At 63.1% G+C, this 49589-nt stretch carries 50 protein-coding genes, 1 tRNA gene and 1 pseudogene; 27 read left to right on the forward strand and 25 right to left on the reverse strand.

The genetic code is table 11. The features are described from left to right. The 4 genes and pseudogenes from E5W70_RS10335 to E5W70_RS10350 form a co-directional block, all read right to left on the reverse strand. Nucleotides 1–281: pseudogene (locus E5W70_RS10335) on the reverse strand (sarcosine oxidase subunit gamma); the annotation flags it as partial. After that, nucleotides 274–3267, reverse strand: a complete 2994-nt coding sequence (locus tag E5W70_RS10340; protein WP_292657290.1) for a sarcosine oxidase subunit alpha — start codon at nucleotides 3265–3267, stop codon at nucleotides 274–276. The pseudogene E5W70_RS10335 and the gene E5W70_RS10340, both read right to left, overlap by 8 nt. Beyond that, complete coding sequence (locus E5W70_RS10345; RefSeq protein ID WP_292657293.1) at nucleotides 3264–3560, reverse strand: sarcosine oxidase subunit delta; 297 nt, start codon at nucleotides 3558–3560, stop codon at nucleotides 3264–3266. The genes E5W70_RS10340 and E5W70_RS10345 overlap by 4 nt, the downstream gene beginning before the upstream one ends. A 94-nt stretch (nucleotides 3561–3654) precedes the next feature. After that, complete coding sequence (locus E5W70_RS10350; RefSeq protein ID WP_292657295.1) at nucleotides 3655–4908, reverse strand: sarcosine oxidase subunit beta; 1254 nt, start codon at nucleotides 4906–4908, stop codon at nucleotides 3655–3657. Between the two features lie 268 nt (nucleotides 4909–5176). Here E5W70_RS10350 and E5W70_RS10355 point away from each other — a divergent pair, with 268 nt between their 5' ends. From E5W70_RS10355 to E5W70_RS10380, 6 genes are all read left to right on the forward strand, one after another. After that, nucleotides 5177–5935, forward strand: a complete 759-nt coding sequence (locus E5W70_RS10355; protein ID WP_292657298.1) for an SDR family oxidoreductase — start codon at nucleotides 5177–5179, stop codon at nucleotides 5933–5935. A gap of 109 nt (nucleotides 5936–6044) precedes the next feature. Further along, entirely contained in the window at nucleotides 6045–6431 is a 387-nt protein-coding gene (locus E5W70_RS10360) for an SET domain-containing protein-lysine N-methyltransferase (protein ID WP_292657301.1), read from the forward strand. 266 nt (nucleotides 6432–6697) lie between these two features. After that, on the forward strand, nucleotides 6698–6970 hold the full coding sequence (gene rpsU / locus E5W70_RS10365) for a 30S ribosomal protein S21 (RefSeq protein WP_023675331.1): 273 nt from the start codon (nucleotides 6698–6700) through the stop codon (nucleotides 6968–6970). A 161-nt stretch (nucleotides 6971–7131) separates the two neighbouring features. Further along, nucleotides 7132–7977 (forward strand): tetratricopeptide repeat protein, encoded by an 846-nt coding sequence (locus E5W70_RS10370; protein ID WP_292657303.1) that lies wholly within the window; start codon nucleotides 7132–7134, stop codon nucleotides 7975–7977. Nucleotides 7978–8114: 137 nt separating this feature from the next. Then, the gene (locus tag E5W70_RS10375) at nucleotides 8115–8588 is read left to right on the forward strand and encodes a DUF992 domain-containing protein (RefSeq protein ID WP_292657306.1); all 474 of its coding nucleotides are present in this window, start codon (nucleotides 8115–8117) and stop codon (nucleotides 8586–8588) included. Nucleotides 8589–9002: 414 nt separating this feature from the next. Beyond that, complete coding sequence (locus E5W70_RS10380; protein WP_292657308.1) at nucleotides 9003–10460, forward strand: MFS transporter; 1458 nt, start codon at nucleotides 9003–9005, stop codon at nucleotides 10458–10460. On the opposite strand, the gene coaBC is transcribed toward E5W70_RS10380, so the two are convergent. The 3 genes from coaBC to ubiE all read right to left on the reverse strand — a co-directional run bounded on the left by coaBC (nucleotide 10457) and on the right by ubiE (nucleotide 14408). Next, the gene (gene coaBC / locus E5W70_RS10385) at nucleotides 10457–11920 is read right to left on the reverse strand and encodes a bifunctional phosphopantothenoylcysteine decarboxylase/phosphopantothenate--cysteine ligase CoaBC (RefSeq protein ID WP_292657311.1); all 1464 of its coding nucleotides are present in this window, start codon (nucleotides 11918–11920) and stop codon (nucleotides 10457–10459) included. The genes E5W70_RS10380 and coaBC overlap by 4 nt on opposite strands. 66 nt (nucleotides 11921–11986) lie before the next feature. Further along, on the reverse strand, nucleotides 11987–13561 hold the full coding sequence (gene ubiB / locus E5W70_RS10390; RefSeq protein ID WP_292657314.1) for a 2-polyprenylphenol 6-hydroxylase: 1575 nt from the start codon (nucleotides 13559–13561) through the stop codon (nucleotides 11987–11989). Between the two features lie 70 nt (nucleotides 13562–13631). Continuing rightward, a complete protein-coding gene (gene ubiE, locus E5W70_RS10395) occupies nucleotides 13632–14408 on the reverse strand; it encodes a bifunctional demethylmenaquinone methyltransferase/2-methoxy-6-polyprenyl-1,4-benzoquinol methylase UbiE (RefSeq protein WP_292657316.1) in 777 nt (258 codons plus the stop codon). Between the two features lie 166 nt (nucleotides 14409–14574). Here ubiE and E5W70_RS10400 point away from each other — a divergent pair, with 166 nt between their 5' ends. From E5W70_RS10400 to E5W70_RS10410, 3 genes are all read left to right on the forward strand, one after another. Next, nucleotides 14575–15549, forward strand: coding sequence for an adenosine deaminase (locus tag E5W70_RS10400; RefSeq protein WP_292657319.1), 975 nt, complete (start codon nucleotides 14575–14577; stop codon nucleotides 15547–15549). A gap of 128 nt (nucleotides 15550–15677) precedes the next feature. Further along, entirely contained in the window at nucleotides 15678–16307 is a 630-nt protein-coding gene (gene upp / locus E5W70_RS10405) for a uracil phosphoribosyltransferase (RefSeq protein ID WP_023675320.1), read from the forward strand. 100 nt (nucleotides 16308–16407) lie between these two features. Continuing rightward, nucleotides 16408–16968, forward strand: a complete 561-nt coding sequence (locus E5W70_RS10410; protein WP_292657322.1) for a TIGR02281 family clan AA aspartic protease — start codon at nucleotides 16408–16410, stop codon at nucleotides 16966–16968. 110 nt (nucleotides 16969–17078) lie between these two features. Here the strand turns inward: E5W70_RS10410 and deoA are convergent, their stop codons facing one another. The 6 genes from deoA to E5W70_RS10440 are packed head-to-tail and all read right to left on the reverse strand — an operon-like array spanning nucleotide 17079 to nucleotide 23253. After that, nucleotides 17079–18398 carry a thymidine phosphorylase gene (deoA, locus tag E5W70_RS10415; protein ID WP_292657325.1) on the reverse strand — a complete coding sequence of 440 codons (1320 nt, stop codon included), beginning with the start codon at nucleotides 18396–18398 and terminating at the stop codon, nucleotides 17079–17081. Beyond that, entirely contained in the window at nucleotides 18398–19216 is an 819-nt protein-coding gene (locus E5W70_RS10420) for a purine-nucleoside phosphorylase (protein ID WP_292657328.1), read from the reverse strand. The genes deoA and E5W70_RS10420 overlap by 1 nt, the downstream gene beginning before the upstream one ends. Continuing rightward, complete coding sequence (gene cdd / locus E5W70_RS10425; protein WP_292657331.1) at nucleotides 19213–19605, reverse strand: cytidine deaminase; 393 nt, start codon at nucleotides 19603–19605, stop codon at nucleotides 19213–19215. The genes E5W70_RS10420 and cdd overlap by 4 nt, the downstream gene beginning before the upstream one ends. 6 nt (nucleotides 19606–19611) lie before the next feature. Continuing rightward, nucleotides 19612–20583, reverse strand: a complete 972-nt coding sequence (locus E5W70_RS10430) for an ABC transporter permease (RefSeq protein ID WP_292657334.1) — start codon at nucleotides 20581–20583, stop codon at nucleotides 19612–19614. 1 nt (nucleotide 20584) lies between these two features. Continuing rightward, entirely contained in the window at nucleotides 20585–21724 is a 1140-nt protein-coding gene (locus E5W70_RS10435) for an ABC transporter permease (RefSeq protein WP_292657337.1), read from the reverse strand. Continuing rightward, nucleotides 21721–23253: an ABC transporter ATP-binding protein gene (locus E5W70_RS10440; protein ID WP_292657340.1), complete on the reverse strand. Its 1533-nt coding sequence runs from the start codon at nucleotides 23251–23253 to the stop codon at nucleotides 21721–21723. The genes E5W70_RS10435 and E5W70_RS10440 overlap by 4 nt, the downstream gene beginning before the upstream one ends. 180 nt (nucleotides 23254–23433) lie before the next feature. On the opposite strand from E5W70_RS10440, the gene E5W70_RS10445 reads away from it, so the two are divergent. After that, nucleotides 23434–23643 carry a SlyX family protein gene (locus tag E5W70_RS10445; protein ID WP_292657342.1) on the forward strand — a complete coding sequence of 70 codons (210 nt, stop codon included), beginning with the start codon at nucleotides 23434–23436 and terminating at the stop codon, nucleotides 23641–23643. Between the two features lie 83 nt (nucleotides 23644–23726). On the opposite strand, the gene E5W70_RS10450 is transcribed toward E5W70_RS10445, so the two are convergent. From E5W70_RS10450 to E5W70_RS10460, 3 genes are all read right to left on the reverse strand, one after another. Next, nucleotides 23727–24716 carry a BMP family ABC transporter substrate-binding protein gene (locus E5W70_RS10450; RefSeq protein ID WP_292657345.1) on the reverse strand — a complete coding sequence of 330 codons (990 nt, stop codon included), beginning with the start codon at nucleotides 24714–24716 and terminating at the stop codon, nucleotides 23727–23729. 215 nt (nucleotides 24717–24931) lie between these two features. After that, nucleotides 24932–25594: a peptide-methionine (S)-S-oxide reductase MsrA gene (msrA, locus tag E5W70_RS10455; RefSeq protein ID WP_292657347.1), complete on the reverse strand. Its 663-nt coding sequence runs from the start codon at nucleotides 25592–25594 to the stop codon at nucleotides 24932–24934. Nucleotides 25595–25666: 72 nt separating this feature from the next. Then, nucleotides 25667–25990 carry a hypothetical protein gene (locus E5W70_RS10460; protein ID WP_292657350.1) on the reverse strand — a complete coding sequence of 108 codons (324 nt, stop codon included), beginning with the start codon at nucleotides 25988–25990 and terminating at the stop codon, nucleotides 25667–25669. Between the two features lie 418 nt (nucleotides 25991–26408). On the opposite strand from E5W70_RS10460, the gene E5W70_RS10465 reads away from it, so the two are divergent. Beyond that, nucleotides 26409–26498 (forward strand) — tRNA-Ser (locus tag E5W70_RS10465). A gap of 753 nt (nucleotides 26499–27251) precedes the next feature. Here E5W70_RS10465 and E5W70_RS10470 read toward each other — a convergent pair. Then, the gene (locus tag E5W70_RS10470; protein ID WP_292657353.1) at nucleotides 27252–27968 is read right to left on the reverse strand and encodes a pentapeptide repeat-containing protein; all 717 of its coding nucleotides are present in this window, start codon (nucleotides 27966–27968) and stop codon (nucleotides 27252–27254) included. A gap of 364 nt (nucleotides 27969–28332) precedes the next feature. Between E5W70_RS10470 and E5W70_RS10475 the strand changes: the two genes are divergently transcribed. Both E5W70_RS10475 and E5W70_RS10480 read left to right on the forward strand, forming a co-directional pair. After that, on the forward strand, nucleotides 28333–28542 hold the full coding sequence (locus tag E5W70_RS10475) for a hypothetical protein (protein ID WP_254816855.1): 210 nt from the start codon (nucleotides 28333–28335) through the stop codon (nucleotides 28540–28542). A 3-nt stretch (nucleotides 28543–28545) separates the two neighbouring features. Then, nucleotides 28546–28737, forward strand: a complete 192-nt coding sequence (locus E5W70_RS10480; RefSeq protein ID WP_292657357.1) for a hypothetical protein — start codon at nucleotides 28546–28548, stop codon at nucleotides 28735–28737. A gap of 350 nt (nucleotides 28738–29087) precedes the next feature. Here E5W70_RS10480 and E5W70_RS10485 read toward each other — a convergent pair whose 3' ends face one another. The 3 genes from E5W70_RS10485 to E5W70_RS10495 form a co-directional block, all read right to left on the reverse strand. Further along, nucleotides 29088–29495 carry a hypothetical protein gene (locus tag E5W70_RS10485; protein ID WP_292657361.1) on the reverse strand — a complete coding sequence of 136 codons (408 nt, stop codon included), beginning with the start codon at nucleotides 29493–29495 and terminating at the stop codon, nucleotides 29088–29090. 271 nt (nucleotides 29496–29766) lie between these two features. Next, nucleotides 29767–30039 carry a hypothetical protein gene (locus tag E5W70_RS10490; RefSeq protein ID WP_292657364.1) on the reverse strand — a complete coding sequence of 91 codons (273 nt, stop codon included), beginning with the start codon at nucleotides 30037–30039 and terminating at the stop codon, nucleotides 29767–29769. Nucleotides 30040–30502: 463 nt separating this feature from the next. Further along, on the reverse strand, nucleotides 30503–31102 hold the full coding sequence (locus tag E5W70_RS10495; RefSeq protein WP_292657367.1) for a YdeI/OmpD-associated family protein: 600 nt from the start codon (nucleotides 31100–31102) through the stop codon (nucleotides 30503–30505). 520 nt (nucleotides 31103–31622) lie between these two features. Here E5W70_RS10495 and E5W70_RS10500 point away from each other — a divergent pair. From E5W70_RS10500 to E5W70_RS10565, 14 genes are all read left to right on the forward strand, one after another. Beyond that, a complete protein-coding gene (locus E5W70_RS10500; RefSeq protein ID WP_292657369.1) occupies nucleotides 31623–32045 on the forward strand; it encodes a DUF3597 domain-containing protein in 423 nt (140 codons plus the stop codon). Between the two features lie 410 nt (nucleotides 32046–32455). Then, nucleotides 32456–32686 (forward strand): hypothetical protein, encoded by a 231-nt coding sequence (locus E5W70_RS10505; RefSeq protein ID WP_023675303.1) that lies wholly within the window; start codon nucleotides 32456–32458, stop codon nucleotides 32684–32686. Between the two features lie 232 nt (nucleotides 32687–32918). Then, entirely contained in the window at nucleotides 32919–33107 is a 189-nt protein-coding gene (locus E5W70_RS10510; RefSeq protein ID WP_292657372.1) for a DUF3606 domain-containing protein, read from the forward strand. Continuing rightward, entirely contained in the window at nucleotides 33107–33289 is a 183-nt protein-coding gene (locus E5W70_RS10515) for a hypothetical protein (RefSeq protein ID WP_292657375.1), read from the forward strand. Before E5W70_RS10510 ends, E5W70_RS10515 begins: the two co-directional genes overlap by 1 nt. Before the next feature lie 114 nt (nucleotides 33290–33403). Then, on the forward strand, nucleotides 33404–34885 hold the full coding sequence (locus E5W70_RS10520) for a hypothetical protein (RefSeq protein WP_292657377.1): 1482 nt from the start codon (nucleotides 33404–33406) through the stop codon (nucleotides 34883–34885). Between the two features lie 333 nt (nucleotides 34886–35218). Beyond that, nucleotides 35219–35308 carry a K(+)-transporting ATPase subunit F gene (locus E5W70_RS10525; protein WP_023675300.1) on the forward strand — a complete coding sequence of 30 codons (90 nt, stop codon included), beginning with the start codon at nucleotides 35219–35221 and terminating at the stop codon, nucleotides 35306–35308. A gap of 25 nt (nucleotides 35309–35333) precedes the next feature. Continuing rightward, entirely contained in the window at nucleotides 35334–37037 is a 1704-nt protein-coding gene (kdpA, locus tag E5W70_RS10530) for a potassium-transporting ATPase subunit KdpA (RefSeq protein ID WP_292657381.1), read from the forward strand. Between the two features lie 7 nt (nucleotides 37038–37044). Next, the gene (locus tag E5W70_RS10535; RefSeq protein WP_292657384.1) at nucleotides 37045–37275 is read left to right on the forward strand and encodes a hypothetical protein; all 231 of its coding nucleotides are present in this window, start codon (nucleotides 37045–37047) and stop codon (nucleotides 37273–37275) included. Beyond that, nucleotides 37272–39365, forward strand: coding sequence for a potassium-transporting ATPase subunit KdpB (kdpB, locus tag E5W70_RS10540; protein ID WP_292657387.1), 2094 nt, complete (start codon nucleotides 37272–37274; stop codon nucleotides 39363–39365). Before E5W70_RS10535 ends, kdpB begins: the two co-directional genes overlap by 4 nt. Before the next feature lie 12 nt (nucleotides 39366–39377). Then, nucleotides 39378–39947 carry a potassium-transporting ATPase subunit KdpC gene (kdpC, locus tag E5W70_RS10545; protein ID WP_292657389.1) on the forward strand — a complete coding sequence of 190 codons (570 nt, stop codon included), beginning with the start codon at nucleotides 39378–39380 and terminating at the stop codon, nucleotides 39945–39947. Nucleotides 39948–39999: 52 nt separating this feature from the next. Continuing rightward, complete coding sequence (locus tag E5W70_RS10550) at nucleotides 40000–42741, forward strand: sensor histidine kinase KdpD (protein WP_292657391.1); 2742 nt, start codon at nucleotides 40000–40002, stop codon at nucleotides 42739–42741. After that, nucleotides 42738–43430, forward strand: a complete 693-nt coding sequence (locus E5W70_RS10555; RefSeq protein ID WP_292657394.1) for a response regulator transcription factor — start codon at nucleotides 42738–42740, stop codon at nucleotides 43428–43430. Before E5W70_RS10550 ends, E5W70_RS10555 begins: the two co-directional genes overlap by 4 nt. Nucleotides 43431–43550: 120 nt before the next feature. Continuing rightward, nucleotides 43551–43859: a hypothetical protein gene (locus E5W70_RS10560; RefSeq protein ID WP_292657396.1), complete on the forward strand. Its 309-nt coding sequence runs from the start codon at nucleotides 43551–43553 to the stop codon at nucleotides 43857–43859. A 124-nt stretch (nucleotides 43860–43983) separates the two neighbouring features. Continuing rightward, entirely contained in the window at nucleotides 43984–44493 is a 510-nt protein-coding gene (locus E5W70_RS10565; RefSeq protein WP_292657398.1) for an NUDIX hydrolase, read from the forward strand. A gap of 75 nt (nucleotides 44494–44568) precedes the next feature. Here the strand turns inward: E5W70_RS10565 and E5W70_RS10570 are convergent, their stop codons facing one another. From E5W70_RS10570 to E5W70_RS10590, 5 genes are all read right to left on the reverse strand, one after another. Then, nucleotides 44569–45420: a citryl-CoA lyase gene (locus tag E5W70_RS10570; RefSeq protein WP_292657401.1), complete on the reverse strand. Its 852-nt coding sequence runs from the start codon at nucleotides 45418–45420 to the stop codon at nucleotides 44569–44571. Between the two features lie 19 nt (nucleotides 45421–45439). Then, complete coding sequence (locus tag E5W70_RS10575; RefSeq protein ID WP_292657403.1) at nucleotides 45440–46624, reverse strand: CoA transferase; 1185 nt, start codon at nucleotides 46622–46624, stop codon at nucleotides 45440–45442. 15 nt (nucleotides 46625–46639) lie between these two features. Next, nucleotides 46640–48163, reverse strand: coding sequence for a tripartite tricarboxylate transporter permease (locus tag E5W70_RS10580; RefSeq protein ID WP_292657406.1), 1524 nt, complete (start codon nucleotides 48161–48163; stop codon nucleotides 46640–46642). A gap of 4 nt (nucleotides 48164–48167) precedes the next feature. Beyond that, complete coding sequence (locus tag E5W70_RS10585; RefSeq protein WP_292657409.1) at nucleotides 48168–48701, reverse strand: tripartite tricarboxylate transporter TctB family protein; 534 nt, start codon at nucleotides 48699–48701, stop codon at nucleotides 48168–48170. Nucleotides 48702–48855: 154 nt separating this feature from the next. After that, nucleotides 48856–49589 (reverse strand): tripartite tricarboxylate transporter substrate binding protein (locus E5W70_RS10590; RefSeq protein ID WP_292657411.1); only part of this gene is annotated, 734 nt, incomplete at its 5' end.

The following is a 49589-nucleotide window of genomic DNA, read 5'->3' on the forward strand; positions in this document are numbered from 1 at the left end:
TCTTTGCCGCTCTCATCGATGACCAGCCACTCGTCCGGCCCGAGCCACAAGGCCGTGCGTCCGGCCTTTGCCGCCGAGGTTTTCGGTCTCTGCGGCAGGACGACGCCGAGCGCTTTCGAAAGTGCCGCGATCGAGGTGTCCGGCGCGCGCAGCGATATGCGCTCGGCCGGCGGCAGCACGGCAAGTGTGACGCCGGCGCCGGAAAGCGACTGGCCGGCGAGCGCCGGACGGCGTTCGACCGAGGGTCCGGCGGCGGCAGTTTTCAAAGCGGCCTTAGCCATTGAGGCGCTCTCCCTTCTCGTCAAAGAACACCATGCCAGTGACCTCCAGCTCGACCACCCCGTCCGGCATCGGCACGTAGAGCGTCTCGCCCATGCGATCGCGGCCGCCGGCGACCAGCCCCAGCGCGATCGAGCGGCCGCAATTTTGCGACCAATAGCTCGAGGTGACATGGCCGATCATCTTCATCGGGATTGCCTGCTTCGGGTCCGCGACGACCTGCGCGCCCTCCTCCAGCACCACCTTGGGATCCCTGGTCTTCAGGCCGACAAGCTGCTTGCGGCCCTTGGCGACCAGGTCCGGCCGCGCCATGCCGCGAATGCCGACGAAGTCGGTCTTCTTCTTGCCGACCGCCCAGTCGAGCCCGGCGTCGTTCGGCGTAACCGTGCCGTCGGTATCCTGGCCGACGATGATGTAGCCCTTTTCGGCGCGCAGCACATGCATCGACTCGGTGCCGTAAGCACAGGCGCCATGCTTCTGGCTCTCGGCCCATAGCGCTTCCCAGACCGCCTCGCCGTAATCGGCCGGCACGTTGACCTCGAAGCCGCGCTCCCCGCTGAACGACATGCGAAACAGCCTTGTCGGGACGCCGCAGATCCGGCCTTCGCGCACCGACATATGCGGCAGCGCTTCATCCGACATGTCGATGCCCTCGACCAGCGGCGCGATGATGTCGCGAGACTTCGGTCCCTGCACGGCGATCACCGCCCACTGCTCGGTGATCGAGGTCAGCCAGACGTTGAGATGCGGGAACTCGGTCTGGAGATAATCCTCCATATGGTTCATGACGCGCGGCGCGCCGCCGGTCGTCGTCGTCACGTGGAAACGGTCGGCAGCCAGTCTTCCCACCACGCCGTCGTCATAGATGAAACCGTCCTCGCGCAGCATGATGCCGTAGCGGCAGCGGCCGGGCTCCAGTTTCTCCCATGGATTGGTGTAGAGCAGTTCCATGAATTTGGCCGCATCCGGCCCGACCACCTCGATCTTTCCCAGCGTCGAGGCGTCGAACAGGCCGGCCGTTTTGCGCACCGTGACGCATTCGCGGTCGACGGCCGCATGTATGTCCTCGCCCGGCTTCGGGAAGTACCAGGCGCGCTTCCACTGGCCGACATCCTCGAACATCGCGCCCTGGCGCTCTGCCCAGGGATGGATCGCCGTCTTGCGGGTCGGGTCGAAGAGAGGACCGCGCGCGTGCCCGACGATCGAGCCGAACGTCACCGGCGTATAGGGCGCGCGGAACGTTGTCAGCCCGACCTGCGGGATCGGCTTGCCCAACGTCTCGGCGGCAATTGCCAGGCCGTGCATGTTGGAGGTCTTGCCCTGGTCGGTCGCCATGCCGTTGGTGGTGAAGCGCTTGACGTGCTCGATCGAGCGCATGCCTTCATGCACCGCCTGGCGGATGTCCTTGGCGGTGACGTCGTTCTGGAAGTCGACGAACGCCTTTACCGTCGTATCCGCGCCGGCGCCGGGTGCCGCACCCAGCATGCCGCGCGACCAGCTCTCGTCGGCATCGACCTTCGGCTTCGTGCCCTTGGCCGGCTTGCTGCCGGCGTCCTTGGCCGCCTTGGCGCCCGCTGCATAAGCCTCGTCGATCGTCGCCAACAGCCCGTCGGTGCCGTTGCAGGCGCCGACCGAGACGCAATCCTGCGCATAAATGCCGGGCACGAAGCGCTTGGTCTCGTCGTTGAAGGCAACCTTGCCGCGCGATTGCGAGAACAGATGCACCGATGGCGTCCAGCCGGCCGACATCAGGATCGCGTCGACCGGCATGGTGCGTTCGCCGCCGCCATTCTTCGGCTGTACGGTCATCGACGACACCCGCAATTTGCCGCCGGCGCGGATCACCGCGCGGCCGAAATTGACCTCGATGCCGAGCGCCCTCGCCTCGTCGATCACCGGTCCGGTCGGGTTGTCGCGCAGGTCGACGATCGCCGCCACGTTGATGCCGGCCCTTTTCAGGTCGATCGCCGCCGCATAGGCGGAATCGTTTGCCGTATAGACGCCGACATTCCTGCCCACGGCGACGCCGTAATGGTTGAGATAGGTGCGCGCCGCCGCGGCCAGCATGATGCCCGGCCGGTCGTTATCGGCAAACACCATGTGGCGCTCGATGGCGCCGGTCGCCAGCACCACGCGTTTGGCACGAACCTGCCACAGCCGCTCGCGGGGCAGGTCGCGGCCGGGGTTCTGCAGATGGTCGCTGACGCGCTCGACCAGGCCGACGAAATTCTGCGCGTAATAGCCGAAGGCCGTGGTGCGCGGCAGCACGCGGACATTGTCCATCGCGCTCAACTTGGCGACGGCGGATTGCGCCCAGGAAAAGCCGTCCTGGCCTTCGATCTTCGCCCCGCTCTCGAAGCGCAGGCTGCCGCCGAATTCCGCCTGCTCGTCGGCAAGGATGATGCGCGCGCCGGTCTCGGCTGCAGCCAATGCCGCGGCGATGCCCGCGGCGCCGCCGCCAAGCACCAGCACCTCGCAATGGGCGAAGCGCGCCGAATAATGGTCGGGATCCGGCTGGTCGGGGGCGACGCCGAGACCGGCGGCGGCCCGGATCTTGGGCTCGTAGAGGTTTTTCCACGCAGCCTTCGGCCACATGAAAGTCTTGTAGTAGAAGCCGGCCGAAAGCATCGGCGAGGCGATACTGCTGACCGCACCGATGTCGAAAGCCAGCGACGGCCAGCGGTTCTGCGACTGTGCGGTCAGCCCGTCATAGAGTTCCTGCACCGTGGCGCGAACGTTCGGCGTCTTGCGTGCCTGGTCGCGCTTGATCTCGACCAGCGCGTTCGGCTCTTCGGCGCCGGCCGACAGGAAGCCGCGCGGCCGGTGGTACTTGAACGAGCGGCCGACAAGGTGGACGCCATTGGCAAGCAGCGCCGAGGCCAGCGTGTCGCCCTCGATCCCGGTATAGGGGCGGCCGTCGAAGCTGAAGCCAGCTATCTTTGCCTGCTTGAGCCGCCCAGCGCCGGCAATGCGGAACGTGGCGCTCATTTGGCGGCTCCCGGCAGCTTCGTGGGCTTCGGTTCGCCGGCCTTGTAGGTCATCAGAAACCTGTCGCTGACGGTGTCGCGCACGGCGTTGAAGAACCGCGCGCAGCCATGCATGTGCCGCCAGCGCTCATAGATGATCCCCTTGGGATTGGAGCGGATGAAGAAGAACTTTTCGAAATCGTCGTCGCTCTCGCCGGCGATGTTTGGGGAACGCACGATATGCGCCTCGCCGGCGTTGCGGAATTCGAGCTCGGGACGCTCTTCCTCGCAATAGGGGCAGCGGATGAGAAGCATGGTTGGTCCTACAGTTCGCCGTGGCCGACGCGAGCGCCGGCAGGTTGGTCGCAAAGCCTCTGGCCCATCGTCACGAAGTGAACCATCATCATCATCAGTGCGCCACCGCTGCCGCCGCCGCCTCGTCGATCAGCCGGCCGGTGCGGAAGCGCTCGATGGTGAAGGGCGCGTTGATCGGGTGCGGCTCGTCCCTGGCGATCGTATGGGCAAAGACATGGCCCGAACCCGGCGTCGCCTTGAAGCCGCCTGTGCCCCAGCCGCAATTGACATAGAGGCCGGGCACCGGCGTCTTGGCCAGGATCGGCGAACGGTCGGGCGTCACGTCGACGATGCCGCCCCATGAACGCAGCATCTTCATGCGGGTGAAGATCGGGAACATCTCGCAGATCGCGTCGAGCGTATGCTGCAAAATGTGCAGCCCACCGGTCTGCGAATAGGAGACATATTGGTCGGTGCCGGCGCCGATGACCAGCTCGCCCTTGTCGGACTGCGAGATATAGGCATGCACCGTGTTCGACATCACCACGCAAGGCACCACCGGCTTGACCGGCTCCGATACCAGCGCCTGCAGTGGATAGCTTTCCAGCGGCATGCGCACGCCGGCCATGTTCATGATCACCGAGGAATGGCCGGCGGCGACCACGCCGACCTTCCTGGCGCCGATGAAGCCGCGCGTCGTCTCGACGCCGGTAACCGCGCCGTTCGGCGCCCGCTTGACGCCGGTGACCTCGCAATTCTGGATGATGTGGACGCCGCGCGCCGAAGCGCCGCGCGCATAGCCCCAGGCGACGGCATCGTGGCGCGCCGTGCCGCCGCGGCGCTGCAGGGCAGCACCCATAACCGGGTAGCGCGCATCGCGCGAAATGTTAAGCGGCGGGCAGAATTCCTTGGCCTGCTCCGGCGTCAGCCATTCATTGTCGATGCCGTTCAGCCGGTTGGCGTGGACGTGCCGCTTCAGCACCTGGATGTCGTGGATGTTGTGGGCGAGCATCATGACGCCGCGCGGCGAATACATGACGTTGTAGTTGAGCTCCTGGCTGAGCCCGTCCCACAGCTTCAGCGCATGGTCGTAGATGCCGGCGCTCTCGTCATAGAGATAGTTCGAGCGGATGATCGTGGTGTTGCGGCCGGTATTGCCGCCGCCGAGCCAGCCTTTTTCCAAAACCGCGACGTTGGTGATGCCGTGCACGGTGGCGAGATAATAGGCGGTGGCCAGGCCGTGGCCGCCGGCGCCGACGATGATGACGTCGTACTCCTTCTTCGGCTCAGGCGAGGACCACTGTTCCTCCCAGCCTCTATGGCCGCGCATGGCCTCGCGGGCGATGGCGAATACCGAGTATTTCTTCAACGTTGCAGGCCTCGCAAATGGCGGCCGGGCATCCCACTCAAGCTCCGGCGCGCGAGCTGTATCACTAGCGAAACCGCGCTGCCAGCCTTGCACTGTTTGCGACGGCGCTTGCCGTTTTGCGCCGTGGTGAAAAACATGCATGCGATGTGATGGGCGGTCAAACCACATCCGAAGCACCTCGCAGGTATCGGGTGGCTCGCGCCGCCCTGATTTGCGACCAAGCATCCGATTGCCGGCAAGCACCGGCGCGAAAAAAGGATGCAAAAAAATGTTCGCACTTGCCGACAAAGTCGCCATCGTCACCGGCGCCAGTTCCGGCATCGGCCGCGCCACCGCAAAGCTCTTTGCCGAGCAGGGCGCCAAGGTGGTCGTCTCAGCCCGTCGCCAGGCCGAGCTCGATGCGCTGGTTGCCGAAATCGAAGACGCCGACGGCACCGCCATCGCTCTTGCCGGCGATGTCCGTGACGAAGCCTACGCAAGAGCCCTCGTCGGCCTGGCGGTCGAGAAATTCGGCGGGCTCGACATCGCCTTCAACAATGCCGGTTCGGTCGGCAAGATGGGGCCGGTCTCGGAGCTGTCGCTGGAGGGCTGGCGCGAGACGCTCGATACCAATCTGACCAGCGCCTTTCTCGGCGCGAAATACCAGGTGCCGGCGATGGTCGATCGCGGCGGCGGCTCGTTGATCTTCACCTCCACCTTCGTCGGCTACACGGTCGGCATGCCCGGCATGACCAGCTATGCCGCAAGCAAGGCCGGTCTGATCGGATTGACGCAGGTGCTGGCCGCCGAATATGGCCCGAAAGGCGTCCGGATCAACGCGCTGCTGCCGGGCGGCACCGACACGCCCTCGGCAACGTTCAAGACACCTGAATCGCGATCCTTCGTCGAAAACCTGCATGCCTTGAAGCGCGTCGCCGAGCCTGAGGAGATCGCCCGCTCGGCGCTTTACCTGGCTTCCGATGCATCGAGCTTTACCACCGGCACGGCACTGTTCGCCGACGGCGGCGTCTCGATCACCCGGACGTGAAGCGTTTCGCGGTCGGCGCATCGGCGCGCAAGCCAACGTCAGAAAAACCGGTCTTGCTTTTTCCGGCGATTTGACGATTCCGTCGTCTCCTCGAAAACAGGTTGGAAACATGCTGCTGATCAGGACCTATATCGCTGCAAGCGCAATCGAAGGCGTCGGCGTCTTCGCCGCCGAGCCGGTCCGCAAAGGCGCGCAGATCTGGCGTCTCGATCCGGACTTTGACCGGCTGATCCCGGTGGAAAGATACGAGACGGCGCCGCCGCACCTCAAGGAATTGCTCGACAGATATGCCTATCCCAGTCCGGACCGGCCGGGCTTCATGGTCTATGAGGTCGACAATGGCCGCTTCATGAACCACGCCGACAAGCCGAACACCGACTTTTCGCAATATGGCGGGGCCACCGCGACCCGCGACATCGCCGCCGGCGAGGAGATAACCTGCGACTACGGCGAGTTCTTCGAGGGTTTCGAGCAGCTCCACCTGGCCACGGCGTAGCGGCGCCTATCTGGCCCAAGGCGAATTTTGTTCTTGCTTTGTGCCAGCAGCTATGCTACTAATTTCGATATGGTGCTGATTTACACCAACGACCCGCCGCTGAGGTGGGTTTTTCGTTTCGGGGTCGGCACCGCTTCTCAATCGGCTGTGGACAGCGCCCCTTGATTCTGCTATCAGCCGCCCCAATTCGTGGTGTAACGCGCCGCGGAGGCTTGTGGCTATGGCCGCTTGCCTGTTGATTTCAAACCCGAAAGACAGGATTGCACGTGCAGGTACTCGTCCGCGACAACAATGTTGATCAGGCGCTTCGCGCGCTCAAGAAAAAGATGCAGCGCGAAGGCATCTTCCGCGAAATGAAGATGCGCGGGCATTACGAGAAGCCCTCCGAGAAGCGCGCCCGTGAAAAGGCGGAAGCCGTGCGCCGCGCCCGCAAGCTGGCCCGCAAGCGCGCCCAGCGCGAAGGCCTGCTGCCGATGACGCCACGTCCGGTCGCGGCCGGTGCTGCCGGTGCCGGTGCTCCGCGTCCGCCGCGGTTCTGACGTCAATTTTTCGTCCTTTTCCAAGGATATCCAAGGTGGCGCGATGCGGAATCGCCGCCACCTTTTTGTTGTGATTTCGACCCGGTCCGAAAGGACCGGTTGGGAGAGATGCCGGTTCGGAGGGGGAACGGACCAGACGGCGCAGTAAGGACAGGGCAGACATGGACGCAATTACCGTAGAGCGCAGAACCGCGTGGCGCGGCCTCGCCCTGACGGCAGCCCTGCTTTCCGGGATGGCGCTTGCCAGCTGCCAGAGCGTTCCGACCGGCGAGTTCAACAACATCGACAAGGCGCAAGCCTCGAGCGAGAACATCTCCTCGCTGTCGGCGGTGATCCAGCGCAACCCTCAGGATCCGGAAGCCTACAATGTGCGCGGCTCGGCCTATGGCCGCGGCGGCCAGTACCAGGCGGCGCTGAAGGACTTCGACACCGCCATCCAGCTCAATCCGAATTTCTACCAGGCCTATTCGAACCGGGCGCTCATCCAGCGCTTCCTCGGTGACCAGGCAAGCGCGCTGGCCGACTACAACCGCTCGATCCAGATCAATTCCAATTATGACGCCGCCTATATCGGCCGCGGCAATCTCTACCGCAGGGCCGGCCGGATCCAGGAAGCCTTCAACGATTTCCAGAAGGCCATCCAGCTCGACACGACCGACGCGCGCGCCTATCACAATCGCGGCCTGATCTACCAGAGCCAGGGCCAGCACGCCTTTGCCATCGAGGATTTCTCGACCGCCATTTCGCTGGCGCCGGATGCTTCCGAGCCTTACAACGGACGCGGCCTCTCCTACCTTGCCATGAACGACGAGGACAATGCCTTCGCCGACTTCAACATGGCCATCAAGCTCGACGGCAAGAACGCCGAGGCCTGGTCCAACCAGGCGCTCATCTACGAACGGCGCGGCGACAAGGTCAGGGCCGCGAAATCCTACCGCGAGGCCGTGCACCTCAATCCGACCTACCAGCCGGCCAAGGACGGCCTGGCTCGCACCAGCGCCGGCTGAGCGGGCCGGTTTACCGGGCGCCCCTTTCCGCACCCCGACAACCCTGCGTTTACCCTTGCCTTGCTGGCGCCAAGTTTTCGGCGGAACGCTCGGCGTGCTCAGCCGTTTGTACAAAGCCATTTGGAAAGGACCCTGCCATGATCAAGAAACTCGCCTGTGCCGCCGCTCTGGCGACGACCGTCGTTGTCGCTCCCGCCAGCGCCAGCAAGCTCCAGCTCGGCGTGCTCGACTGCACCATCGACGGCGGCACGGCCTATCTCGTCACCTCCAACAAGGGTGTTTCCTGTGTCTTTCGTCCGCATCGTGGCGGCCCCTCCGAAGTCTATACCGGGGTGATTTCCAAGCTCGGCGTTGATGTCGGCCGGACGCATCAGGGCCAGCTGGTATGGGCGGTTCTGGCGGCGACCCGCAACCACGATGAAGGCGACCTTGCCGGCAGCTATTATGGCGTGAATGCCGAGGCCAGCGTGGTCACCGGTGGCGGCGCCAATCTCCTCGTCGGCGGCCTCGACAGCGCCTTTTCGCTGCAGCCGCTCAGCGTCCAGGCACAGACCGGCGTCAACCTGGCGGTCGCCGTCACGTCGCTGGACCTGATCCACTCGTTCAAATAACGGCGTATCATGGCTCCCCGAGCGGCGGGGAGCGTAGGTGTCGGCCTGCCAATAGCTGCCGAAAGCTCATGGATTCCGGCAGGCCCACTCCGCAGAGGATAGGCCGCCCTGATGTTCAAAGTTGCAGCGCTCGAAGATCACGGCATGGCAACTGTGTTCATGTCGTTTACCGTGGACCGAAGATTGCGGCGATCCAATATTGCTTGTCTTCGGTCCGACCAGAATCTCAACGCATAGTGATCGTCCCCCATCGCACAATTTTGACATCTGCCACGTCAACGGCGCTCAAAACCGCTTGATCTCAACTGCGGTTGAGGTCCTAGAAGCCCTCCCCATACTGCGACATGCGCTCATTTGTACGTGAAGAACGCTCCAATATTTTAGACCGGCGTCTAAGGAAGCTCGGGGGACTGGATGACCAAAACAAGCACAAAAAGGGTCGACTGGCGCGCGCTGTGGGCGAGCGGCGATCTGGCGCGCTTCTGCTTCATCAGCCTCGGCATCCTGCTGCACGCCACCAACGAAACGATGGTGGCGACGGTCATGCCGGCCATGGTCGGCGAACTCGCCGGCGTGCAACTGGTCGGCTGGTCGCTGGCGATCTACGAGCTCGGCGCCATCGTTGCCGGTGCGGCCGCCGGACGGCTGGTGAGCTATGTCGCGCTGCGTACCAACATGATGGTCGCCGCAATGCTCTATGCCGGCGGCGCGCTGGTCTGCGCCACCGCGCCTTCGATGCCGCTGTTCCTCAGCGGCCGCCTGATCGAGGGGCTCGGCGGCGGCGCGCTGGTGTCGCTGGCCTTCGTCTCGGTCGAGCGGCTGTTTGCCCGCGCGATCTGGCCGCAGCTTTTCGGCGTCATGTCGGCGATCTGGGGTGTCGCCGCCTTCAGCGGGCCGGTGCTCGGCGCGGTCATGACCGAATTGCTGTCCTGGCGCTGGGCCTTCGGCGTCTTCACCCTCGGCGGCACGGCCATGGCCCTGGCAAGCTTCATCGTGCTCGATACGCCTGAAGCAACAAGGCCGCAGGCGACCGGCGGCTCAGCGCCGCCTTTCCCCTTTGCGGCACTTGGGTGCCTTGCCGTCAGCGTCGTGCTGATCGCCACCGCCGGCGTCGACATCGCCCTGCTGCGCTCGTCGCTGCTGCTCACCCTCGGCCTGATCGGCCTGGCGCTGTTTATCCATATCGACGCGCTGAAGCCGCGCTCGCGCCTCTTCCCGTCGCGGCTGTTTTCATGGCGCTCGCCGGTCGGCGCGGGCATGACCATGGTTGCGGCGTTTTCGATGGCGACCTGCTCGTTCGCGGTCTACGGGCCACTTCTCCTGACCAGCCTGCACGGCATTCCGATCCTCACCACCGGCTACATCATCGCCGCCGAATCGATCGCCTGGTCGATCCTGTCGATCCTCGTCGCCAATGCGCCGCCGGAGCGCGAACGGCTGATCATCGTCGGCGGTGCGCTGATGATCGCCACGGGCGTCGCCGGTTTCGCTTATACGGTGCCGGCGGGCTCGATCCCGTTGATCCTGCTTTGCGCTTTGCTGCAAGGCGGCGGTTTCGGCGTCGCCTGGCCGTTCGTCACGCGTGTCATCGTGGCATCGGCGCGGGAAGGCGAGCAGACGATCGCCTCGGCCGCCGTGCCGACCATGCAGCGCATCGGCTATGCCGTGGGTGCGGCACTGACCGGCATCGTCGCCAACGCCAGCGGCTTTTCCGAGGGCCTGAACCGCGAGGCCGCGGCAAATGTTGCTACCTGGCTGTTCCTCGCGTTCGTGCCGCTCGGCATCCTGGGATGCCTTGCCGCCTTGCGGATTTCGGGGGCGAGCGACACGAAGCCGGCGAAGCTGCCAATCTCCGTGGGGGATATTGACTAGACGACGACCGTCGTCAGCCGCTCAGCGATCAGTGCCGCGAGCCGCGTCGCCACCTTGTCCTTGCTCATCTCCGGCCATTCCTCGACGCCGGCCTTTGAGACGATCCGCACCTTGTTGCGGTCGCCGCCCATCACGCCCGGAGAACCGCCTTCATGCGAGACATCATTGGCGACGATAAGATCGGCACCCTTTTTCGCAAGCTTGGCCTCGGCATTCCTGACCAGGTCCTGCGTCTCCGCGGCGAAACCGACCACAAGCATCGGCCGCTTTTTGTGATGCCCGACACCGGCAAGAATATCGGGATTTTCCACCATCTGCAGCACCGGCGGACCCTCGCCCGCCACCTTCTTGATCTTTTCCCCGGCCGAGCTTTGAGCGCGCCAGTCGGCGACAGCCGCGACGAACACTGCCGCGTCGGCCGGCAGCAGCTGTTCGACCGCATCCTTCATCTCGACGGCAGTTTCGACATGCAGCGTGGCGACGCCGGCCGGATCGGCAACGCCGACCGGACCGGAGACGAGACGCACGTCGGCGCCAAGCCTGGCCAGCGCCGCCGCGATCGCATGGCCCTGCTTGCCCGATGAGCGGTTCGCGATGTAGCGCACCGGGTCGATCGGTTCATGCGTCGGTCCGGAAGTGACGATGATCTTTCTTCCCGCCAGCGGCTTTGGCCGGCTGTCGAGCAGCGCCTCGATCGCGGCGACGATCTCCAGCGGCTCGGCCATGCGGCCCTCGCCCGCCTCGTTGCTCTCGGCCATCTCGCCTTTCGCCGGGCCGACGAATGCGACGCCGTCCTTACCCAGCGTCGCACGGTTGCGGCGGACCGCCGGGTGTGTCCACATTTTCGGATTCATCGCCGGCGCCATTAAAACCTGCTTGTCGGTGGCGATGAGCACGGTGGAGGCAAGATCATTGGCGTGGCCGTTGGCGAGCTTCGCCATCAGGTCGGCGGTGGCCGGCGCCACGACCACAAGGTCGGCCTCGCGCGACAGCCGGATATGGCCGATGTCGTGCTCGTCCTGCCGGTCGAACAGCTCGGTGAAGACGTGGTCGGCGGACAGTGCTCCGGCCGACAGCGTGGTCACGAATTCCTGCGCCGCGGTTGTCATCACCACGCGCACCGAAGCACCGCGCTCGCGCAGCCGGCGGATCAGGTCGAGCGCCTTGTAGGCGGCGATGCCTCCGCCGATGATCAGCAGGATGCGCTTGCCGGAGAGGACACCTCGCGCGACTTGGCTGGGGACCGCGACCACCGGCGCTGCAGGATTCTGCAAGCCTGTCAGCTCGCGCAGGGTTTTTTCGATCTGGTCGATGCGGCCGGACGAACCGAGTTGACCTTCGACCGCTGCGCGGATCATGACCCGCGCCTGGTCTTCCATAGACCGGCCATTCTCCGCCGCCAATCGGCGCAGCATATCCTTGACCTCGTCATCAAGGTTACGGATCGTGATGCTGGCCATGTGATTGCACTTTATCCAAAATCGCCGAAGGCAATGATAGCAATGCAATCAATTGACAACAAGGCGTTAGAGCAGCTTCCAGGCGATGTACAGCAGGCTCAGCGCGATCACCCACAGCGCCAGCCGGCCGGAGCGGGTGTAGTGCGCCTCGGCCTTGCCGATCGCGCGCGCGGTCCTTTCGTCGAAGCGCAGGCCGTGCTCGGCCATCAGGTCGATCTCGCGCGACAGCCGCTCGGTGCGGGCGGCGAGGTCCGGCGCCTGGCGGGCCAGCGCCAGCAGCGCGTTGGCGCCGTCGCGCGCATCGGCCAGCAAAGCGCGCGGGCCGAGATTGCGGGCAATCCAGCCGCTGACCACCGGCTCCGACGTCTTCCACATGTTGAAGGCCGGGTCGAGCGTGCGGGCGACGCCCTCGACAACGACCATGGTCTTCTGCAGCAGCACCAGCTCGGATCGCGTCGCCATGTCGAAGAGGTCGGTCACCTCGAACAGCAGCGTCAGCAGCTTGGCCATCGAGATGGTCTCGGCCGGCTGGCCGTGGATCGGTTCGCCGATCGCCCGGATCGCCTGGGCGAAAGCTGCGACATTGTGCTGGCGCGGCACGTAGCCGGCCTCGAAATGCACCTCGGCGACGCGCTGGTAATCGCGCGTGATGAAGCCGTAGAGGATTTCGGCGAGGAAGCGGCGCTCCTTCCTGCCGAGCCGGCCGGCAATGCCGAGATCGACAGCGACGATGGTGCCATCGGCCTCGACGAACAGGTTCCCTGGATGCATGTCGGCATGGAAGAAACCGTCACGCAGCGTATGGCGCAGGAACGACTGGACCAGGTTGGCGGCAATCGCCTTCAGGTCGTGGCCGGCGGCGGTGAGGCCGGCAATATCGTTCAACTTGATGCCGTCGACCCATTCCATGGTCAGCACGTCACGACCGGTGCGCTCCCAGTCGACCGACGGCACGCGAAAGCCGGGATCGTCCTTGGTGTTCTCGCCGAGCTCCGAAAAAGCCGCCGCCTCCAGCCTCAAATCCATTTCGATCTTGGTGGTCTGGGCCAGCGTCTCCGTCACCTCGACCGGCCGCAGCCGGCGCGACGACGGGATGTACTTTTCCTGCAGCCGGGCGGCGAGGAAATAGCTCTCGAGATCGCGAAAGAAGCGGCGGCGCACGCCCGGCCGGATGACCTTCACCGCCACTCGCCTAACGACGCCGTCCTGCAGCGTTTCGGCGGTATGGACCTGCGCGATCGAGGCGGCGGCGACGGCCTCGCCAAAACTGGCATAGAGCTCACCGACCTTGCGTCCGAGCGATGCTTCTATCGCCGCTATGGCCTCGGCCTTCGGAAAGGTCTGCATCTTGTCCTGCAGCATGGCGAGATCAAGCGCGATATCGTTGCCGACGACGTCGGGCCGTGTCGCCAGGAACTGGCCGAGCTTGACGTAGGACGGGCCGAGCCGCACGACCGCCTTGGCCAGCCTGTCCCCGCGCTCATAGGCAAGCGCGCGCCTGCGGGTGAACAACCGGGCCATGCGCCAGCCGAATTTCGGCAGGCCGAAGAGTTCGTCGCCAGGCAAAGCCGCGATGACGCCTTCGCGGACCAGCACCCAGCCGGCCCGCACGAGCCTGAAACCAGCGCCGATGCTGCTCATGGCTGGCTTTGCCCTGCCGGTTTCCTGAACTGGCGAAAGGCACGTCGGGCTATGAAAATGCGGGCCAGCCTCAAAGCTTCCAGCCCGAATGAAGCGCGGCGATGCCGCCGGAATAATTGCGGAATGAGGCGCGGTCGAAGCCCGCGCGCGAAATCATCGCCGCGAAATTCTGCTGATTGGGAAATTTGCGGATCGATTCGACCAGATAGGAATATGGCTCGCCATCGCCGGTCACCACCTTGCCTATCCGCGGGATGGCGTTGAACGACCATGCTTCATAGACCTTGTCGAGCAGCGGCATCTCGACCTCGGAAAATTCAAGGCAGAGAAAGCGCCCGCCAGGCTTCAGCACGCGATAGGCTTCGGCAAGCGCCACATCGATGCGCGGCACGTTGCGGATGCCGAACGCGATGGTGTAGGCATCGAAAGTAGCGTCGGCAAAAGGCAGTTCCTCGGCATTGGCTTCGACGAAATCGGTATTTGCCGACAGGCCCTTTTTCTCGGCCCGGTCGCGGCCGACGGCGAGCATCGAGCCGTTGATATCCAGAACCGTTGCATGAGCGTGCCTGCCGCTCGCCTCGACGATGCGGAAGGCGACGTCGCCGGTGCCGCCGGCAACGTCGAGAACGCTCCAGCCCGGCCGCTTCGGTGGATTGAGCCAGGCGACCATGGCGTCCTTCCACAACCGATGCAGCCCGGCCGACATCAGGTCGTTCATCAGGTCGTAGCGGTTCGCCACCTTGTGGAAAACATCATTGACCAGGGACTGCTTGTCGCCTGGTCCTACTCGCTTGAAACCATAGGAGGTTTCCATGCCGCCCGCAGCAGTGGTTCTTTCAACCGACATCGTTTTGATCCGCCATAAAATCGGCGGGACCATAGCCGATCGATGGTGCGGGCGCTATTGTTTAAGGCGCGGTGTTCGGCCGCGCTTCGAAGCAGGTTCCGGAAAAGTGTCACACGGTTTTCCGACAAGAACTTGCGTCATAAGAAAAGCCTGACGGGATAATCGAATGCCTTTGAAAGCAGAACTGCACTGCCACATCGAAGGGGCAGCGGCGCCTGAACTCGTCCTCCGCCAGGCTGAGAAATACGGCAAGGATGCCTCGCCCTACATCCAGGACGGCTCCTTCGTCTGGCACGATTTCACCTCTTTCCTCGCCGCCTACGACTTCTCCTCCGACCTGTTCCGCACTGAAGAAGACTATGCGCGGCTGGCCGATCATTACCTGACAAGCCTTGCCCGAGACGGCGCCATCTATTCCGAGGTTTTCACCTCGCCCGACCACGCCAGCAAGGCCGGCATGTCGCCGAAGGCCTATACCGACGCGCTCGGCGAAGGCATGGCCCGCGCCAAGGCGAAGACCGGCATCGAAGGCCGGATGATCGTCACCGGCGTGCGCAATTTCGGCGTCGAATCGATCGAGCGGGCGGCGCGTTTCGCCGCCCGCTGCGGGCATCCGCTGGTCACCGGCTTCGGCGTCGCCGGCGATGAGCGGATCGGCGATTTGGAAGATTATGTCAGGGCCTTCGAAATCGCCCGCGAGGCCGGTCTCGGCATCACCGTGCATGCCGGCGAATTGATGGGCTGGGAGAGCGTTGAGGCGGCACTCGACCACATCCGCCCGTCTCGCATCGGCCATGGCGTGCGCGCCATCGAGAACCCCGATCTCGTGCGGCGCATCGCCGACGAAGGCGTCGTGCTCGAATGCTGCCCCGGCTCCAACATCGCCCTGAAAGTCTTCGATAGCTTCGCCGACCATCCCTTTCCCGCCTTGCGCGCGGCGGGCTGCAAGGTGACGCTCAACTCCGATGACCCGCCCTATTTCTGGACCTCGCTGAAACGCGAATACGACATCGCCGCCGAGCATTTTGCCATGGATGACAAGGCGCTCACCGCCGTCACCAGGACGGCCATCGAGGCAGCCTTCGTCGACAGGAAGACTAGGGCGGCGCTGCTGGGCAGGCTCGGCGCCAAGGGCAGGTGAATAGTGAATGGTTCACCCGGCGCTTCGGTTCGTCAACCGCGAGTTTTTCCGCGCAACCAAGGACTCGCAAACCAGTTCACTATTCACTATTCACCATTCACTATTCACCTGCGCAGTTGGAGAACACCATGAAGGGCGTCACCGTCGTCGACCATCCGCTTGTCCAGCACAAGCTGACCATCATGCGCAAGAAGGAAACCTCGACGGCCGGCTTCCGGCGGCTGCTGCGCGAGATCTCGCTATTGCTCGGCTACGAGGTCACCCGCAACCTCGAACTGACGACGACGACGATCGAGACGCCGATCGAGACGATGGAGGCGCCGACGCTGGAGGGCAAGAAACTGGTCTTCGCCTCGGTGCTGCGCGCCGGCAACGGCTTGCTTGAAGGCCTGCTCGATCTGGTGCCGGCGGCGCGTGTCGCCCATATCGGCCTCTACCGCGACCATGAGACGCTGGAAGCGGTCGAGTATTTCTTCAAGGCGCCGGGCGACCTCGCCGACCGGCTGGTGATCGTCGTCGACCCGATGCTGGCGACCGCCAATTCGGCGATCGCGGCGATCGACAAGCTGAAAGGCCGCGGCGCCACCAACATCCGCTTCCTCTGCCTGTTGGCGGCACCAGAGGGCCTCGAGCGGTTTACCCAGGCGCATCCCGATGTTCCGGTCTTCACCGCTTCCATCGACCGCCAACTCAACGAGAAGGGCTACATCATGCCCGGTCTCGGCGATGCCGGCGACCGCATGTACGGCACCAAATAGATCCGTTTACCGATTGTTTACCCAAACGGCTGGTTTCCGCATTCGTTAAAGCGGCAAACACCATGTCGGACTAAGGATCGGCAACCACAAAGGCCGGTCCATGCTGCGCAAGCTTCTCATCCTTGGCGTGTTTGCCGGAACGTCGGCGTCGCTGCCGATCGTCTATCAGTCGAATCCACAGGTAATCGAACGGCTGTTGAAATCCGCCGTCGGAACCAAGCCGGCCGACACACAAACCGACCTGAACCTCGCCGCCGTTCCGGACAGGCCGGCGACGCCGCAGCCGCTCGGCCGCAAGGTCGTCGTCACCGCGGACGCGCGCGGGCATTTCATGTCCGTCTTCAAGTTGAACGGCCGCCAGATCGACGGCATGATCGATACCGGCGCAACGCTCGTCGCCATCAACAGCTCGACAGCGCGCAGGATCGGCATCTCGCTCAATTCGGCGGACTTCAGCCATCAGGTCAACACCGCCAACGGTGCGATCAAGGCCGCCGTGGTGACGATCGACCGCCTGCAGATCGGCAGGATCACCGTCGAGGGCGTCGAGGCCGTCGTGCTCGACGACAGGGCGCTGCACACCAATCTGATCGGCATGAGCTTTCTGCAGCGGCTCGAAAAATACCAGGTCGAAGACGGCACGCTGCTGCTGGTTCAGTAGACCGCGACCCCGAACCGCGGGTCCGCGTCAGCGAAAAGTGGAGACCGGTTTTCGGACAAGATCATGGCCCAAAGAAAGATAGAGCCCATCCGATACCATCGGAATGGGCTCTACCCGCGCGGCAGGATCCGCCGGATGACGGTTTTCTCCGTGGCCGGTTTGGAAGTGCCGATCGTATAGGCCGAAAGCACGGCGGCGGCGGCCGCTTCGGCATCCCCGGTATTGCGGGCATGGACCAGCGCCAGCGCTTCGCCGGTCCGCACTTCAGCGCCGACTGGCAACAGCCTGGTGATGCCGACGGCGTGATCGATCCTGTCGTCGGGCCGCGTCCGCCCGCCGCCAAGCCCGACCACCGCAACCCCGATCTCGCGGGTAGCGATGCCGGAGACAAAGCCGTTCGCGCTCGCCTTGACGGCAAATTCCGTTGCCGTTTTCGGCAGATATTTTTCCGGATTTTCGATGAAGTCGGCGGGACCGCCAAGTGCCGCCACCATGCGCGCGAAGATGGCAGCGGCGCGGCCGCCGGCCAGCGTCTCGGCGGCGCGGCGCAGGCCGTTCTGGTTGGACGACACCAGGCCTGCCGATTGCAGCATCTCGGCGGCCAGCGCCAGCGTCACGTCCTCCAGCCGCCGGTCACGAAAGCGGCCGGTGAGAAAATCGACGGCGTTGCGCACCTCGACCGCATTGCCGGCGGCGGATGCCAGCGGCTCGTTCATGCCGGTGACCAGCGCCGAGGCCTTAAGGCCGGCGCCATTGGCGACGTCGACCAGGCTGTTGGCGAGCGCGGTTGCATCGCGCGATTTCTCCATGAAGGCGCCGTTGCCGACCTTGACGTCCAGCACTAGCGAATTGAGGCCGGCGGCCAGCTTCTTCGACAGGATCGAGGCGGTGATCAGCGGCACCGATTCCACCGTTCCCGTCACATCGCGGATGGTGTAGAGCCTGGCGTCGGCAGGTGCCAGATCGGCGGTCTGGCCGATGATGGCGCAGCCGGTTTCGAGCACGGTCTTGCGGAAGCGCGCAACATCCGGCTGGCTGATATAGCCGGGGATCGCATCCATCTTGTCCAGCGTGCCGCCGGTATGGCCCAGACCCCTGCCGGAAATCATCGGCACATAGGCGCCGCAGGCAGCGACGATCGGCGCCAGCATCAAGGAGACATTGTCGCCGACGCCGCCCGTCGAATGCTTGTCGGTGACCGGGCCGGGCAGATCCGACCAGTCGAGCACATCGCCGGAATCGCGCATCGCCATTGTCAGCGCCACCGCCTCGTCGCGGCTCATGCCGTTGAAGAATACCGCCATGGCGAAAGCGCCGACCTGCGCGTCGGTGACGGTGCCGGCGGTCAGGCCCTCGATGAAGAACGCTGTCTCCTCAGCCGAGAGCTTCTGGCCATCGCGCTTGCGGCGGATGATTTCCTGCGGAAGCATCAGGCGTCTACCCTGTGCTCCGGAAGCCCGTCCTGAAAAACACGCTGCAGAATGGTCGCCAGCCGCGCGCCGCCGACCGGCGCCATGTCCTTGGTCTCCTGGTGCGACAGCTCGGCTCCGGTCATGCCGGCAGCAAGATTGGTGACTACAGAACAGGCGGCGACGCGCAGGCCGAGGAAGCGGGCGAGAATGACCTCCGGCACCGTCGACATGCCGACCGCGTTGGCGCCCATGACGCGCGCCATGCGGATCTCGGCGGGCGTCTCGAAGCATGGGCCGGAGAACCACATATAGACGCCCTTGTGCAGCGTGGTACCGGTGGCCTTCGCCGCCTGCTCGATGGCGGAGCGGAGACCGGCGTCGTAGGCCTCGGTCAGGCCGACGAAACGGCGGTCGCTCGGTTCGCCGATCAGCGGGTTGGAGCCCGAGAAATTGATGTGGTCGGTGATCAGCATCACCGATCCCGGACCCATCCCGGGATCGACCGAACCGGCAGCGTTGGTGAGGATGAGCCTGGAGATGCCCAGGCCGGCGAGCACTTCGAGTGCCGGCCGCATCGCCGCTGCGTTGCCGTGCTCGTAATAGTGTGCGCGGCCGGACAGCATCAGCACCGGCGTGCCGGCAAAAAGCCCCGCCACCACCTCGCCGGCATGGCCGCTGACGCCGCTTCGGGGAAACCCCGGCAAGTCGGCGTAGGAGATGCGCACCGCATCCTCGACCTTGTCGACTAGCCCGCCAAGCCCTGACCCCAGCACCAAGGCGGTGGTCGGCGCCAGCCCGTCCAGTCTTTCGACGAGGTGATCGAGCGCTTCCTTCATTTCAGCACATCGCCTTCAAACCCGTATGGCAACAACTCGCCCATGGTCACGGTCTCGACCACGCCGCTATCATCGCAGAGATAGAACTTCGTTTCCGGCCGGCAGAATTCGGCCAGCCGCTGCCGGCAACCGCCGCAGGGCGAGCATTTTGCCACGCGTTCGGCGATCACGGCGATTTCCGTGATCTTGCCGCCACCGCCCATGATGTAGTTGGCAAGTGCGGTGGTTTCAGCGCACCAGCCCTCCGGATAGGACGCGATCTCGACATTGGCGCCGGCAAAGACACGGCCGTCCTCGGTGCGCAACGCCGCGCCGACCGGAAATTTCGAATAGGGCGCATAGGCCTTGGCCATAGCGGCTTTCGCCGCTTCGAACAGATCATGAGCCATGATAGATCAGCGTTCCTTGACATAAGGCACGCCGCCGGCGCGCGGCGGGATTGCCTTGCCGATGAAGCCTGCAAGCAGGATGACGGTCAGCACATAGGGCAGCGCCTGCATGAATTGCACCGGCACCTTGCCGATCAGCGGCAGCGGGGTGCCTTGCAGGCGGATCGACGCCGCGTCGAGGAAGCCGAACAGCAGGCAGGCAAACATGGCGTTGACCGGTTTCCATTTGGCGAAGATCAGCGCGGCCAGCGCGATGTAGCCCTTGCCGGCGGTCATGTCCTTCACGAAGCCGCCATTCTGCACCATCGACAGATAGGCGCCGGCAATGCCGGTGAGCACGCCGGTGCAGATCAGCGCCCGGTAGCGCAGCCAGGCGACGGATATGCCGGCGGTATCGACCGCGGCCGGGTTCTCGCCGACGGCGCGCAGGCGCAAGCCGAAGCGGGTGCGAAACAGCACCCACCAGGTGAACGGCACGGCCAGGAAGGCGAGATAGACCAGCACGGAGTGGCCGGAGATGAGTTCCGAATAGATCGGCCCGAGGATCGGCACGCTCCTGAGCGCATCCGCGCCCGGCCAGGTGATTGCCTCGAAGCGCTCGCCGGCGGCCAGCGCCGGCGTGCGCCCGCCTTGCTGGAACCAGGCCTGGCCGAGCATGATCGTCGATCCGGCGGCAATGAAATTGATCGCGACGCCGGAAACGATCTGGTTGCCGCGATGGGTGATCGAGGCAAAGCCGTGGATCAGCGCGAAGGCAACCGAGATGAGGATGGCCATGCCGAGCCCGAGATAGGCCGAGTGGAAGACCGAGGCGGCGGCCGCACCGGCGAAGGCGCCGACAAGCATCTTGCCCTCGAGCCCGATGTCGAAGACGCCGGCGCGCTCCGAATAGAGGCCGGCGAGGCAGGCGAGCAGCAAAGGGACCGACAGGCGGATGGTCGAGTCCAGGACCTGCACGATGGCGTTGAAGAAATCCATCTCAGGCGCCCTTCCCCTTGACCGCTTCCATGCCGACCGATTTCGGGCTGAGCGAGGCGAACAGCGCCTGGACATAGGGCCGGAACATATGCTCAAGCGCGCCGGCGAACAGGATGACCAGGCCCTGGATGATGACGATCATGTCGCGGCTGATCGCCGGCATCTCGAAGGCGAGCTCGGCGCCGCCCTGGTAGAGCATGCCGAACAGTATTGCGGCAAGCACGATGCCGACCGGGTGCAGGCGTCCCATCAGCGCCACCGCGATGCCGACGAAACCGGCACCCGAAACGAATTCGAGCGCGACATTGTGCTGGTCGCCCATCGTCGGGTTGAGCGCCATCATGCCGGCCAGCGCGCCCGAGATCATCATCGCGATGATGATGATGCGGATCTCCGAAATGCCCGCATAACGCGCCGCTTTCGGACTGTGGCCGTAGGTGCGCATCTCGTAGCCGAGCTTGGTACGCCAGATCAGGGCCCACACCAAAAAGGCCATTGCCAGTGCCAGCAGCGAGCTGACGTTGAACGGCGCCGAACGGATCTTGGCGCCGAACAATTCGATGACCCAGTTGAGCTTCGGCAATTGTGCGCCTTCGAGGAAGGTACGCGTCTGCGGCGCCATCGAGCCGGGCGGCTTCAGCATGCCCACCAGCGCATAGACCATGACACTAGCGGCGATGAAATTGAACATGATGGTGGTGATGACGATGTGCGAGCCGCGCTTGGCCTGCAGATAGGCCGGGATCAGCGCCCACAGCGCGCCCATCGCCGCGGCGGCGACAATGGCAATCGGGAAGGTCAGCCACCAGGGCAGCACGCTGTCGAAGGCCAGGCAAACGATGCCGATGCCGAGACCGGCGATATAGCCCTGGCCCTCGCCACCGATGTTGAACAGGCCGCAATGCGCCGCAACCGCCACCGAAAGCCCGCTGAAGATGAAGGTGGTGGCATAGAAAAGCGTGAACGCGATGCCTTGGCCGCGACCGAAGGCCCCCTCGACCAGGACGACGGCTGCGCGCAGTGGGTTCTCGCCAACCAATATGACGACGAAGCCGGCAACGACGAAGGCGACAAACAGATTGATCAGCGGGATCAGCACGTAATCGGCCCAGGCCGGCAGCTTGGCATAGGGAGTGCTCACTCGGCGGCCTCCCGGTGCTCGACGCCGGCCATCAGCAGGCCGAGTTCGCCCTCGGTCGCGTCGGGGCCGCGCTCGCCGACGATGCGGCCGGCAAACATCACCAGGATGCGGTCGGAAAGCGAACGGATCTCGTCGAGCTCGACCGACACCACCAGCACCGCCTTGCTCTGGTCGCGCATGGCGATAAGGCGCTTGTGGATGAATTCGATGGCGCCGACATCGACGCCGCGCGTCGGCTGGCCGACGATCAACACGCCGGGATCTTGTTCCATTTCCCGCGCCAGCACGATCTTCTGCTGGTTGCCGCCGGAGAAATTGGCGGTCTTGAGGCGGCAGTCCGCCGGTCGGATGTCGTATTTGACGATCATGTCCCTGGCATCGTTACGGATGGCATCGATGTCGAGGAACGGCCCCTTCAGATAGCGCTCGTCGTCCTGGTAGCCGAGGATCGAATTCTCGTTCTCCTCGAAGGCCAACACCAGCCCGACATGGTGGCGGTCCTCCGGCACATGGGCAAGGCCGCGCTCGCGCAGCTCGCCGGGATCGGCGGCGCCGGTGAGGTCGATCGGCTTGCCGTCCAACGTGACCGAGCCCGAAACGGCATGCCTGATGCCGGAAATCGCTTCGAGCAGTTCGGACTGCCCGTTGCCGGCGACGCCGGCAATGCCGACGATCTCGCCGGCATGGATATCGAAGGAGACGTCGTCGACCATGGTGACGCCGCGGGAATCCTTCACCGTCAGGTTCTTGACCGCGAGCTTGACGCCGCCGGCCTTCGCCTCGCCCTTTTCGACGCGCAGCAGCACGCGCCGGCCGACCATCAGCTCGGCCAGCTCCTCAACCGTGGTCTTCCTGGTTTCGCGTGTCGCCACCATCGTGCCCTGGCGCATCACCGAGACCGTGTCGGTGATCGCCATGATCTCGCGCAGCTTATGGGTGATCAGCACGATCGTCTTGCCCTGTTCCTTCAACTGCCTGAGGATGCGGAACAGGTGGTCGGCCTCGGCCGGCGTCAGCACGCCCGTCGGCTCGTCGAGGATCAGGATCTCGGCGCCGCGATAGAGCGCCTTGAGGATTTCGACGCGTTGCTGCAGGCCGACCGGCAACTCCTCGATGATCGCGTCCGGATCGACTTCGAGCCCGTATTCGCGCTCGAGCCGCTCCAGCTCGGAACGCGCCTTGGCGATGCTCTTCTTCAGCAGCGCGTCGCTTTCGGCGCCGAGGATGACGTTTTCCAGCACCGAGAAATTGTCGACCAGCATGAAGTGCTGATGCACCATACCGATGCCGAGGGCGATCGCATCGTTCGGCGTCTTGATCGATGCCGGCTGGCCGCCGACACGGATCTCGCCGGAATCGGCCTGGTAGAAACCATAGAGAATCGACATCAACGTCGACTTGCCGGCGCCGTTTTCCCCGACGATGCCGTGGATGGTGCCGCGCATAATTTCCAGATTGATGTCGCGGTTGGCGCGCACGGCGCCAAAGCTCTTGTCGATGCCGATCAGCTCGATTGCGGCTTGCGCCATGCAGCCTGTTCCCACTGTTATTTTTTTACCGCTTGGTCAAACGCCTAGCATGACGCCCAGTCTGTGCCAATTGGGTCTGTTCCAATTGGCCGGAGCAGGGTTCACTCTCGACAAATCCCGCCATGCTTGTCAATTTCCAACGTGGCCGCAGCCTGCACAATCGCTGATCGAGGATTTCAAATGACCAAGCCCGACGACCGGCTGACGACGCTGGAAATCCGCACCGCCGAGCAGGAGAAGACCATCGAGGAACTGTCCGGCCAGATCGCCGAGCAGTGGAAGGTGATCGAGCGGACGCAGCGCAAGCTCGACGCGCTGGCCGAGCGCTTCCTGGCGCTGGAGGAACAGGCCGCACCCGACGTGCCGGTGACCAAGCCGCCGCACTGGTGAGCGGCTGACAATGCAAAACCGCCGGGCTTTCACCCGGCGGCTCGTCAGTTCAGCAGTGCCAGTCGATCAATAAGGGCAATCGATCAATACGGGCAGGCATTGTCCGACATGTAGTCATGCACCTTGATGGTACCGGCGATGATGTCGGCCTTGGCCTTTTCGACCGCTGCCTTCATCGCGTCGTCGACAAGCGCCTTGTTGTTGTCGTCCATGGCGTAGTCGACGCCGCCTTCCTTGAGGCCGAGATCGTTGACGCCGGCCGTGAACTTGCCGTCCTTGGCATCCATGAAGGTGTTGTAGACGGCAACGTCGACGCGCTTGACCATCGAGGTCAGCACCTTGCCGGGCTGCAGGCCGTTTTGGTTGGAATCGACGCCGATGCCGAGTTTGCCGGCGTCGGCCGCTGCCTGCAGCACACCGACACCGGTGCCGCCTGCCGCTGCGTAGACCACGTCGGCGCCCTGGTCGATCTGCGTTTTGGCGATCTCGCCGCCTTTGGCCGGATCGTTCCAGGCCGCCGGCGTATCGCCGGTCATGTTCTGGATGACGTCGGTGGCGCCGGCCGCCTTGGCGCCGCCGACATAGCCGCAGCCAAACCTGCGGATCAGCGGAATGTCCATGCCGCCGACGAAGCCGACCTTCTTGGTCTTGGAAGCCATCGCCGCCATCACGCCGACGAGGTAGGAGCCTTCCTGCTCCTTATAGACCAGGGAGCGGACATTGGGCTTGTCCACGACCATGTCGATGATAGCGAATTTGGTGTCGGGGAACTCGGTGGCGATCTTGTCAAGCGCGTCAGCCCACGAGAAGCCCGCCATGACGATCGGGTTGCGGCCGTCCTCGGCGAAACGGCGCAGCGCCTGCTCGCGCTGGGTGGCGTTGCTGACCTCGAATTCCACATAGGGGATGCCGGTCTCGGTCTTGAACTTTTCAGCGCCGTGGAAGGACGCCTCGTTGAACGACTTGTCGAACTTGCCGCCGAGATCGTAGAGGATCGCGGGTTGAATGTCCGCGGCGAAGGCCGGAAGAACCATTGCAGCTGCGGCCATGAGGCCGAGTACGATACGTTTCATGTGATCCACACCCCTGTCGGTTATTTGTCCATTATGCACCGCATGCCGGCCCGGTTCTCCGGCAGGCACGCGGCGTCAGGCAGGAGTGTCTTCCTCCCGCTTCGGGCCAATCTGGCACGGCCCGAAACAAAATTCACGTGGAATTTTGACCCTTTGGAAAAGCGTGGCGCCGCATCGCGGCGCCACAGCATATTCCTTGCGTCAGGGGCGCAAAATCAGGCGGAGACGGCGGCCGGAATGGCGCAGGAGACGCCGGTTCCCTGCAGGCCGCAATAGCCATAGGGGTTCTTCGCCAGATATTGCTGGTGGTCTTCCTCGGCGAAGTAGAATTCCGGCGCCGGCGCGATCTCGGTGGTGATCTTGCCGCGTCCGGCACCGCGCAGCGAAGCCTCGTAAGCATCGCGCGACGCGATCGCCGCCTGGTGTTGCGCGTCGTTGAACGTGTAGATCGCCGAACGGTAAGTGGTGCCGACATCATTGCCCTGGCGCATGCCTTGCGTCGGGTCATGGCTTTCCCAGAACAGCTTCAAAAGCTCGGCATAGGACACGATCTTCGGATCGTAGACGACGAGCACGACTTCGGCATGGCCGGTGAGCCCGGTGCAGGTTTCCTGATAGGTCGGGTTGGGCGTGACGCCGCCGGCATAGCCGGCCGCCGTGACCCAGACGCCATCGACCTGCCAGAACAAGCGCTCGGCGCCCCAGAAGCAGCCCAGCCCGAACATCGCCGTCTCCAGCCCTTCGGGATAGGGACCTTTGAGCGGCCTGTTCGAGACAAAGTGCTTCGATGCCGTCGGGATCGGCCGGTCGCGGCCGGGCAACGCCTCGGAGGGCTTCGGCAGGTTGAGCTTCTTGTTCAGCATTTCGCTGAGAAACATGTGCGGTTTCCTTTTCTTCTTGGTTTGAGCTTTCCACGGTTCGGCAACACTGACCCGGGAATGCTGGACATGTCAGGTCGCGGCGAACCGCCCACTGCGGCGCTGCCGCCTGTAGCCGATGGCGTAAAGAATGAACGCCAGCACCGCGAACACGGCAAAGCCGGGCTGGCTGAGCACCCAGGCGATGGCACCGTCCCACAGCAGCGGGTTGACCTTGTCGCGGACGAAGCTTTCGAAGGCGCTGCGCGTATCCGGCGAGACGGCGAGCCAGCTGGTGTTGAGCGGGGTCATCACCAGCGCCGAAGCCGCCACTGAGCGGGTCGCGTCGAGCACGGCCATGATGACCGAAACCGAAAGCGCGACCATTGCAGCGAGACGAAAGACGAAGCGGAACATCCAGACCCTTCCTCCCCAGGAGTTTATCGGAATGTCGTGTCGGACTGTTAAATAGGATCTACTTGCTTCGGCTGCAATCGCGACACGCGAAGTTGAAACTGCGGCAGCCGGGTTCGCCGGAACCGGTGGCGCGCCGGACGGCAAGCACACCTCCGCCGCTCCTTTCGACAGACCCCCACCGGGTGCTCCGGTAACATGGGCTGAGCATCCCTATCCGGCAAAGCGAATAGAGTGTCTTGGCATTCGCCACCGGATCGACTAGATGAGCCCCGCGCCTGTTGCTTTGACGGCTCAGGTGCGGGAAAGGGTATCCGCTGGTTGACGGCGCCCACGGCCGGAATTCCGGTCCGGACTCCCAAGGGAGATGCATCTCCCCAACCCGCACGGCGAAACGGGCCGCGACGAAAATGCTTGAGACGGAGAGGTGGCCGAGTGGTTGAAGGCGCACGCCTGGAAAGTGTGTTTACGGGAAACCGTAACGCGGGTTCGAATCCCGCTCTCTCCGCCAGATACCCACTTAAGCGTCTGTTATTGTTTCGCTTTGTGAGTTGCGGCCTTTCCGTTCCTAACTTCGTTCCTAACGTCCGCAAACGATGAAGCTCGGCCACCATGCCGCCGCCCCTTTGTTAACTTTGCTTGGGAATCGGAGTGTCCGGAAAAAAACCGCAGGGCAGCCCCAGGATTCGCGTCCTCCGCCCCGCCGGCGCCTACAGGCAATCTACCCCAACGCCCCCCAAGCGGCGCCGGCCACTTTCAGCCCCTTCGTTCGAAAGTTGGCTTCCAGTCGCGATTGCGCGCCCGCTGATGGCCTTCGTAGTCAGGAATGCATGCGAAGAAGGTCGGTCACGGCCGGCAGCCTTGCAATTTGAGCAGACAAAGAGCCCGACCAAGTCGTCATGCATCGAGCCGTGGTCATGGCCGAGCCTGTCAATCAGCGCCTGGATGTCAAGTTTCGTCGATTTGCAGCACATCGGGTGCGCACAATTGACATAGATGGTTTCGCGGGCGGACAGAGTGTCGGCGAGGGTCTTTCGAGTCATGCCGATTCTCCGTTGAAGGGGCTCGCCGCAACGGGAGGATTATATTCCTTAATGCTGATCCCCTGCATTGTCTCGTGCGGAATGGGCTCTCCGGCATTAGACAGGGATATCCGGAGTTCGCCGTCTCGGGTGGTGGCTTCGATCTTAATGGGCATGCCCGCGGCACAAAGTTACAGGTTCGAATCCTGTCGGGTGCGGCATTGCCGCAGTTCGCTTGACAACTATTCCTGCTGGAATTGACAGGGCCAATCTTCAGGCCTCGTCAAGCCAGAAGGCAACTCGGTCCGGGCGTCTCCGCAAGCCATGTTGAGCTGCCACTGGGACAGACCCGCCGAATTGGAAAGGTCGACGCCCTCGATACGGGTCAGAAAGAAAAAGGCGCGGTCAAAGTCTATCGGCGCGGTGAACCTCGCTCCTCGGAAGTCCGCCCGTGCGAGATTGGCAAAGGAGAAGCGGCTGCCGCTGATATCAGCGTCATGGAACTGCGCACGCCCCAATTCTGCCTTCGTGAAGTCAACATTGGTCAGATTGGCGTCCTGGAAATTCGAGCGCTGCATTTCCGCGCTCGCAAACACAGCGCCCTGCGCGTCCATACGGCTGAAGTCGGTCCTGTAGGCCTCGATTCTGTCGAACCGGGCGCCTTTGGCGGTCGAGTCGGCCAGGGAAGCACGTACAAGCGTTGCCTTCTCAAGATTTGCCGCAACGAGATTGCTGTTCCTGAGGTCGGTCGAAGTGAAATCAACACCGAACAGGTTCGCCCCGCTCAGGTCCTGTCCTTCTAGGATGAGAAGCTTCTTGTCACACTCGTGCCAATTGACGCCAGGCGTCGCGGCTGCGTCGCAATTTTGAGCGGCAGCGGCGTTCTGCCAAGCAAACACAGTGCAAACCGCTAGAACCAAGCCGGATGTGCCGTAAGCTCTGGTTCGCCTCAAAGTCATAGTTGCTGGACCTCTGCTACTCGCCGACACTCAACCTTACCACATCTGCTGACACTCGAGCCACCGTGACCACATGGCTGTGGTCGCGGCGCAGTGGGTCAAGCCTGGTGTGAAGCTCCGCGTCAAACACTTCGCGGCGAATTCTAGGCGGCCAGCTTACATTAGGCAGAGTGAACAGAACGTGATTACGGGCCAGGCCTTCACACCTTCGCCTTGCACCAGTCCGCCCACCTAGCATGCCCCGCCATCGCGAACGGCCCAGCACGGGCGAAAGACAAGCTCCTTCCTGGCGCTGCGCCGCGTGCAGTCGGAACAAATGGGATCGACGCCGGTTAACAATCGAAGGGACCGCAAACGAAGCGGTATGATGATGATTGATATTTTTAGCTTCGAACTGGCCAATGCCAGGCTGCGCGTTAAACGGGCCGAGCGCTCGCTGAAGCGTGCGAATGAACTGTTGTTGAACGATGGCTGTGTCGCCGTCAATCTCGCGTTGTGCGACCGCATACGGTCTGAGCAAAAACGCGTCATTGAGGCCCGGGAACGCATGACGAAGATCGATCGGAAGAATTGACCCATGATGCTCGCGACCCTCCACCTTGAAGCTGCGAGATACGGCGACGAATATCGCGTCGCAAGGCTCGCGCTGCTGAGGCAGCAAATGATACGGCACATCAAGCGCACAGACGCCTTGGCGCAGAAAGTCGAACAATCGCTGGCGAGATTGGCCGAAGCAAACACGCTCGGGGACCGGCTCGCGCAACAGTAGGTAACGCGCGCTCTACCGTCGTTTGACGATGACCCCGTCATGCTGCGTCGCCAACAACAAGGCTGCATCAACGTCGCACCTGCGCTCGCTGGGCGTCGCGCCCCAAACGCACAAGGCAGTCGTTTCGGCGAAGATCCAAGAAGTGTCGATATTTTCACCTTCCTAGGGACGCAGGCACAACGCCAGAATGAAGGCCGCGACAAGAAGCATGGCAGGCAGAGGGGCGCGCGAAGGCTACTGAGCGGCTTTCATCTTCGCCGCACCCTTACCTCAGATCAGCCCACAACCAATCGGCCCGCGCTTCACCAGAAGCACGGGCTTTGGTCTACTCGGCACCATCGCCGACCCGTCTAGCGCGGGACCGCTTGTATTCCCGAGACTGAGCGCTCTGTTTCGCTGGAGAAAACCACGAAGGCAAAGATAAGCACGGCGACAGCGACAATCATTGAGCCGGTGGCGACGATCGGCTCGAGCGCCGGATTTCCCTGCAGCATCAGGTAAAGCGCCGGCAGCATCACGACCAGGCCGAGATTGTAGACGCCATAGTGGATCATCGCGCTCCTGCGGGCAGCCTTCGCCGGGTTCAGCGCATAATAGCCGCCGAATATTGCACTGGTGACCCACCCCAGCAGGTTGATGTGCGCGTGAGCCGGAAACGCGCCGTGATCGCCTGAAATTGCCATCTGCAGGCCAACTGCAATTCCCAGAATTAGAAAGACGATGGCTGTCTTGAAAAAGAGTTCCGAAACCTTAGGCATGTCATTCTCCCAAACCCGTTTTGCCGCCGCATCATGCTTTGTTTCCGGCGACCTTGCCAAGGGGACCGTCGGGCCTGCCGAACCATTTGTTGGCAGCCTGACGGCCCGTTGGCGGCCGGCCACCGGGTCTGGCCGGTTTGCGAGGCCAGCCGGCAAAAAATATGCGCTCACGCTAATTTGATTGCAATATCACCCGCCAGGCTTCCATGTCGTTCTCACAAGGGAAGTGTCCTGCATGATAGTGGTGCCATACGCTCCAAAGGTCTGCCCGTCAGTGTTGCAGCAAAGCCTCGCCAAACTTCTCCCACAGCTGTGCGCAATCTGTTGCTCTGAGGCTGGGGGTTCCGAGTGGGCCATATCTGATAACGGCGGCGTGAACATCATAGCCAACGATAGGTGCATTGGCGACAAAGTGGATAGCCTCGCCCAATCGGCGAGAGCCAATTGGCGCATCGGTTTTGTTGGTGATGTCGAAGACACCACAAATATCCACTTCCTGATTTCTGGCCGCCAACGCAGCTTCCATTACCTGTTCGTGCATCATCGAAATTTCTCCTAACGGTCTAAGTCTAAGAACCGCGGCCTGTGCCGGTCCGGCAGCTGACAACCGGCAAATCGAAGTGCCTTTTGCAGCATCTCGATTGGCTCTTGCTGCGAGCCACTCCGCCCGCTCCCGCGGCAAGCCGATAAGGCAACTGCCAGCGAAATCCGCAGGCACGTCCACGGTCGCATCAAACACGGCCCACGTGCCAGTCGGCTCCTGAACGGGCAAAAACCTCATAACAGCGCCTGCTAATATACTATGCCGACTGTGAGGACGGGGCTTTTTTCCTGCATCAACCAAACGAATGAGAGCTAGTGTCGAAGTGCCAGGCGACGCTCGTCGAAAACAAGTCGTCGGCGACATCGCCAGGATCGAAGGTGCGCCTGAGCAGCGATCCGGCCGCATTCGGGGCTCGCCGACAGGGACAAGCACAAGACGCAGCGCCGGCACGCCTCGTCAGATGTCACTTTCTGCCCTGCGGATAGATGGTCTCGCCGCGCTTCAGCATCTCCACGAAAGCCGCGATCTTCTTCTTGCGTCCCGCTTCGGTCTTCATGTTGTGGGTGCGGAAGGCGAGCGCGAAGCGGTTTTGCCCGCTGAGCTTTGCCAGCATCTCTTTCGCCCTGGGCTCGGCGTCTATTGCCGCCTGGAGATCGTCGGGGATCTTCATCTCCTTACCGCTCTTGTAAGCGCGCGCCCAGCGGCCATCGGCCTTGGCTGCCTCGACTTGCTTCAGCCCGTGCTCGGTCATCCGGCCCTCCTCAATCAGCCGGGCGACATTGTCGACATTGATCTGGCTCCAGGTGCTCTTCTTGCCGCGCGGGGTGTAGCGCTGCAGGTAGCTTTTGCCGTCCAGGGCCTTTCGCACCGCATCGATCCAGCCCCAGCACAACGCCACGTCGATGGCTTGCTTCGGCGTGATCGACGGCAGTCCCGAATCGAGCTTATGGATCTTGATCCAGACTTCGTCCTCGCTGTCGTGATGCTCGCCAAGCCAGGCATGGAAGCTTTCGGCATCCCTGAACTCGCGCACCTTGGCGGGGTCGACTTTGACCGGCGCCATCAGACTGTCCGCCGGTGACGCAGGCGCGTAACGACGCCGAACCGCTTGCCGGCCGCGCGCGCGCTCATCTCAGCTCCGACAACCGGGATCATGGTTCGCTCCCCTCAACGATGCGAATACGAAACCTAGACGATCTTTCTGCTTTCATCATCAAGAGCGTCTCCCTCCAGGTACCGCTCCAATGCCTCCATTGGCCACTGACACTGATCTTACTCGTACGGAACCGCTCGGCATCCGCAGATTTATTTGCAACTTCTAATTTAGCTGGATGCATGCTGAGAGCCTTCAATTAGGCCGCCATCCATTGCACTTGACGGTCTCTCGAGCTGTATCTAGCCCGAACTGCGCCGTCTCCGTCGATTTTCTAACGCAACCAAGCCTTTACCTTTCAGTCAGTTTGGAGTTGCCGCCGCGTTGCCTTCGTGGTCCGGTACAACCAGGGCGCTCAATGCGGCATTCGGCAACGGTCGCCTTACCGACCGTCAAGGCAACACACCGTCAAGGCACACAGGAGATAGCAATGGGCATTTTCGACAGTATCAAAGGTGCGATTTTCGGAAACGCGGTTGCGGCCGAAGCTCCGCCGGCGCAACCGTCTCCCGCGCCTGCTTCGAACACGGCCACCCAGCCGACGGCGCCTACCCGACCCGGCCCGGCTCCGGCCGCGCCAACCGCGCCGTCCTCTGCCCCGGACATCGCTGCCATTCTCGACAAGGCGGTGGCCGCGAAGGGGCAAAAGCTCAACTGGAAGAATTCGATTGTCGATCTGATGAAGGCTCTGAATATCGACAGCAGCCTCGGCGCCCGCAAGGAGCTTGCTCACGAGCTGAACTACACCGGCGACATGAACGACACCGTAACGATGAATCTGTGGCTGCATGATGCACTGATGAAAAAGCTGGCCGAAAATGGCGGCAAGCTTCCGAGCGACCTGGCCGCCTAGAGTCATAAGACAAGCAATTTCCAGGAAAACGTGTGAACGGTTTTCCGTCCGGAATTGCGTCAAACAAAAAAGACAGACCGGTTCGGCGTTTCCGTGAAACGACGAACCGTCCTGGTCCTGCCCGCACCGTGGTTCTTGCTGCGCTGGCTTCGGCCGCAACCGAGCAGACCACACTGCCAAGCATCAGACTGCCAAGTAAATAAAATTGAGACCGATCCCGGCCGCTGGGATTGGGTCTATGGCGAAGTCGCATGGCACAAAAGCGCTGCCGCCTCGCGCCCGGATTGCCTCACGCAAAACCGACGATTTCGGTCGCTGACCACGCGCTGGTAGGACCACCATTTCGCTGGCGAAACCCCACGTTCGGCGTATCATTCTCGCGGGAGAGGGTTCATGGTGGGAGGAAGCCAATGAACGTGGTGCAGAGGGTGACTGTCGCTGACTTGACGGCCCAAGAGCTTGTTTCATCTGCGCTTTCACGGTTCGGTGCCGGCGACACCATATCGACGAGGGCGATGCTGGACATCGTTCGCAGGACGGCCCCGGCCTGCGGCAACAGTGACGACGATCTGGTCGAGCTTATCGTCATGACGGCCGTTGGTAGGACCATGGGCGTCGTGTTCGACCATCGCTCCCATTAGCAATCCGGAACGAATATCAGGCTGCGCCCAGGAGCAGTGGCGGGCGGTTGGCAGCGCCGCCAAAGAAGCCAGCCTGTTTGTGCGTGAAGGTCGGCCTGGCACCAAGCCCTTGCTTTGAGCAAAACCGCTGCTCATGCCGGATCATGCCCGAGGGCGGTAATTGGGCGACACGCTCGAAGGAACTCGCTGAAATCTTGCCCGTTATGCTCTCGTTGAGATGAGGAGAGCTGCCATGGCCGACGACAAAACCAAGACCGACAGTCGCGACCGCTCACGAGTGGCGGGCGGCGAAGACTACGAGGTACGTCACTTCGCCGAGGAAGCGGGCATTACTCCGGATCAGGCACGCACGCTGATCAAGCGCCACGGCACCGACCGCAAGGTGCTGAACGAAATCGCCGAGAGCATAAGAGCGTCGTAATGGCTAACAAGAAAACCGCAATGGCCGACCGCAAGACGCGCGATCCGGACGAAAAGGAGGCTCTGCGTCTGGCCGAAACCACCGACGTTTCGCCGAAGCAGGCCAGGGATCTGATGCGCAAGCACGGCAAGGACAGCCCGAAGGTCGAGAAGGAAGCCAAGAACTTCAAGGCCGAGGGCTGAACGCGCCGAGCCGGTTGGACGCGCGGCACAGGATTGTGGCCGCAATCCTGCAGCTTATCGGTTTTCTAACAAATTCGGCCTATCCCTTCCGCTATCGCGGCTCAGGGATGCTATATGCACGGGATATCTGGTGACGCCAGGCCGTCGATAGACGACATACGGCATGTGAGGCTGGTGTTTTGCCTGCTGGCGGCGGTCGTGATGGCGGCGGCGCTCCTCGCCTTTGCCACCTCCCTCCTGCAGGATCCCGATAGCTGGTGGCACATCAAGGTCGGCATGGATATGCTGGCAAGCCGCACATTCCCCACCGTCGACATCTATTCCTACACTTTTGCCGGCCAGCCATGGGTCGCCAAGGAATGGCTTAGCCAGGTTCTCCTTGCAATTGCCTTTGAAGCCGGCGGCTGGAACGGCGTGGTGCTGCTGGCGACTGCAGTAATCGCGCTGACGGCCTTCTTGACGTCGTGGTATCTCAGCGCGTGGTTGAAGCCGACGCTGGCGATAGGACTGACGCTGGTTCTCGCGCTGTTGATCGGGCCGATCTATGTCGCCCGGCCGCACATCTTTACCTTGCCCATCATCGTCGTCTGGACCGCCGGTCTTTTCGAAGCCGCACGCAACGAGAAAGCGCCGCCTTTGTGGCAGCTGGCGCTGCTTTGCCTGTGGGCCAATCTCCACGCCACCTTCACCTTCGGTTTCGTCATCGCCGCCTTCGCCGGCCTCGATCTCGTCATGCGCACGCGCTTGTCGAACCCCCGGCTGCTGGCCAAGTGGATCGCTTTCGGGCTGCTTTGCCCGCTGGTCAGCCTGCTCAATCCCTATGGCATCAAGGCCATACTCGCCACATTCACCGTGGCCTATGGCAATGAGGCGGTGCCTTACATTGCCGAGTGGCAGCCGTTCGACGCCTCGCGGCATACCCTCCAGGAGGTGGCCCTGCTGGTGGCGTTTTTCGGGCTGCTCGTGTCGAGATTGCGCATTGGCTGGGCCAAGGCGCTGTTCCTTGTCTTCACCTTGCACGTCTATCTCACCCACATACGGTTCATGTACCTGTTCTTTCTTCTTGTTCCGGTCGTCCTTGCCGTCGAGGTCGCGCAACAATATCCAGCGCTTTCAGCCGAGAAATGGGCGGCGGAAAAGCGCGACGGACTTGAACAATTTTTCGCACGGCAATTTTCCAGGATTTGCGCAGGAATTGCCGTTTTGCTGGTTTTGGCGGCTGCCGCCTTCACGACCTATCCGGTCGCGCCGAGCCAGAAGACCTCAGCGAGGGACGCACTGGCCTTCGCCCAAACCCATAATCTGTCGGGCAATCTGCTGAACTCCTACAATTTCGGCGGCACGCTGATTTTCCATGGCATCAGGACGTTTATCGACGGCCGCGCGGATCAGCTCTTCCTGAATGGCTTTACGGAAACGGATGAGCAGACTGGGCACAGCCGGGGCAAGCCGATCCTGAAAGCCCAACTCGAGAAATATACGATAGGCTGGGCATTGTTGACCGCCGACGACAGCCGCATTCCGTTCTTCGAGGAACTGGGCTGGAAGCGGGCCTATGCGGACGACTACGCGGTGATCTATACCCGCCGCGACTGATCCCGGCAGCTTCGCGCGCCGGTGCGCACTTCCCTCCTGAAGCTGTGGCCAGTGCCGAGGCGGCGAAATCCTTATGGGATTTTAATTTCTTTGCGCGGCGTCCCGTCTCGAACCTTTATGGCACTTTGATCCATATTCGCCGGAGTGATGTATCCGGCCGCCGATATGATGCGGCGCGCGGGCTTGGACAGTTTTGTCCAAGTTTACGGAACAAACAAATATAAGGAAATGCACGGTGGACATAGTTGTTGTCGCGACTGGAATTGCGTTCTTTGCTCTATGCTTCGGCTACATCAAAGCCTGCGACAAGCTATAAGTTTAGGGGATCGTAACATGCTCTTCGACTATATCCTCGGCGGCGCCGTGACCTTGTTTCTTCTCGCTTACCTGACATACGCCCTGGTTCGCCCGGAACGCTTCTGATCTCCGCTGGCAAGGAGCCAACCCCATGACAATCAACGGATGGCTGCAGATCCTCGTCTATTGCGGGATCGTCGTTTTGCTGGCGAAGCCGCTCGGCGGCTACATGCATCGCGTTTTCAGCGGCGAGCGCACATTCCTGTCGTCAATTCTGGCCCCGCTCGAGCGCGGGCTCTACCGCATATCAGGGACCAGCGAGCGCGAGGAGCAGCACTGGACCTCCTATGCGGCGGCCCTGCTGTTCTTTAACCTGGCCGGCTTCCTGGTGCTCTATTTCCTGCAACGGCTGCAAGGCGGCCTGCCCTACAATCCGGCCGGCATGACCGCCGTCGAACCTGGGCTGGCCTTCAACACCGCCGCCAGCTTCATGACCAACACCAACTGGCAGAACTACGGCGGCGAAAGCACGATGTCCTATCTGGTGCAGATGGCCGGCTTGACCGTGCAGAATTTTCTGTCGGCGGCGACCGGCATCGCCATTGCGGTCGCACTGATCCGCGGCTTTGCCAGGGCCTCAGGCAAATCCATCGGCAATTTCTGGGTCGATATGACCCGCTGCACGCTCTATTTGCTTTTGCCGTTCTGCATCGTCCTGACGCTCGTCTATGTCTATCTCGGCATGCCGCAGACGCTCGCTGCCTACGTCAACGCGACGACGCTCGAAGGCGCGCAACAGACCATCGCGGTCGGGCCGGTCGCTTCCCAGGTTGCCATCAAGATGCTCGGCACCAACGGCGGTGGTTTCTTCAACGCCAATGCCGCGCACCCGTTCGAGAATCCCGACGCGATCTCCAACCTGATCCAGATGGTGACGATCTTTGCCCTCGGCGCGGCGCTGACCAATGTCTTCGGCCGCATGGTCGGCAACCAGCGCCAGGGCTGGGCAATTCTGTCGGCTATGGGCGTGCTGTTCATCGCCGGCGTTGCCGTCTGCTACTGGGCCGAGGCCGCCGGCAATCCGCTCGTCCATGCGCTGGGCGTCGATGGCGGCAACATGGAGGGCAAGGAGAGCCGCTTCGGCATCGCCCTGTCGGCACTGTTTGCCGTCATCACCACCGCTGCGTCCTGCGGCGCGGTCAATGCCATGCATGACAGCTTCACCGCATTTGGCGGCATGATCCCCATCATCAACATGCAGCTCGGCGAGGTCATTGTCGGCGGCGTCGGCGCCGGCTTCTACGGTATCCTGATGTTCATCGTCATTGCCGTTTTCGTCGCCGGGCTGATGGTCGGGCGCACGCCCGAATATCTCGGCAAGAAGATCGAGGCCAAGGAGGTCAAGATGGCTATGCTGGCCGTGCTCTGCCTGCCGCTGGCAATGCTGATCTTCACCGCTATCGCGGTGGTGCTGCCGACCGGCGTTGCTTCCATCGCCAACGCCGGCCCGCACGGCTTCTCCGAGGTTCTCTATGCCTATACCTCGGCCGCGGCGAACAATGGCTCGGCCTTTGGCGGCCTCAGCGGCAACACGCCCTGGTACAACATAACGCTCGGCATCGGCATGCTGATGGGCCGCTTCCTGGTCATTATTCCGACGTTGGCGATTGCTGGCTCGCTGGTTGCGAAGAAGACCGTCCCTGCCTCCGCCGGCACCTTCCCGACCGACGGTCCGCTATTCGTCGGGCTGCTGGCCGGTGTCATCCTGATCGTCGGTGGCCTGACCTTCTTCCCGGCCCTGGCGGTCGGACCGATCGTCGAGCACCTGGCGATGATTCACGGTCAGACATTCTGAAACGGCCATGCCCTGGTTCAACCTCATACGTCGGCACGACCGTCACCAACCCGATGACGGAAGGCCGGATGACGGGAGGGACGAGACGCCTCGTCCTTTTCCGACGCTCTCCACCTTCCTCGGCATGGCAGCCGTGCTGTTCGTGCTGTGGCTGCTGGCCTCCGGCCTTCCGCGCCTGTTCCCGAAGAGCGAGCACCCGGCGCCGTCCAACATCACCGACACTGGAGCCACTAAATGAGCCCGTCGAAATCCGTGAGCATCATGGATACCCGCATTCTGTGGCCCGCTATCGGCGGTTCCTTCAGAAAACTGAACCCGCGCACCTTGATGCGAAACCCGGTGATGTTCGTCGTCGCCGTCGTCTCGGCGCTCACCACCGTGCTGTTCGTCAAGGACCTCGTCACCGGCGGCGGCGATCTTGGCTTCACGCTGCAGATCATCATCTGGCTGTGGTTCACCGTGCTTTTCGCCAATTTCGCCGAAGCGGTGGCCGAAGGCCGCGGCAAGGCGCAGGCAGACTCGCTGCGCCGGGCGCGAACCGAGACGCAGGCCAAGCTGTTGAACGGCGGCGACCGCCGCAAGTTCAAACTGGTGCCCGGCACCAGCCTGAAGGTCGGCGACATCGTGCTTGTCGAAGCCGGCGACATCATCCCCTCGGACGGCGAGGTGGTCGAAGGCGTGGCGTCGGTCAACGAGGCGGCCATCACCGGCGAATCCGCACCGGTCATCCGAGAATCCGGAGGCGATCGTTCGGCGGTGACTGGCGGCACGCAGGTCTTGTCGGACTGGATCCGCGTGCGCATCACTGCGGCTGCCGGCCACACGTTCCTCGACCGCATGATCTCGCTGGTCGAGGGCGCCGAGCGCCAGAAGACACCCAACGAGATCGCGCTCAACATCCTGCTCGTCGGCATGACGCTGATCTTCGTGCTGGCGACGGCGACGATCCCGAGCTTCGCCTCGTATTCGGGCGGCTATATCTCGGTGACCGTGCTGGTCGCCCTGTTCGTTACCCTGATCCCGACCACAATTGGCGCCCTGCTGTCGGCCATCGGCATTGCCGGCATGGACCGCCTGGTGCGCTTCAACGTGCTCGCCATGTCGGGCCGCGCCGTCGAGGCGGCCGGCGATGTCGACACGCTGCTGCTCGACAAGACCGGAACCATCACGCTGGGCAACCGTCAGGCGACGGCATTTCGTCCGGTCAAGGGCGTCACCGAACAGGAACTGGCCGACGCGGCCCAGCTTGCCTCGCTTGCCGACGAAACGCCGGAGGGCCGCTCGATCGTCGTCCTGGCGAAGGAAAAATACGCCATCCGCGCCCGCGACATGGCAAGCCTGCACGCGACTTTCGTGCCCTTCACCGCGCAAACCCGCATGAGCGGCGTCGATCTGGAAGGCTCCTCGGTCCGCAAGGGCGCAGTCGATGCGGTGCTTGCCCACGTCAACCTCTCGACCGTTGCCACAGGCAGTACGCGCCCCGGCAGCGACACCGTCCGCGACCTCCAGGGGATCGCCGACGAGATTGCCAAATCGGGTGGCACCCCACTGGCGGTCGAGCGCGACGGGCGCCTGCTCGGCGTCGTCCATCTGAAGGACATCGTCAAGGGCGGCATCGCAGAGCGCTTTGCCGAATTGCGCCGCATGGGCATCCGCACGGTGATGATCACCGGCGATAATCCGATGACCGCGGCGGCGATCGCGGCGGAAGCCGGCGTCGACGACTTCCTTGCCCAGGCGACGCCCGAGGACAAGTTGAAGCTGATCCGCGACGAGCAGGTCAAAGGCAAGCTGGTCGCGATGTGCGGCGATGGCACCAACGATGCGCCGGCCCTTGCGCAGGCCGATGTCGGCGTTGCCATGAACACCGGCACGGTCGCGGCGCGCGAGGCCGGCAACATGGTCGATCTTGACAGCGATCCGACCAAGCTGATCGAGATCGTCGAAATCGGCAAGGCGCTGCTGATGACGCGTGGTTCGCTGACCACCTTCTCCATCGCCAACGACGTGGCCAAGTATTTTGCCATCATCCCGGCAATATTCGCCGTCTTCTACATCGCCCCGGGCCAGACTGCCGGGCCGCTGCAAGCGCTCAACGTCATGCATCTGGCGACGCCGCAGAGCGCCATTCTCTCGGCCATCATCTTCAACGCGCTGATCATCATCGCGCTGATCCCGCTGTCGCTGAGGGGCGTCAAATACCGCGCGGTCGGCGCCGGTGCGCTGCTCAGCCGCAATCTCATTGTCTATGGCCTCGGCGGCGTCGTTGTCCCCTTCGTCGGCATCAAGGTGATCGACATGGCCATCACTGCTCTCGGTCTCGCATAAGGAACCACGGCAATGCTCAATCAAATCAGGCCCGCGATCGTCATGATCGTCATCTTCACCGTTCTGACGGGTTTGGTCTATCCGATCGGCATGACCGGCATTGCCCAGGCGCTGTTTTCGCGCCAGGCCAATGGCAGCCTGATCGAGAAGGACGGCAAGCTCGTCGGTTCCGAGCTGATCGGCCAGGCTTTCGCCAGCGACCGCTATTTCCATGGCCGCCCGTCGGCTGCCGGCGACGGCTACAATGCCGCCGCCTCGGGCGGCTCGAATCTCGGCCCAACCAACCCGAAGCTCATCGACCGTATCAAGAGCGACGCCGAAAAGTTGAGAGCAGAAAACCCGAACCAGCCGGTGCCGATGGATCTGGTCACCACGTCCGGCAGCGGGCTTGATCCGCATATCAGCCCCGATGCGGCCTATTTTCAGGTTGCCAGGGTGGCCAAGGCCAGGGGCGTCGATGAATCCAGGATCAAATCGGTTGTCGACAGCCAAGTCGAGAATCGCGAGTTGGGTTTCATCGGCGAGCCGGTGGTCAATGTGCTGGCCCTCAACCTTGCGCTGGACGATGCTATGAAACAATGAAAGGCGGCGCCGGGATCGACACCGGAGCCGGCGCCGTTCATGATTGACCCTTATGCCAGACGACAGCCGCACCGCCGAAACCAGGCCGTCTCCCGACGCGCTGCTCGCGCATGCCGAGCGGGAGGAGCGCGGTCGCCTGAGGATATTTCTCGGCGCCGCCCCCGGTGTCGGCAAGACCTACGAGATGCTGATGTCGGGCCGCGCCAGGCTGGCCGACGGGGTCGACGTGGTGATCGGCATCGTCGAGACGCACGGCCGCAAGGAAACCCAGACGCTGGTCGAAGGCTACGAGGTCATTCCTCGCCTTGAGATCGATTATAAGGGGCGGATCCTCGAGGAGATGGATCTCGACGCCATCCTCGCCCGGCACCCGGCGCTGGTTCTGGTCGACGAACTCGCCCACACCAACGTCGCCGGCAGCCGTCACCCCAAGCGCTATCTCGACGTCCAGGAAATCCTGACGCACGGCATCGATGTCTACACGACACTGAACATCCAGCACGTCGAAAGCCTGAACGACGTCGTGGCGCAGATCACGCGCGTCAGGGTGCGCGAGACGGTTCCAGACTCGATCATCGACCAGGCCGACGACATCGAGATCATCGACCTCACCCCCGACGACCTGATCAAGCGGCTGGAGGAAGGCAAGGTCTACTTCCCCAACACCGCCCAGCGCGCCATCGAGAACTACTTCTCGCCGGGCAATCTGACGGCCCTCAGGGAGTTGGCGCTCCGCCGCACCGCCCAGCGTGTCGACGAGCAGTTGCTCAACCATATGCAGGCCCACGCGATCCCGGGACCGTGGGCGGCCGGAGAAAGGGTTCTGGTCTGCGTCGACGCACGTCCGGGCGGAGCGGCTCGCATCCGCTATGCACGCAGGCTGGCCGACCGGCTTCGCGCCCCCTGGACGGCGCTTCATGTGGACACCCCTCGCTCAGCCGCCATGTCCGAGGAGGACAAGGATCGGCTGGCGACGCAGCTGCGCCTTGCCGAGCAGCTCGGTGCCGAGGTGACGACCATTCCGGGTCAGAATGTCGCGCAAGACATCGTTCGCCATGCGACGGCGAACAACTTCACCCATATCGTGATCGGCAGGCCGACCCGATCGCGCTGGCGCGAATTGATCGAAGGCTCGCTCACCTATGAGCTCATCCGCGACGCCGGCAACATCAGCGTCCATGTAATTTCGGGAACCGACCAGGGCACCGACGCACCCTCGAAAAATGTCAGCGCGGCAACCGAGCAGAAGCAGTTTCAGGTTAGGCCCTACCTGCTAGCCACAGCCTATGTCATGGGCTCCCTCGCCTTTAGCACTGTTCTCGACCAGTTTCTCGACGTTCGCAATCTGGCCATTGTCTTTCTGCTGGCGGTGCTCACATCGGCTGTAACGGGCGGGCTTTGGCCAGCGTTGTACGCCTGTGTCGTCAGCGCCCTTGCATTCAACTACTTTTTCCTAGAGCCGCGCTACACACTGACGATCAGGGATCCGGAGAGCATCGTTGCGCTTGCCGTCTTCCTTGTTGTCGCCGTTATCGCCAGCAATCTGACGGCGCGGGTGCAGCGTCAGGCGATCGCTGCCAGCTCACGGGCGCGCGCCACGGAAGACATCTATCAGTTTTCAAAGAAGCTCGCCGGCGCCGGTACCCTGGACGACGTGCTATGGGCCACTGCCTTCCAGATCGCCTTGATGCTGAAGCTGCGCGTGGTGCTGCTTTTGCCCGAGGACGGCACAATTGCGGTCAAAGCCGGCTACCCACCCGACGACACGCTGGCCGAGGCCGACATCGCAGCAGCCCGCTGGGCGTGGGAGCATAACCGCGCCGCCGGGCGCGGCGCCGACACCCTGCCCGGAGCAAAACGCCTCTATCTGCCCCTGCGGACCGGACGCACGGCGGTGGGCGTTGTCGGCCTCGACAACGACAAGCAAGGTCCGCTGCTAACACCCGAGCAACAGCGTCTGCTCGATGCGCTCGCCGACCAGGCGGCGGTCGCCATCGAGCGTATCCAGCTCGTCGCCGATGTTGACCGGGCCAAGCTTGCGGCCGAGGCAGACCGTCTGCGCTCGGCCTTGCTCACCTCCATTTCCCATGATTTGAAGACGCCGCTTGCCGCCATCATGGGCGCGGCCGGAACACTCAGGGAATTCGAGGCCGCACTTCCCGAGCAGGACCGGGCGGAACTGCTGTCCACCGTGCTTGATGAATCGGAAAGGCTGAACCGCTTCATCGCCAATCTGCTCGACATGACCAAGATAGAATCCGGCACGATGCAGCCGAATTATGCGTTCCACTATGTCGGCGACATTGTCGGCTCAGCCCTGCATCGGGCCCGCAAAATCGTCGGCGAGCACAAGACCGAGATCGATATCCCATCGGATCTGCCGATGTTGCGGCTCGACCCCGTTCTGTTTGAACAGGTGCTGTTCAATCTCCTCGACAATGCTGCAAAATACGCGCCGCCAGGTTCGACGATCCGCCTGCAGGCCTGGACGGACAACGGCTTCGTCATCCTGCAGATCATGGATGAGGGACCAGGCATTCCGCCGGCGGATCTAGAGCGCGTTTTCGATACATTCTACCGTGTGCGCAAGGGCGACCAGGTGCGTGCCGGCACCGGGCTCGGATTGTCGATTTGCCGCGGCTTCATCGAAGCGATGGGCGGGACGCTCTTGGCGGCGAACAGGACCGACCGCTCGGGCGCGGTTTTCACCATAAGAATCCCGGTGGTGCCGGCAGAGCTGCCCAACCTCGGCGAACCCGATGCAGGCCATCAGAATATGGACGATTTGGCATGACGAGCCTGGACGTCAGGATATTGGTGGTCGACGACGAACCGCCGATCCGAAAACTGCTTCGCGTCGGGCTCGGCAGCCAGGGCTATGCCATCAGCGAGGCGCCGAACGCCAACGTGGCGATCGAACTCATGGAGGCGGAAAAACCGGACCTGATCCTGCTCGATCTCGGCCTGCCCGGCATGAGCGGTCATGATTTGCTGCGCACATGGCGCGACGACGGCCTCGATATTCCCGTGGTCATCCTCTCCAGCCGCACCGACGAGGCCGGCATCGTCTCGGCCCTCGAACTCGGCGCCGACGATTATGTCACCAAGCCGTTCGGTATGAACGAGCTTGTCGCACGCATCCGCGTAGCGCTTCGCCACAAGTTCCAGAAGCAGGGTGAGAGACCGGTGTTCCAAACCGGCGACCTCTCCGTCGATCTGGTGAAGCGCATCGTCAAGGTCGAGGAGAGGGAGATAAAGCTCTCGCCGAAGGAATACGACATTCTTCGCACCTTGGTGCAGCACGCCGGCAAGGTTCTCACCCACCAGTTCCTGCTGAAGCAGGTCTGGGGCGATTCCACCGACGTTCAATATCTCAGAGTCTACGTCCGGCAGATCAGGCAAAAGATCGAAAAAACGCCCGACCAGCCCCGCTATATCACCACCGAGACCGGCGTCGGATACCGGCTGCGCGAAGTCGATTGACGCGACGAGCGTCCGAAGCCGAAATGGCCTCTTCCAATCCGCTTCAAATCAGCGGCGGCCATGGCGTCGTCCGACAAAAGCCCTATATTAAGGAAAGCGGTTTTGTGCGGGAATGAACGGATGCCACGGCTTCTCCTATTGCAGTTTTTTGGGTCGGCAATGCTGACCGCAGCGATGCTGTGGGGCGTAAATCCTGCTTCATCGGCACAGGTCGTCAGCCCCGCCGACCGCAACGTGTTAATTCAGCAAAACCAGTTGCAGATGTTGGAGAACAGGCTGCGGCGGCAGCAATATCAGCAGGAACAACAGCAGTACCGTGCCCAGGATCGCCAAATCCCAATACCGCAACGGCAGGAGGTGCCGCAGATGAGGCCAACTTGCCAGTTGCTGCCGTCGGGGAGCGGAGGCTTTGTCAGCACCTGCCGCTAACGTTTCAGTTATTTAGCCGACTTATTATGCTTGGATGCCGCCGCACCTAAGAGGACATTGAGGGTGGTTTGGACTTAGCAATTGCTGCCCTTCTTGCTTCGGGCCGCTTCGACTGGATTTTTGAATGGCAGCCAGCAGAAAGAAGGTCGTACGCAAGGCAAGGAAGGGCGACCGGATTCGCCAGGTCGCGGCGATTCCCTTTCGGCTGAACGGGCATGGCGATGTCGAGGTGATGCTGGTCACATCGCGAACGACGAGGCGCTTCATCGTGCCGAAGGGCTGGCCGATGAAGGGCAAGAGCGGCCGCAAGGCAGCCACCATCGAAGCACAGGAAGAAGCCGGTGTTCTCGGCAAGACACTGAAACAGCCGGCCGGTACCTATCACTACTGGAAGCGGCTGGCGAACCGCTTCGTTCGCGTCGATGTCGTCGTCTATTTGCTGGAAGTAACCGAGGAACTTGCCAATTGGCAGGAAGCCGAGAGACGGCAGCGGGCATGGCTGGCGCCGACCGACGCGGCATTGCTGATCGACGAGCCGGATCTTTCGACGCTGGTGAGGAACATCAGGATTCCCGAGCTGGAGCACAATGCTAAAAAGCAGAATCCGGCGTTCGGAAAAGATCACGCTCAATAAAAGATGGCGGCCTACCCCGGCTGTGTTGGGATGGAATTGGTCCCAGCGCCCGCCGCCGTCTCTTGAACCGATGCCTCACTGACTGCCATCGTCATCCTCGGGCAGAGGCCGCACCGGTGTGCCGGTATAGGCCCACAGCCATTCGCGCGGCAGTGGCCCTTTGTTGCGGTCGCTTTCCTGCGACTGTTCCCATGCATGGGCCAGGATGCCGACCGAGCGCGACAGCACGAAAAGGCCGCGCGTCAGCGGCGGCGGGAAGCCGAGCTCGCCGTAGATGACGGCTGTAGCGCCGTCGATATTGAGCGGGATTTTTTTGCCCTTGCGCCGCGCAACCTCGGCCTCGACCATCTCGGCGATGTCGGCGAAGCGCCCGCTGACGACGCCGCGCGCGGCAAAGTCACGGGTCAGTTCGATGAGGCGCGGCGCCCGCGGGTCGACCGGGTGGAAGCGGTGGCCTAGCCCCGGCACATAGCCGTCTTCCCCAGCAAGGACACGATCAACCCGCGCCGACACCGCGTCCGCGAGCGGCACGCCGGCGTCCAGTTCGGCGGCGATGTCTCCGTAGACGGAAAGCGCCTGTTCGCCGGCGCCGCCATGCACGTCGCCAAGCACGTTGACGGCCGACGCCATGGCGCTGTTGATGCCGACACCGCACGTGATCGCCATGCGGGCGATGGCGATCGACGGCGCCTGCGGCCCGTGGTCGACGGCGGCACCCAGCGCGATGCCAAGCAGCGCCGCCTGCTCCTCGCTTGGCAGTCCGCCGCGCAGCATCAGCCAGATCATTGCCGGAAAGCTGACGCGGCCGATCAGATTCTGGATTTCATAGCCACGCAGCCGGATGACGCCGGGCCGCATCTCGATGATGCCGGTCTGCCACCATTCCTCGCCGCGCGCGCGGCCAGTCTTGTTTTCCGTGTCGCTCATGCCTTCTTTTCCGTGCCGCTCATGCCTTTGCTCTTTTCTTGGCGCGTGGCGGCAGGCCGGCAAAAACCTCGTCCATATGCTCGCCCAGCCCCGGCGGCGGCCTGCTCGGCAAAGGTGCCTCGCCATCAACCATGAAGCCGCCGCGCACCACGGTCAGCGGCTTGTCCATCCCGGACACAGCCGGGAAGCGCGCCGTCATGCCGCGCTCGATCACCTGTCGCTCCTGCAGTACCTGCGGGATTGTCAGTACCCGGCCTGCCGGCACGCCGGCGCGATTGAACGTCTCCTCCCAGGCGGCGGCCGAGCCGCTCGCCAAGGCATCCTCGATCAGCGCTTTCAATGCAATGCGGTTCTGCTTGCGCGTTTCTCGCTCGGCAAAGCGGACATCCGACGCCAGCTCCGGCCGACCGATCAACCGGCACAGTGTGACGAACTGCTCTTGCTTGTTGGCGGCGATGTTGAGCAAGCCGTCGCCGGTGCGAAACGCACCAGACGGCGCGGCCGTCATGTTTTCATTGCCCATCGGCTGCGGCTCGACGTCCGCGGTCAGATAGTTCGACACCGGCCAGCCGAGCGCAGAAAGCGTGCATTCGAGCATCGAGACGTCGAGGAACGCGCCCTCGCCTGTCGTCTTCTGCTTGACCAATGCGGCGGTAATGGCGAACGCCCCGACCAGCCCGCCAAGCGTATCGGCAACGGGATAGCCGACACGCAGCGGCGCCGTTTCCGGTGTACCGGTGATGCTCATAATGCCGGAAAGACCCTGGATGATCTGGTCGTAGGCTGGATTGTCGCGCATCGGCCCGGTCTGGCCGAAGCCTGATATCGCACAATAGACAAGGCTTGGCCGGACCTCTTTCAGCCTGGCATGGCCAAGCCCCAGCCGGTCCATTACGCCGGGGCGGAAATTCTCGACCAGCGCGTCGGCCGACGCGACCAGATCGAGGAAGCGTTCGCGGTCTGCCTCCCGCTTGAGATCGAGCGCCACCGAGCGTTTGCCGGCATTCTGCGCCAGGAACGAAGCGCCCATGCCCGCCCGGTTGAGCTCCGGAGAGGCGCCGAGCTGGCGCGCCAGATCACCGCCTTGCGGCGTCTCGACCTTGATGACGTCGGCCCCGAGCAACGCCAGCTGGTAGGCGCAATAGGGGCCGGCCAGCACATTGGTCAGGTCAAGGATGCGGATGCCGGAAAGCAGGTCTGTCATGACGTCACGAACAGCTCAGGCATCGCCCGGCACGTGCTCCGGTCCGCGTATGCGCCTGTGCTCGATGTAGGCCCAGATATGCGGTCCGACCAGCCCGATGAAGGCCAGCGTCAGCAGCGTCAGCGACAGCGGATGCTTGTAGAACACCGTCCAATCGCCGTTCGAGATGGTCATCGCGCGGCGGAACTGCGTTTCGGCAAGCGGCCCGAGAATCATGCCAATGATGACCGGCGCGGTCGGGAAATCGAAACGCCGCATCAGGAAGCCGGCGGCACCGAGCAGATAGAGGATGACGAGGTCGATCGGCGATTGCGAGATGCCGTAGGTGCCGACCGTGGCGAACACCAGGATGCCGGCATAGAGCTGCGGCGCCGGGATCTTCAGCAATCGCACCCAAAGCCCGATCAGCGGCAGGTTGAGGACGACGAGGATGACGTTGGCGATGAACAGGCTGGCGATCAGCCCCCACACCAGGTCGGCCTGCGTCGTCAGCAGCAGCGGCCCCGGATTGATGCCGTAGCTCTGGAATGCCGACAGCATGATCGCGGCCGTCGCCGAGGTCGGCAGGCCGAGCGTCAGCATCGGCACCAGCACACCGGCCGCGGATGCATTGTTGGCCGCTTCCGGCCCGGCAACGCCCTCGATGGCGCCGACCGTGCCGAACTCCTCCTTGTGTCTGGAGAGTTTCTTCTCGATGGCATAGGAGAGGAAGGTCGGGATTTCGGCGCCGCCGGCCGGCATGGCGCCGATCGGGAAGCCGATCAGGGAGCCGCGCAGCCATGGCCTCCACGAGCGCGACCATTCAGCCGCGGTCATATAGAGCGACCCTTTCAACGGCACGATGTCGTCCTTGCCGGCATAGCGGCGCGAGGCCATGTAAAGCGTCTCGCCAACGGCGAACAGGCCAACCGCGACGACGATGACGTCGACGCCGTCCAACAATTCGCTCATGCCGAAGGTGAAGCGCGGCTGCCCCGTCTGCAGATCGACGCCTATCATGCCGACGACGAAGCCGACGAACAGGCTGGTCAGGCCGCGCACCGACGACGAGCCGAGCACCGCCGAAACCGTGATGAAGGCCAGCACCATCAGCGAGAAATATTCGGCCGGACCGAAAGCCAGCGCGAATTTGACGACGATCGGCGCCAGGAAGGCAACGCCGATAGTGCCCAGCGTGCCAGCGACGAAGGAGCCGATCGCCGAGGTTGCCAAGGCCGCACCGCCGCGGCCGGAGCGGGCCATTCGGTTGCCTTCCAGCGCGGTGACGATAGTGGCGCTTTCGCCAGGCGTGTTGAGCAGGATCGATGTCGTCGAGCCGCCATACATGGCGCCGTAATAGATGCCGGCAAACAGGATGAACGACGCCTCCGGCGCCACCTGATAGGTTATCGGCAGCAGCAGCGCGATGGTCAGTGCCGGTCCGAGGCCGGGCAGCACGCCGATCGCAGTCCCCAGTGTGGTGCCGACCAGGCACCATATGAGATTGGTCGGCGAGAACGCGACCGAAAATCCGTGCGCGAGATGGCCGAGCGTTTCCATGGCGTCAGCCCCTCAGCATGGCAACGACCGAATCGACGATCGCGTTCAGCTGGTTTTCGATGAAGCCGGCGCCGATATTGACACCGAGTGCCCTGGCAAAGCCGAAATAGGCGGCCAGTGCCAGGATCAGACCGAGCAGCACGTCACGCAGCGGACGCCGGCTGCCGAAACCGTGGCAGATGAGAACGAACATGATGACAGATGCGGCGGTAAAGCCGAGCGGCTGGATCAGCACGAGGTTGGCGATCAGTCCGAGGGCGACGATGCCCATCGCCTTCCAGTCGGTCGGCGTCTCCTTTTCGTCCTCCGGCTGCCATCCGCCCCGCAAGGCGGCAATGATGAGCAGCAGCGACAGGATCATCATCCCGGCCATGGTGATGTAGGGAAAGACGGTCGGGCCGACCTTGGAATAGAGCGGCGACACCGGGATTGCCAGCGTCTGCCAGGCAACCGCACCCGCACAGGCGAGGAGCCCGACGCCGATCAGCAGTTCGGGCACTGCAAGGCGCGGCGGCGCCTGCTGGTCGCTGGTGCTCATGATCGTCCTCCCAATGTCGGTCCCTTGGGGCCGGTTCTCCTTGGACCGGTCTCACTCGGCCGATCTCGGCGTAGTTTCACCTCCGGCGCCGCGTATGTCCATGCGGCTGGCGAAAGTCGGCAGGGCCGGGGCAGGCCGCCCCTTGCCGAGAGCATCACGCCAGGCCGAGGTCCTTGAGGATCGTCCCGATGCGGGCCGTGTCTTCGGCGACGAATTTCGCATAGTCGTCACCGGTGAGCAGGATCTGCGTCCAGTTGCGGTTCTTGCATTCGGTGGCCCAGGCGTCGCTCTTGGCCATGGTCTCGATCAGCTTGATCATTGCTGCCTTGTCGTCGTCCGAGACGCCGGGCGGTGCGAAGACGCCGCGCCAGTTGAACAGCTCGACGTCGATGCCGGCTTCCTTCATCGTCGGGGCATCAATCCCCTCCTGGCGTTTGTCGGCGGAGATCGCAAGCAGCCGCAGCGCACCCGCCTTGACCTGTTCGGCAAACTCGCCATAGCCGGAGATGCCGGCCGCGACCTGGTTGCCGAGCAGCGCCGACAGCGCCTCGCCGCCGCCGGCAAACGGCACATAGGAGAGATTGGTGGCCGGAACACCGACGGTCTTGGCGATGAGGCCGAACAAGATGTGGTCCGAGCCGCCGGCCGAACCGCCAGCGACCGGAACCTGCGTCGGGTCAGCCTTGAGAGCAGCGACAAAGTCCGCGGCCGTCTTGAACGGCGAGGCAGCCGGCACCACAAGCGCCTCGAACTCGCCGGTGAGGCGGGCGATCGGCGTCACTTCGGTAAGGTTGTTCGCCGCCTTGTTGGCGATAATGGCGCCGACCATGACCATGCCGGCCACCATCAGCGCATTGCCCTTGCCGTTCCACTGGTTGACGAACTGCG

Origin of the sequence: Mesorhizobium sp. (assembly GCF_005063415.1) — a bacterium.
GTDB lineage: Bacteria > Pseudomonadota > Alphaproteobacteria > Rhizobiales > Rhizobiaceae > Mesorhizobium.

Excerpts from the sequence above, each read along its gene's own strand:
- E5W70_RS10375 (WP_292657306.1), top strand. The coding sequence starts at position 8,115 with ATGATCAAGAAACTCGCCTGTGCCGCCGCTCTGGCGACGACCGTCGTT.
- coaBC (WP_292657311.1), bottom strand. The coding sequence starts at position 11,920 with ATGGCCAGCATCACGATCCGTAACCTTGATGACGAGGTCAAGGATATG.
- kdpB (WP_292657387.1), top strand. The coding sequence starts at position 37,272 with ATGAGCCCGTCGAAATCCGTGAGCATCATGGATACCCGCATTCTGTGG.
- kdpC (WP_292657389.1), top strand. The coding sequence starts at position 39,378 with ATGCTCAATCAAATCAGGCCCGCGATCGTCATGATCGTCATCTTCACC.
- E5W70_RS10570 (WP_292657401.1), bottom strand. The coding sequence starts at position 45,420 with ATGAGCGACACGGAAAACAAGACTGGCCGCGCGCGCGGCGAGGAATGG.
- E5W70_RS10515 (WP_292657375.1), top strand. The coding sequence starts at position 33,107 with ATGGCTAACAAGAAAACCGCAATGGCCGACCGCAAGACGCGCGATCCG.
- cdd (WP_292657331.1), bottom strand. The coding sequence starts at position 19,605 with ATGGCTCATGATCTGTTCGAAGCGGCGAAAGCCGCTATGGCCAAGGCC.
- E5W70_RS10520 (WP_292657377.1), top strand. The coding sequence starts at position 33,404 with ATGCACGGGATATCTGGTGACGCCAGGCCGTCGATAGACGACATACGG.
- E5W70_RS10565 (WP_292657398.1), top strand. The coding sequence starts at position 43,984 with ATGGCAGCCAGCAGAAAGAAGGTCGTACGCAAGGCAAGGAAGGGCGAC.
- kdpA (WP_292657381.1), top strand. The coding sequence starts at position 35,334 with ATGACAATCAACGGATGGCTGCAGATCCTCGTCTATTGCGGGATCGTC.
- E5W70_RS10475 (WP_254816855.1), top strand. The coding sequence starts at position 28,333 with ATGATGATGATTGATATTTTTAGCTTCGAACTGGCCAATGCCAGGCTG.
- E5W70_RS10445 (WP_292657342.1), top strand. The coding sequence starts at position 23,434 with ATGACCAAGCCCGACGACCGGCTGACGACGCTGGAAATCCGCACCGCC.
- E5W70_RS10450 (WP_292657345.1), bottom strand. The coding sequence starts at position 24,716 with ATGAAACGTATCGTACTCGGCCTCATGGCCGCAGCTGCAATGGTTCTT.
- E5W70_RS10495 (WP_292657367.1), bottom strand. The coding sequence starts at position 31,102 with ATGGCGCCGGTCAAAGTCGACCCCGCCAAGGTGCGCGAGTTCAGGGAT.
- E5W70_RS10535 (WP_292657384.1), top strand. The coding sequence starts at position 37,045 with ATGCCCTGGTTCAACCTCATACGTCGGCACGACCGTCACCAACCCGAT.
- E5W70_RS10485 (WP_292657361.1), bottom strand. The coding sequence starts at position 29,495 with ATGCCTAAGGTTTCGGAACTCTTTTTCAAGACAGCCATCGTCTTTCTA.
- E5W70_RS10525 (WP_023675300.1), top strand. The coding sequence starts at position 35,219 with ATGCTCTTCGACTATATCCTCGGCGGCGCCGTGACCTTGTTTCTTCTC.
- E5W70_RS10355 (WP_292657298.1), top strand. The coding sequence starts at position 5,177 with ATGTTCGCACTTGCCGACAAAGTCGCCATCGTCACCGGCGCCAGTTCC.
- E5W70_RS10370 (WP_292657303.1), top strand. The coding sequence starts at position 7,132 with ATGGACGCAATTACCGTAGAGCGCAGAACCGCGTGGCGCGGCCTCGCC.
- E5W70_RS10420 (WP_292657328.1), bottom strand. The coding sequence starts at position 19,216 with ATGAAGGAAGCGCTCGATCACCTCGTCGAAAGACTGGACGGGCTGGCG.
- E5W70_RS10580 (WP_292657406.1), bottom strand. The coding sequence starts at position 48,163 with ATGGAAACGCTCGGCCATCTCGCGCACGGATTTTCGGTCGCGTTCTCG.
- E5W70_RS10560 (WP_292657396.1), top strand. The coding sequence starts at position 43,551 with ATGCCACGGCTTCTCCTATTGCAGTTTTTTGGGTCGGCAATGCTGACC.
- E5W70_RS10585 (WP_292657409.1), bottom strand. The coding sequence starts at position 48,701 with ATGAGCACCAGCGACCAGCAGGCGCCGCCGCGCCTTGCAGTGCCCGAA.
- E5W70_RS10345 (WP_292657293.1), bottom strand. The coding sequence starts at position 3,560 with ATGCTTCTCATCCGCTGCCCCTATTGCGAGGAAGAGCGTCCCGAGCTC.
- E5W70_RS10550 (WP_292657391.1), top strand. The coding sequence starts at position 40,000 with ATGCCAGACGACAGCCGCACCGCCGAAACCAGGCCGTCTCCCGACGCG.
- E5W70_RS10470 (WP_292657353.1), bottom strand. The coding sequence starts at position 27,968 with ATGACTTTGAGGCGAACCAGAGCTTACGGCACATCCGGCTTGGTTCTA.
- ubiE (WP_292657316.1), bottom strand. The coding sequence starts at position 14,408 with ATGTCGGTTGAAAGAACCACTGCTGCGGGCGGCATGGAAACCTCCTAT.
- E5W70_RS10555 (WP_292657394.1), top strand. The coding sequence starts at position 42,738 with ATGACGAGCCTGGACGTCAGGATATTGGTGGTCGACGACGAACCGCCG.
- E5W70_RS10380 (WP_292657308.1), top strand. The coding sequence starts at position 9,003 with ATGACCAAAACAAGCACAAAAAGGGTCGACTGGCGCGCGCTGTGGGCG.
- E5W70_RS10410 (WP_292657322.1), top strand. The coding sequence starts at position 16,408 with ATGCTGCGCAAGCTTCTCATCCTTGGCGTGTTTGCCGGAACGTCGGCG.
- deoA (WP_292657325.1), bottom strand. The coding sequence starts at position 18,398 with ATGCTTCCGCAGGAAATCATCCGCCGCAAGCGCGATGGCCAGAAGCTC.
- E5W70_RS10500 (WP_292657369.1), top strand. The coding sequence starts at position 31,623 with ATGGGCATTTTCGACAGTATCAAAGGTGCGATTTTCGGAAACGCGGTT.
- E5W70_RS10505 (WP_023675303.1), top strand. The coding sequence starts at position 32,456 with ATGAACGTGGTGCAGAGGGTGACTGTCGCTGACTTGACGGCCCAAGAG.
- upp (WP_023675320.1), top strand. The coding sequence starts at position 15,678 with ATGAAGGGCGTCACCGTCGTCGACCATCCGCTTGTCCAGCACAAGCTG.
- E5W70_RS10480 (WP_292657357.1), top strand. The coding sequence starts at position 28,546 with ATGATGCTCGCGACCCTCCACCTTGAAGCTGCGAGATACGGCGACGAA.
- E5W70_RS10430 (WP_292657334.1), bottom strand. The coding sequence starts at position 20,583 with ATGGATTTCTTCAACGCCATCGTGCAGGTCCTGGACTCGACCATCCGC.
- E5W70_RS10340 (WP_292657290.1), bottom strand. The coding sequence starts at position 3,267 with ATGAGCGCCACGTTCCGCATTGCCGGCGCTGGGCGGCTCAAGCAGGCA.
- E5W70_RS10575 (WP_292657403.1), bottom strand. The coding sequence starts at position 46,624 with ATGACAGACCTGCTTTCCGGCATCCGCATCCTTGACCTGACCAATGTG.
- E5W70_RS10460 (WP_292657350.1), bottom strand. The coding sequence starts at position 25,990 with ATGTTCCGCTTCGTCTTTCGTCTCGCTGCAATGGTCGCGCTTTCGGTT.
- ubiB (WP_292657314.1), bottom strand. The coding sequence starts at position 13,561 with ATGAGCAGCATCGGCGCTGGTTTCAGGCTCGTGCGGGCCGGCTGGGTG.
- E5W70_RS10400 (WP_292657319.1), top strand. The coding sequence starts at position 14,575 with ATGCCTTTGAAAGCAGAACTGCACTGCCACATCGAAGGGGCAGCGGCG.
- E5W70_RS10510 (WP_292657372.1), top strand. The coding sequence starts at position 32,919 with ATGGCCGACGACAAAACCAAGACCGACAGTCGCGACCGCTCACGAGTG.
- msrA (WP_292657347.1), bottom strand. The coding sequence starts at position 25,594 with ATGTTTCTCAGCGAAATGCTGAACAAGAAGCTCAACCTGCCGAAGCCC.
- E5W70_RS10360 (WP_292657301.1), top strand. The coding sequence starts at position 6,045 with ATGCTGCTGATCAGGACCTATATCGCTGCAAGCGCAATCGAAGGCGTC.
- E5W70_RS10440 (WP_292657340.1), bottom strand. The coding sequence starts at position 23,253 with ATGGCGCAAGCCGCAATCGAGCTGATCGGCATCGACAAGAGCTTTGGC.
- E5W70_RS10490 (WP_292657364.1), bottom strand. The coding sequence starts at position 30,039 with ATGATGCACGAACAGGTAATGGAAGCTGCGTTGGCGGCCAGAAATCAG.